Source organism: Caballeronia sp. EK, assembly GCF_014384845.1.
GTDB lineage: Bacteria > Pseudomonadota > Gammaproteobacteria > Burkholderiales > Burkholderiaceae > Caballeronia > Caballeronia jiangsuensis.
Genome location: NZ_JACSUE010000010.1, coordinates 57,672 through 114,250, shown reverse-complemented (window position 1 = coordinate 114,250; position 56,579 = coordinate 57,672). Strand labels below are relative to the sequence as shown.

Annotated in this window: 54 protein-coding genes and 6 pseudogenes (1 of these 60 only partly in view); 32 read left to right on the top strand and 28 right to left on the bottom strand. The window is 63.6% G+C overall.

Annotation, left to right across the window (positions count from 1 at the left end):
• Positions 1-210: 210 nt before the first annotated feature.
• Positions 211-832, top strand: a pseudogene (locus IAG25_RS27925) (ABC transporter ATP-binding protein); the annotation flags it as partial.
• Positions 833-857: 25 nt separating this feature from the next.
• Here IAG25_RS27925 and IAG25_RS27920 read toward each other — a convergent pair.
• Positions 858-1,649: an ABC transporter permease gene (locus IAG25_RS27920; RefSeq protein ID WP_375336548.1), complete on the bottom strand. Its 792-nt coding sequence runs from the start codon at positions 1,647-1,649 to the stop codon at positions 858-860.
• Here IAG25_RS27920 and IAG25_RS27915 point away from each other — a divergent pair.
• Positions 1,576-2,067: a hypothetical protein gene (locus IAG25_RS27915; RefSeq protein ID WP_187607708.1), complete on the top strand. Its 492-nt coding sequence runs from the start codon at positions 1,576-1,578 to the stop codon at positions 2,065-2,067. The genes IAG25_RS27920 and IAG25_RS27915 overlap by 74 nt on opposite strands.
• Before the next feature lie 394 nt (positions 2,068-2,461).
• Here IAG25_RS27915 and IAG25_RS27910 read toward each other — a convergent pair.
• From IAG25_RS27910 to IAG25_RS27865, 11 genes and pseudogenes are all read right to left on the bottom strand, one after another.
• Positions 2,462-2,629 (bottom strand): annotated as a pseudogene (locus tag IAG25_RS27910) (carboxymuconolactone decarboxylase family protein); the annotation flags it as partial.
• 97 nt (positions 2,630-2,726) lie between these two features.
• On the bottom strand, positions 2,727-3,140 hold the full coding sequence (locus tag IAG25_RS41565) for a helix-turn-helix transcriptional regulator (protein WP_309243974.1): 414 nt from the start codon (positions 3,138-3,140) through the stop codon (positions 2,727-2,729).
• A gap of 106 nt (positions 3,141-3,246) precedes the next feature.
• A pseudogene (locus IAG25_RS41560) lies at positions 3,247-3,684 on the bottom strand (cupin domain-containing protein); the annotation flags it as partial.
• A gap of 144 nt (positions 3,685-3,828) precedes the next feature.
• Positions 3,829-4,692, bottom strand: a complete 864-nt coding sequence (locus IAG25_RS27900; RefSeq protein WP_441301380.1) for a YkgJ family cysteine cluster protein — start codon at positions 4,690-4,692, stop codon at positions 3,829-3,831.
• Positions 4,689-5,477, bottom strand: a complete 789-nt coding sequence (locus IAG25_RS27895) for a MetQ/NlpA family ABC transporter substrate-binding protein (protein WP_187607706.1) — start codon at positions 5,475-5,477, stop codon at positions 4,689-4,691. Before IAG25_RS27895 ends, IAG25_RS27900 begins: the two co-directional genes overlap by 4 nt.
• On the bottom strand, positions 5,477-6,517 hold the full coding sequence (locus IAG25_RS27890; RefSeq protein ID WP_187607705.1) for a formylglycine-generating enzyme family protein: 1,041 nt from the start codon (positions 6,515-6,517) through the stop codon (positions 5,477-5,479). Before IAG25_RS27890 ends, IAG25_RS27895 begins: the two co-directional genes overlap by 1 nt.
• Positions 6,518-6,524: 7 nt before the next feature.
• Positions 6,525-8,465: an arylsulfatase gene (locus IAG25_RS27885; RefSeq protein WP_187607704.1), complete on the bottom strand. Its 1,941-nt coding sequence runs from the start codon at positions 8,463-8,465 to the stop codon at positions 6,525-6,527.
• Positions 8,466-8,696: 231 nt separating this feature from the next.
• The gene (locus tag IAG25_RS27880) at positions 8,697-10,037 is read right to left on the bottom strand and encodes an LLM class flavin-dependent oxidoreductase (RefSeq protein ID WP_187607703.1); all 1,341 of its coding nucleotides are present in this window, start codon (positions 10,035-10,037) and stop codon (positions 8,697-8,699) included.
• 273 nt (positions 10,038-10,310) lie between these two features.
• The gene (locus tag IAG25_RS27875; RefSeq protein WP_187607702.1) at positions 10,311-10,583 is read right to left on the bottom strand and encodes a hypothetical protein; all 273 of its coding nucleotides are present in this window, start codon (positions 10,581-10,583) and stop codon (positions 10,311-10,313) included.
• 146 nt (positions 10,584-10,729) lie between these two features.
• Positions 10,730-10,933: a cold-shock protein gene (locus IAG25_RS27870; protein WP_187607701.1), complete on the bottom strand. Its 204-nt coding sequence runs from the start codon at positions 10,931-10,933 to the stop codon at positions 10,730-10,732.
• 221 nt (positions 10,934-11,154) lie between these two features.
• Positions 11,155-12,348 carry a porin gene (locus IAG25_RS27865; protein WP_187607700.1) on the bottom strand — a complete coding sequence of 398 codons (1,194 nt, stop codon included), beginning with the start codon at positions 12,346-12,348 and terminating at the stop codon, positions 11,155-11,157.
• A 373-nt stretch (positions 12,349-12,721) separates the two neighbouring features.
• Here IAG25_RS27865 and IAG25_RS27860 point away from each other — a divergent pair, with 373 nt between their 5' ends.
• The 15 genes from IAG25_RS27860 to IAG25_RS27790 all read left to right on the top strand — a co-directional run bounded on the left by IAG25_RS27860 (position 12,722) and on the right by IAG25_RS27790 (position 27,356).
• Entirely contained in the window at positions 12,722-13,663 is a 942-nt protein-coding gene (locus tag IAG25_RS27860; RefSeq protein WP_187607699.1) for a TauD/TfdA dioxygenase family protein, read from the top strand.
• Positions 13,664-13,677: 14 nt separating this feature from the next.
• Complete coding sequence (locus tag IAG25_RS27855; protein WP_309243973.1) at positions 13,678-14,691, top strand: ABC transporter substrate-binding protein; 1,014 nt, start codon at positions 13,678-13,680, stop codon at positions 14,689-14,691.
• A 19-nt stretch (positions 14,692-14,710) separates the two neighbouring features.
• Positions 14,711-15,511 (top strand): ABC transporter ATP-binding protein, encoded by an 801-nt coding sequence (locus tag IAG25_RS27850; RefSeq protein WP_062259314.1) that lies wholly within the window; start codon positions 14,711-14,713, stop codon positions 15,509-15,511.
• 21 nt (positions 15,512-15,532) lie between these two features.
• Positions 15,533-16,324, top strand: coding sequence for an ABC transporter permease (locus IAG25_RS27845; protein ID WP_187607698.1), 792 nt, complete (start codon positions 15,533-15,535; stop codon positions 16,322-16,324).
• Entirely contained in the window at positions 16,321-17,937 is a 1,617-nt protein-coding gene (locus tag IAG25_RS27840) for an FAD-dependent oxidoreductase (protein ID WP_255503974.1), read from the top strand. Before IAG25_RS27845 ends, IAG25_RS27840 begins: the two co-directional genes overlap by 4 nt.
• The gene (locus tag IAG25_RS27835) at positions 17,934-18,257 is read left to right on the top strand and encodes a 4Fe-4S dicluster domain-containing protein (RefSeq protein WP_062259316.1); all 324 of its coding nucleotides are present in this window, start codon (positions 17,934-17,936) and stop codon (positions 18,255-18,257) included. The genes IAG25_RS27840 and IAG25_RS27835 overlap by 4 nt, the downstream gene beginning before the upstream one ends.
• A gap of 139 nt (positions 18,258-18,396) precedes the next feature.
• A complete protein-coding gene (locus IAG25_RS27830; RefSeq protein ID WP_187607696.1) occupies positions 18,397-18,861 on the top strand; it encodes a RidA family protein in 465 nt (154 codons plus the stop codon).
• Positions 18,862-18,952: 91 nt separating this feature from the next.
• On the top strand, positions 18,953-20,392 hold the full coding sequence (locus IAG25_RS27825; protein ID WP_187607695.1) for an NAD(P)-binding domain-containing protein: 1,440 nt from the start codon (positions 18,953-18,955) through the stop codon (positions 20,390-20,392).
• Positions 20,393-20,655: 263 nt separating this feature from the next.
• On the top strand, positions 20,656-21,876 hold the full coding sequence (gene soxC / locus IAG25_RS27820) for a sulfite dehydrogenase (protein ID WP_187607861.1): 1,221 nt from the start codon (positions 20,656-20,658) through the stop codon (positions 21,874-21,876).
• Positions 21,869-22,477, top strand: a complete 609-nt coding sequence (locus IAG25_RS27815) for a c-type cytochrome (RefSeq protein ID WP_187607694.1) — start codon at positions 21,869-21,871, stop codon at positions 22,475-22,477. Before soxC ends, IAG25_RS27815 begins: the two co-directional genes overlap by 8 nt.
• A 208-nt stretch (positions 22,478-22,685) precedes the next feature.
• Positions 22,686-22,907: a hypothetical protein gene (locus tag IAG25_RS27810; protein WP_187607693.1), complete on the top strand. Its 222-nt coding sequence runs from the start codon at positions 22,686-22,688 to the stop codon at positions 22,905-22,907.
• A gap of 253 nt (positions 22,908-23,160) precedes the next feature.
• Positions 23,161-23,511, top strand: a complete 351-nt coding sequence (locus IAG25_RS27805) for a DUF3088 domain-containing protein (protein WP_187607692.1) — start codon at positions 23,161-23,163, stop codon at positions 23,509-23,511.
• 24 nt (positions 23,512-23,535) lie between these two features.
• Positions 23,536-24,864: an LLM class flavin-dependent oxidoreductase gene (locus IAG25_RS27800; RefSeq protein WP_187607691.1), complete on the top strand. Its 1,329-nt coding sequence runs from the start codon at positions 23,536-23,538 to the stop codon at positions 24,862-24,864.
• Positions 24,864-25,817: an aliphatic sulfonate ABC transporter substrate-binding protein gene (locus tag IAG25_RS27795; RefSeq protein WP_187607690.1), complete on the top strand. Its 954-nt coding sequence runs from the start codon at positions 24,864-24,866 to the stop codon at positions 25,815-25,817. The genes IAG25_RS27800 and IAG25_RS27795 overlap by 1 nt, the downstream gene beginning before the upstream one ends.
• Positions 25,818-26,018: 201 nt before the next feature.
• Positions 26,019-27,356 carry an LLM class flavin-dependent oxidoreductase gene (locus tag IAG25_RS27790; RefSeq protein WP_187607689.1) on the top strand — a complete coding sequence of 446 codons (1,338 nt, stop codon included), beginning with the start codon at positions 26,019-26,021 and terminating at the stop codon, positions 27,354-27,356.
• A gap of 79 nt (positions 27,357-27,435) precedes the next feature.
• On the opposite strand, the gene IAG25_RS27785 is transcribed toward IAG25_RS27790, so the two are convergent.
• The 7 genes from IAG25_RS27785 to IAG25_RS27755 form a co-directional block, all read right to left on the bottom strand.
• On the bottom strand, positions 27,436-28,200 hold the full coding sequence (locus IAG25_RS27785) for a MetQ/NlpA family ABC transporter substrate-binding protein (RefSeq protein ID WP_375336547.1): 765 nt from the start codon (positions 28,198-28,200) through the stop codon (positions 27,436-27,438).
• Positions 28,201-28,372: 172 nt separating this feature from the next.
• Positions 28,373-29,962 (bottom strand): ABC transporter substrate-binding protein, encoded by a 1,590-nt coding sequence (locus IAG25_RS27780; protein WP_187607859.1) that lies wholly within the window; start codon positions 29,960-29,962, stop codon positions 28,373-28,375.
• A gap of 93 nt (positions 29,963-30,055) precedes the next feature.
• Positions 30,056-31,243 (bottom strand): acyl-CoA dehydrogenase family protein, encoded by a 1,188-nt coding sequence (locus IAG25_RS27775; RefSeq protein ID WP_062259324.1) that lies wholly within the window; start codon positions 31,241-31,243, stop codon positions 30,056-30,058.
• Positions 31,240-32,295, bottom strand: coding sequence for an aldo/keto reductase (locus IAG25_RS27770; RefSeq protein WP_187607688.1), 1,056 nt, complete (start codon positions 32,293-32,295; stop codon positions 31,240-31,242). Before IAG25_RS27770 ends, IAG25_RS27775 begins: the two co-directional genes overlap by 4 nt.
• Positions 32,296-32,323: 28 nt before the next feature.
• The gene (locus tag IAG25_RS27765; RefSeq protein WP_255503973.1) at positions 32,324-33,889 is read right to left on the bottom strand and encodes an ABC transporter substrate-binding protein; all 1,566 of its coding nucleotides are present in this window, start codon (positions 33,887-33,889) and stop codon (positions 32,324-32,326) included.
• Positions 33,890-33,932: 43 nt separating this feature from the next.
• Positions 33,933-34,997, bottom strand: coding sequence for an ABC transporter substrate-binding protein (locus IAG25_RS27760; RefSeq protein ID WP_187607686.1), 1,065 nt, complete (start codon positions 34,995-34,997; stop codon positions 33,933-33,935).
• A 19-nt stretch (positions 34,998-35,016) separates the two neighbouring features.
• The gene (locus IAG25_RS27755) at positions 35,017-36,225 is read right to left on the bottom strand and encodes an LLM class flavin-dependent oxidoreductase (RefSeq protein WP_187607685.1); all 1,209 of its coding nucleotides are present in this window, start codon (positions 36,223-36,225) and stop codon (positions 35,017-35,019) included.
• 261 nt (positions 36,226-36,486) lie between these two features.
• On the opposite strand from IAG25_RS27755, the gene IAG25_RS27750 reads away from it, so the two are divergent.
• The 6 genes from IAG25_RS27750 to IAG25_RS27725 all read left to right on the top strand — a co-directional run bounded on the left by IAG25_RS27750 (position 36,487) and on the right by IAG25_RS27725 (position 43,787).
• Positions 36,487-38,085: an ABC transporter substrate-binding protein gene (locus IAG25_RS27750; protein ID WP_187607684.1), complete on the top strand. Its 1,599-nt coding sequence runs from the start codon at positions 36,487-36,489 to the stop codon at positions 38,083-38,085.
• Between the two features lie 12 nt (positions 38,086-38,097).
• Complete coding sequence (locus tag IAG25_RS27745; RefSeq protein ID WP_187607683.1) at positions 38,098-39,078, top strand: ABC transporter permease; 981 nt, start codon at positions 38,098-38,100, stop codon at positions 39,076-39,078.
• Positions 39,079-39,098: 20 nt separating this feature from the next.
• Positions 39,099-40,052, top strand: coding sequence for an ABC transporter permease (locus tag IAG25_RS27740; protein ID WP_187607682.1), 954 nt, complete (start codon positions 39,099-39,101; stop codon positions 40,050-40,052).
• A gap of 14 nt (positions 40,053-40,066) precedes the next feature.
• Entirely contained in the window at positions 40,067-41,755 is a 1,689-nt protein-coding gene (locus IAG25_RS27735; protein ID WP_187607681.1) for an ABC transporter ATP-binding protein, read from the top strand.
• Between the two features lie 34 nt (positions 41,756-41,789).
• Positions 41,790-42,992, top strand: a complete 1,203-nt coding sequence (locus IAG25_RS27730) for an acyl-CoA dehydrogenase family protein (RefSeq protein ID WP_187607680.1) — start codon at positions 41,790-41,792, stop codon at positions 42,990-42,992.
• Positions 42,993-43,133: 141 nt separating this feature from the next.
• Positions 43,134-43,787 carry an RBBP9/YdeN family alpha/beta hydrolase gene (locus IAG25_RS27725; RefSeq protein WP_187607679.1) on the top strand — a complete coding sequence of 218 codons (654 nt, stop codon included), beginning with the start codon at positions 43,134-43,136 and terminating at the stop codon, positions 43,785-43,787.
• Here IAG25_RS27725 and IAG25_RS42525 read toward each other — a convergent pair.
• A complete protein-coding gene (locus tag IAG25_RS42525; protein WP_441301379.1) occupies positions 43,784-43,963 on the bottom strand; it encodes a hypothetical protein in 180 nt (59 codons plus the stop codon). The two genes, IAG25_RS27725 and IAG25_RS42525, sit on opposite strands and share 4 nt — an antisense overlap.
• Before the next feature lie 307 nt (positions 43,964-44,270).
• A complete protein-coding gene (locus tag IAG25_RS42520) occupies positions 44,271-44,525 on the bottom strand; it encodes an ABC transporter substrate-binding protein (protein ID WP_441301378.1) in 255 nt (84 codons plus the stop codon).
• Positions 44,526-45,060: 535 nt separating this feature from the next.
• Here IAG25_RS42520 and IAG25_RS27715 point away from each other — a divergent pair.
• The 6 genes from IAG25_RS27715 (at position 45,061) to IAG25_RS27690 (ending at position 49,130) form a co-directional block, all read left to right on the top strand.
• Positions 45,061-45,882 (top strand): ABC transporter substrate-binding protein, encoded by an 822-nt coding sequence (locus IAG25_RS27715; protein WP_187607678.1) that lies wholly within the window; start codon positions 45,061-45,063, stop codon positions 45,880-45,882.
• Positions 45,883-45,894: 12 nt separating this feature from the next.
• A complete protein-coding gene (locus IAG25_RS27710) occupies positions 45,895-46,626 on the top strand; it encodes an amino acid ABC transporter permease (protein WP_062259333.1) in 732 nt (243 codons plus the stop codon).
• On the top strand, positions 46,623-47,318 hold the full coding sequence (locus IAG25_RS27705; protein ID WP_187607677.1) for an amino acid ABC transporter permease: 696 nt from the start codon (positions 46,623-46,625) through the stop codon (positions 47,316-47,318). Before IAG25_RS27710 ends, IAG25_RS27705 begins: the two co-directional genes overlap by 4 nt.
• 54 nt (positions 47,319-47,372) lie before the next feature.
• On the top strand, positions 47,373-47,633 hold the full coding sequence (locus IAG25_RS27700) for a hypothetical protein (protein WP_187607676.1): 261 nt from the start codon (positions 47,373-47,375) through the stop codon (positions 47,631-47,633).
• A gap of 112 nt (positions 47,634-47,745) precedes the next feature.
• Positions 47,746-48,873 carry an FMNH2-dependent alkanesulfonate monooxygenase gene (ssuD, locus tag IAG25_RS27695; RefSeq protein WP_187607858.1) on the top strand — a complete coding sequence of 376 codons (1,128 nt, stop codon included), beginning with the start codon at positions 47,746-47,748 and terminating at the stop codon, positions 48,871-48,873.
• A gap of 104 nt (positions 48,874-48,977) precedes the next feature.
• Positions 48,978-49,130, top strand: coding sequence for a hypothetical protein (locus IAG25_RS27690; protein ID WP_187607675.1), 153 nt, complete (start codon positions 48,978-48,980; stop codon positions 49,128-49,130).
• A gap of 163 nt (positions 49,131-49,293) precedes the next feature.
• Here IAG25_RS27690 and IAG25_RS27685 read toward each other — a convergent pair.
• Positions 49,294-49,797, bottom strand: a pseudogene (locus tag IAG25_RS27685) (ABC transporter permease subunit); the annotation flags it as partial.
• Between the two features lie 594 nt (positions 49,798-50,391).
• Between IAG25_RS27685 and IAG25_RS41555 the strand changes: the two are divergent.
• From IAG25_RS41555 to IAG25_RS27675, 3 genes are all read left to right on the top strand, one after another.
• Positions 50,392-50,694: a hypothetical protein gene (locus tag IAG25_RS41555; protein ID WP_255503972.1), complete on the top strand. Its 303-nt coding sequence runs from the start codon at positions 50,392-50,394 to the stop codon at positions 50,692-50,694.
• A 165-nt stretch (positions 50,695-50,859) separates the two neighbouring features.
• A complete protein-coding gene (locus tag IAG25_RS42270; protein WP_375336543.1) occupies positions 50,860-50,979 on the top strand; it encodes a hypothetical protein in 120 nt (39 codons plus the stop codon).
• Positions 50,980-51,211: 232 nt separating this feature from the next.
• On the top strand, positions 51,212-51,508 hold the full coding sequence (locus IAG25_RS27675; RefSeq protein WP_187607674.1) for a DUF6723 family protein: 297 nt from the start codon (positions 51,212-51,214) through the stop codon (positions 51,506-51,508).
• Between the two features lie 116 nt (positions 51,509-51,624).
• On the opposite strand, the gene IAG25_RS27670 is transcribed toward IAG25_RS27675, so the two are convergent.
• The 6 genes and pseudogenes from IAG25_RS27670 to IAG25_RS41545 all read right to left on the bottom strand — a co-directional run.
• Positions 51,625-52,038 carry an NUDIX hydrolase gene (locus IAG25_RS27670; RefSeq protein ID WP_187607857.1) on the bottom strand — a complete coding sequence of 138 codons (414 nt, stop codon included), beginning with the start codon at positions 52,036-52,038 and terminating at the stop codon, positions 51,625-51,627.
• A 459-nt stretch (positions 52,039-52,497) separates the two neighbouring features.
• A pseudogene (locus tag IAG25_RS27665) lies at positions 52,498-53,293 on the bottom strand (IS5 family transposase).
• Between the two features lie 144 nt (positions 53,294-53,437).
• The gene (locus IAG25_RS27660) at positions 53,438-53,725 is read right to left on the bottom strand and encodes a hypothetical protein (protein WP_187607673.1); all 288 of its coding nucleotides are present in this window, start codon (positions 53,723-53,725) and stop codon (positions 53,438-53,440) included.
• Positions 53,726-54,472: 747 nt separating this feature from the next.
• Positions 54,473-54,742: a hypothetical protein gene (locus IAG25_RS27655; RefSeq protein ID WP_187607672.1), complete on the bottom strand. Its 270-nt coding sequence runs from the start codon at positions 54,740-54,742 to the stop codon at positions 54,473-54,475.
• A gap of 734 nt (positions 54,743-55,476) precedes the next feature.
• The gene (locus tag IAG25_RS41550) at positions 55,477-55,866 is read right to left on the bottom strand and encodes a lipid II flippase MurJ (RefSeq protein ID WP_255503971.1); all 390 of its coding nucleotides are present in this window, start codon (positions 55,864-55,866) and stop codon (positions 55,477-55,479) included.
• Between the two features lie 85 nt (positions 55,867-55,951).
• Positions 55,952-56,579 (bottom strand): annotated as a pseudogene (locus tag IAG25_RS41545) (lipid II flippase MurJ); its annotated part runs 128 nt beyond the window's last position; the annotation flags it as partial.

Sequence of the window (56,579 nt, the reverse complement as noted above, 5' to 3'; positions counted from 1 at the left end):
ATGTGCGACAGCACGGCACTTGCTTCGAATGGGATCGGACCGGGTCGCACTGTCTTGAAGTCAGATGCGATCAGAATTCGGGCATTCGTGAAGCCGAGTCGATCGGCTCCTATGGGGTCGTCAAGACTCGTCCGCCGTTGCCGGACGCCGACATTCGACCGCACAGCGTAGCGACAGCAACGGCGTACGTTCCAACACGACGTCAACGTTATCGTCTGCCTGCTCGGCGGCAATGCAAGCGGCAAGTCGGCCTCGATGAAAGTGATATTCGGGATGCACAAGCCGCGCGCCGGATGCGGCGTCTTCGACGGGCAATCTCTCGCGGGCCTCTCGATCGGCCAGGTCAAGCGGCGCGGCGTGGCGCTAGTGCCGGAAGCCCGGCTGTTTGGCGACATGACGGTGCGCGAGAACCTGCTGATGGGCGGATTCACCCGCTCGGACCGCGATGGCATCGCGCGGGACTACGAGCGCATGCTGACGCTCTTTCCGCGCGTGAAGAAACGGCTTGGGCGCCCCGGCACGCTCTCCGGCGGCGAGCAGCAAATGCTCGCGATGGCGCGCGCTCATGAGCCGGCCCCCGCTCGTGTGCATGGACGAGCCGACCATGTGTCTGTCGCCGCTCTATGTCGACAAGGTCCTCGAATTGATCCCGGCGGTGAACCAGCAGGGCGTCACATTCTTCATGGTCGAGCAGAACGCGAGCCTTGGGTTGCAGATCGTGCATTGCGGCTACGTGCTGCAGACCGGCCGCGTCGTCTTGTCGTGTACGGCCAGTGCGTTGCTCGGGGATCAACGTATTCGCGATGCGTATCTCGGCGGCCTGCTCGTTGCCGAAACCGCTTCATGGGATGCGCTTTTCAGGAATCGCCCAGATGGGCCCCGCCTCGCAGACGAGCCGCCACGGCGCGCGCCGCCAGATCCAGCACGAACCCGAGCCCGCCGATCACTAGGATCACAGCGGTTAGCTCGGAATACGCCAGTCGGTCACGCGTATCCAGAATCAGATGACCTAGCCCTGCGCTCACGCCGAGCATTTCGGCAGGCACCAGCACGATCCACAAGATGCCGATGGCGAGCCGCGCTCCCGTAAGCACGTGTGCGGCAATGCCCGGCACATAGATATGCCATAGCATCTCGGCCCGCGTCGCCGCGAGGCTCTCGCCCAGCTGGATCCAGCGCCGGTCGAGATGCGCGACACCCGCCGCCGTGCTCATCACGAGCGGCCAGACCGCTGCGAAAGCAAGCAGAAAGTACACGGCGCGGTCGCCGACGCCAATCGACATCACCGCGATCGGCATCCACGAGAGCGGCGAAATCATGCGCAGGAATTGCAGGGTGGGCGAGAGCGCCTGCTCCAGCCAGCGAATCCGCCAGATGGCGAATCCGAGCGGGACCCCGGCGGCGAACGCCCATGAGAGTCCCACTGCGATGCGTCGCAGACTCGTCGCGACATGGGCGGCGAGACGGTCTTCGGTGACGAGCGCGGGCAGCGCCTGTACCGCGCGCAAAGGCGAGAATTGCGCTGCCATCGCATTGTGGCCCGCGAGCAGCGTGACCGCGAGCCACCAGGCCCCGATGACCACAGCCAGCCCCGCGCCACCCAAAGCGACGCCGCGCCAGCGCGCATGCGCGCGCGGCGCGCGCCCGATCGCGCCCGATGCCTTGCTTGGGCGCGACAGTCTGTTCCGCGAGCGCCGATTCGAGCCCGGCGAGCTCCTCGCGGATGGATTCGCGCGACGTCACGCCCGCCTGCGGCGTCGCCTTCAGCGCACGCCGCGCGAGCCCGACGGACATGCCGCATTGCAGGCCGAGGAACGAGGGACGCACACGCACGAGCCAGTTGCGCGCATCGGCCGTGATCCGATGGCGCTCGTCGAGCACCGTGCCGCTCACCGTCGGCGCCGCCGTATTGCTCGCGCGCAGGCCGATCAGGTCGAGATCGTCGCTGCGCTCGACGCCCGGTGCGTCGTGAGGGATCGCGAAGATGGAGGGCGACGATCCGTCGTCGTGATCGAATGCCGCCGCCGCGATGAAACCCTCGCGCCGCAGATTCGTGATCCACGGTAGGGCGCCCGTCAGCGCGAAGCCGTCGGCGTGGCGCGTCGCATGCATCTGCAATGCTTCGATGTTCGACAAATACTTCATGGCGTTCGAGAGACCGGTCGCGTCTGCTGTTTCTCCCGACAGCAGGCGCGCAAGCGTGCCTGTGCGCAAGCTCTCGTTGTCGCTCTGCAGAACGTACTCGATGAACGTTCGATGCCCCCACAGCACGAAGGCCGCAGTCAGCGAGCGCTGCGCGACATCGGCCACGGTGTCGATGGCATCGGCGATCGTGCCGCCCATGCCGCCGAGTGCCTGCGGCACGCCGACACCGACAGCGCGACTCTGCACGAGTTGCGGCAGCACGTCGGTAGCAAGCGACGGGTCGGTGTCGAGCGCTTCAGCGTGGAAGTCGAGCCAGTCGGCGAGCGACTCGGACGAGACGCAAATACGTTTCGAGCGCCACCGGCGCATTCGCGAGCGCGGCCACGAGGTTGGGCAGAATGCCGTTGGCCGACTGCGATTTCTGCAGGAACGGACGGCTCGCCTCGGGCGCGCTGTCGATGGTTTGCAAGGGTAGACGGCTCATGACATCCTTGAACGGGGAAACGAAAACCGCATTGTCGACAGCGGTAAGCGCTCGAACAATGCTTGAGCGTCTCTCGTTTCTGCGCGTTCGTCTCATGTCAATGCACGCGTGTTTCGGCGGTGCGTGCGCGCTCGCGGCGCAGGCCGCCAGGCTGCAGGCCGGTGATGCGCTTGAACCCCTGCGCGAAGGCGGATTCGGACTGATAGCCCACGTGTTCCGCGGCGTGCACTGTCAACGCGCCGTGCCTGAGCATTTCGGCCGCGACCTTCATGCGCAGCAGCGCGAGGAACTGGGCGGGCGGGTGCCCGCAAACCTCGGCGAACTGCTTGCAGAAGCGCGCCCGCGACATGTGGCAAAACGCCGCCATGACATGCGTGGACCAGTCGCCGCCGGGCTTGTCGATGATCGCGCTGACGAGTGGTGCGAACTCCGCGCGCCGCATCACCGTCCACAGGCCCGGCGCGAAATCGTCCGCGCTCGCGACGGCGCGCAATGCGTAGAAGAACAGCACGTCGGTCAGGCGGTTGATGAGCGGTGACGGAGCGCCCTTCGTGCCCGCGGCTTTCGGCGTGGATCAGATCGAAGATCGCACGCGCGCCCGTGAGCCGGGCATCGTCGTGTCGCGCGACGATATGATCGGGCAGCAGTCCGTTGATCGCTTCGCCGAGATCGGAGCGGAACTCGAAGAAACCGCAGGCCAGCGCGACTCCATCGGCCGACTCACTACCGGCGTCGAGCGGCGTCATGGCGCAGATGCGCAAGGCGAAATCGTCGATGCCGGGCGCGTTCGGATCGGGCGTGAGGCAATGCGCCATGTCGCGCATGAAGAACACGGCATCGCCCGCAACGAGGCAAGTACTGCACGCCTCGCGCACCGGCGTCGCGGGCAGATGCAGCCAGCACGCGCCTTCGAGGATCAGATGAAAGCTCGCCCGCTGATGTCCCGCCGTCGATGCGCGATACGCGCTGCAATACCGCCCTACATGAAAGAGCGTGCTGTGCAAGTCGAGCCCGGAGAGCAGCCAGTCGGCGGCCTGTTCGGCGGATGTCGGCATGATGGGATTCGCGGCGAAGCGTGCGAAATGCACGGGCAAGCCTCAAGCCTATCGTCGCGCCGCGCGTCCGCAAAACAAGCGTTCGTGCGATGCATATGCCTCGTGGTGATTTGCACCGCGACCTACACCGTGCATTCACCGATCTCAGGCGAGAAACCAGTCCTCGGCCTTTTTCGCGAGTACCGAGGTTGCGGTGCGCTCGGGCAGCGCGCAAAGATGAGCGCGTGCATGCTGGAGTACATCGGAGAAGCCGCGCAGTGTCTGCGTCATCAACCGGTCGTCGAGGCGGCGGCGTTGCACCGCCTGCGCAACGTTCCGGTGTATCAGCGCCGTCTGCGCATCGATATAGGCAATGCACGAGCGCGCGAGCGCCGTCGATAGCGTGCCGATGCTAATGAGTGCCGGCACGCTCGCAATGGTGCGATAACCGTCGGAAGGAAGCATCGCAAGCGCCCGGAGCGGATCGGCAAAATCGCGTCTCACGACATCGAACAACGACGCGACCCATAGCTCCCGCTCGACGGCAAGCGCCTGCCGTCTGCGTTGCACCGCCGCCTTGGCCTGTTCATCCACGATCTCGCCAGCCTTGAGGAGCAACGCACCCGTATGCTCGCCCGGCTGGATGCATTGCGCGCCGATCCACCCCGCGCCATGCGAACGCTGCGCAAGCACCGCATGTTGCAGGTGATCTGGCACGAGCGGATCGAGTGGCACCGCGATGCACTGATCCGGTTTGCCCTTTGCATGGAGGCTGCACAACCCGTCACGCGCGAGCGCGGGACAGCGTCCGAGCGACGGGTAATCGAGCGCAAGCGTCGTGATCGTGATGGCATTGGCCTCATCAACGGGAAACGCGTGCAGCGGCGTGTGCGCATCTCGCGGTATGCGCCCGAGCGCGATGCAGCCGACGAATACGTCGCGATGTTTGAACAGTTCGCGCAGCGACGTTGCCGGCGGACTATTGCAGCATTTGCCGCATGCGGTGCAGTCGAACGAGTAGCTATTCACCAAGGCCGGCGCACCGAATCCTGATACTGCGTGAGGATGAAATGCGCGACATCGTAGGAATGAAAGGCGCGAATGAGTTGACCGACCCAGGCGGCCTTCGCGTCCCGCGTACGCACGGCGAGGACATGCTGATAAGGCGAGCGCGCATCTTCGATGCCGATGCTGTCGCGGCCCGGCGTCAGCTTGTTGCGCGCAGCATCGTCGGCGTTCATCGCGACGAAGCTCGCCGTGTCGAGTGTTTCGTAGAGCTTCGCGCGTTCCACCCGGCGGATCTTCAGACTGAAGCGATTGCCGGTAATATCCGCGAGCGTCGGATGCAGGCCCGCACCGTCCTTCAGCGTGATGAGCGCATAGTTCTGCAGGAGGATCAACGCGCGCGCGGTGCCGGCGGCATCGGCGGGAACGGCGACGGTCGCGCCGCGCGGCAAGCCAGAGATCGACGCGAGCTTGCGCGAGTAGAACGCCATCGGCAAGGTCACGGTCGCGGCGACGCTTTCGATCGCATAGCCGTTGCGCGCGCTGCGTGCGACGAGGCTCGCTTCGTCCTCGAAGCTGGCCGCATCGATCGTGCCGTTCGCGAGCGCGGCGTCGATGCGCTCGGCATCGTCGAAAGTCAAGACGGCGAGCGGCATGCCCTGCTTCGCGGCGACTTCACGCACATGCGTGACGATCGTCGCTTCCTCGCCCGGACTCACGCCGATGCGAACCGTCTGCTCCGCGGCATGCGCCGTCGTCATGAAAAGGGCCGCCAGTATTGTTTCGGCGGTAAGGAATCGCGCGCGCATCAGCCATCCCTCAGCACGGTGCGAAAGCCGATATGCGACGCGGGCAAGTCCGCTTCCTGCTGCTCGCGCGACGATGCCCGGTAACGCACGCAATAATCCTGCGCGCACAGGAACGAGCCGCCCTTGATGACCATGGCCGCGTCGTGTTTGCGCGCGGGAGCCACCGCCGCCGTGTCTCCGTTCGAATGCGGCTGATGCGGACCGGTGTAGGGATCCTTCGTCCATTCCCATGCGTTGCCGATCATGTCGTACAGCCTGAAATCATTCGCGGCATAGCAGCCCACCGGCGCCAAACCCGCATAGCCGTCTTCGGCAGAGTCGAGCACTGGAAACACGCCTTGCCAGTAATTTGCCGATGGCTTGCCGTGCGCATCGCGCGGAGCGGCGTCGAGCTGCGCGCCTTCGCGTCCGGCCTTGCCCGCGTATTCCCATTCGGCTTCGGTCGGCAGATCGCGGCCGAGCCAGTGCGCGTAGGCAAGGGCATCGGCGAGCGTGACCATGGTCACCGGCTGATTTTCGTGCCCTTTCCATGTGCTCGACAATCCGGTGGGATGCTTCCACGACGCACCGTTCACCCACGACCACCACGCTAGATCGCGTGCGTTCATTTCTTCACGGGTCGGGACATGGAACACGACGGCGCCGCCCTGACGCTCAGCCTCGGTCACATAACCCGTCGCATAGACGAAAGCGGCGAACTGCGCGTTGGTTACATCGGTCTGGTCGATCCAGAAGGCTCGGACCTTCGTCTTGCCATCGCCCAACGGGCGCTCGTCGTCATAACCAAATCTGCTGCCGAAGACGAACTCGCCGCCGCGCAGGTGCACCATGCCCGCGCGAGGATCGTCGCGCCACCTGGCCGGAATGCCCGAATAGCGTTCGCACTGCTGCTCGGAGCCGAGCGGCGCGAGCGTGCGCGCGAGATTACGCGGATCGAAGCCGTGTTCCGCGTTAACGGCGAGCGCCGCGCCGAAGCCCGCCCCGAACAACGCGAGCGTGACGGCGCCGGCGCCGCCAATGGATCTCCATCGTCTGCTCATCGCGCGCTCAGTAGTAGCCGCGCGGCCGCAGCGGTTCGACGCCGCCTACCGTGCTCATGTAGCTGTTCCACTGCTGCACGAGACTGTCGATGACCGACGGATTCTGCGCCGACACGTCGTTGTTCTCGCCGCGATCGGTCTGCAGGTCGAAGAGCTGCCAGTGACCGTCGACGGGACCGGTCGGCGGCTCGGTCCAGAGCGCCTTCCAGCGGCCATCGGAACTGCGTAGATAACCGCGTCCGTAGGCTTCGTCACCGAACGCAGCGGTGTGCACTTCGGCGGTGGCGTCGCCCTTGAGAATCGGGAGCAGCGACTGTCCGGTGATCGGATACACGTAACGGTTGTTGTAGACCACCTTGCCTTTGTTGGAATCGACGCCCGTGAGCGTGTTGATTGAAGCTGGCGCCGGTTGCGTAGGCGGCGTGATCTGCGCGACTGCGAGGAAGGTCGCGGTGTTGTCGGTCACGTGTGTGAAGGCGCGCAAGGTCGGCAACTGTGCCGTCTGTCCGGGCAGATGTGCGATGAGCGGCGTCGATACGCCGCCTTCGCCCGAGAAGCCCTTGGTCAGCCGGAACGGCGTCGCGCTCACTTCGGCCCAGCGCTGGCCGTATTGCAGACGCCGCGCGGTCTGCTGACCGTTGTCGGTGCCGAGTGTCGTATAGATCGCCTCAGATGCGTTCGCAGTGTCGGTCGCTGTGGGATCCGCGCCTGAGTCAATCGGCCAGCCTTCCGCGCCGTTATCGGACTGGAACAGGATGAACGTGTTGTCGTATTCGCCGATGTCTTTCAGATGCTGGATCAACAGGCCGATGTTGTGATCGAGATTTTCGACCATGCCGGCATAGATTTCCATGTACCGCGCTTGCGCCTTCTTCTCGGCGGCGGACAGGCTGTTCCACGACTTGTTGACCGTGCCCGGACCATAGTCGCTGTAGCCTTGCGCGGCGCTGTGCACGGCGCTGACGTACTTCGCGTTCGCGGTGCCATTGTTCGCCGTGGCGGCCGACGTGGTCAGCGTCTCTGGCGCGCCCTGATACGGGTTGAAATCGGCGGGAATGATACCAAGCGCTTTCTGACGCGCTATTCGCGCATTGCGGATGACGTCGTAGCCCGCATCGTACTTACCAGCATAGTTGTGCAGATACGGCTCCGGCACTTGCAGCGGCCAGTGCGGCGACGTGTAGGCCGCGTAGGCAAAGGACGGCTTGCCATCGCCCTTGTTCGAGTCGATGTAGGAGATCAAGCGCTGCGTGTAGAAGTCAGTCGAATAGTACACGGTCGGACTGCCGCCGGCGCTGCCCGGCTGGCCAGGCTGTCCCGGCTGAACGTATTGACCGTCTTCCGTGTAATTCTTCGAGCCTGCGGGTTCGTGCGCGAAGTGATTCGTCGCGGCGCCGCCGAGCAGCGCATAGCTATGCTCGAAACCCCATTGATCCGGCGTCTGCCCGCCGCCCGTGGTACTGCCTACGATTCCCGAGCCGATGTGCCACTTGCCCGCCATGTACGTGTGATAGCCGCCGTCTTTCAGCAACTGCGCGACGGAGAGCGCCCGGTCGTTCAGGTAACCTTCGTAACCCGGCAGGCTTTTGCGTTCGTCGGTCGGCGTGCCCATCGTGCCTTCGCCAACGAGATGATGGTCGGTGCCCGAAATCAGCATGGCGCGCGTGATCGCGCAGACCGTGCCGGTGTGATGGTTCGTTAGGATACGACCCGATGCGACGAGCGCATCCAGATTCGGCGTGTTGATTTCGCCGCCGAACGCGTGAATATCCGAATAGCCGAGGTCGTCGGCCATGATGTACAGGATGTTCGGTCGTTTGGCGGAAGCGACCGGTGTGGTCGTTGGCGAACTATCGCTGGAAGAACCGCACGAGGCCAGTGTGAAGAGGCTGGCGACGGCGAGCGCAACGGCGGCGCGGCGGGTAGCGATCGAGCGGTGCAAGGTCATTGTCGTTATGGCGGTCCGTGAAAGCGAGCGGCGATCTTAGCAATCGGCTCTCGGCCCCCAAAGATCGATTTCTGATTTGCTTGTCGTCCTGGCAGATTTGCGAAAGCGGTGATCGGGCGTCGCAGTCGGGTCGCGACCGGACGCTGCGACCGGGGAATCGCGCGAAGCAAGGCGCTGCAGACGCTCAGAACACGGCTCTCGCGTCCATGTCGATGAGTGAGCAGAGCCGGTTCAGACCGGTGCGGCACTTGCGTGCACCGGACGTTTGAGCCCGAGATGCTCGCGTAGCGTGTGGCCGGTGTAGTCGGTCCGAAAGAGGCCGCGCCGCCGCAGTTCGGGCAGCACCAGTTTGATGAACTCCTCGAGTCCGCCGGGAAACCAAGGGGCCATGATGTTGAAGCCGTCAGCGCCGCCTTCCTCGAACCATTGCTGCAACTGGTCCGCGATACTCGCCGGCGTGCCGATAACCTGCTGATGACCGCGCCCCCCGGCAATGCGTTGGTAGAGCTCGCGTATCGTGAGCCGGTCGCGCCGCGCGAGTTCGACGAGCAGATGCTGGCGGCTCTTCGGCCCGTTCGTTTCCGGCAGCTCCGGAATGGGACCGTCTACATCATGGCCTGACAGATCGACGCCGCCGAGCATCGTCGACAGCAGCGCGACGCCGACTACCGGATCCACGCGCGATTGCAACGCTTCGAATTTCTCTTCGGCTTCCGCCTGCGTGCGGCCCACGACCGGGAAGATGCCTGGCATGATCTTCACGTCGTCGGGATCGCGGCCGTGGGCGGGCAGGCGGCTTTTGATATTGGTGTAGAACGCCTTCGCTTCGTCGAAGGTCTGATGCGCGACGAAGATCACCTCGGCGGTGCGGGCGGCCAGCGCACGGCCGTCCTCGGACGCGCCCGCCTGCACGACGACCGGACGCCCCTGCGGCGAGCGGCCGACGTTGAGCGGGCCGCGCACCTGAAAGTGCTTGCCGCGATGCTTCAGCACGTGCAGCTTTTCCGCATCGAAATAGATGCCGCTCTGCTTGTCGCGCACGAAGCTGTCGTCTTCCCAGGAATCCCACAAGCCCAGCACGACGTCGTGAAACTCGGCGGCGCGCTCGTAGCGTTCGGCATGATCCGGCAGCGCATCGCGGTTGAAGTTCTGCGCTTCTGTCGAACTGCTGGACGTCACCAGATTCCACCCTGCGCGCCCGCCGGAAATCTGGTCTAGCGTGGCGAAACGGCGCGCCACGTTGTAGGGCTCGTGAAACGACGTGGACACCGTGGCAATCAGGCCGATGCGTTCGGTCACAGCGGCAAGCGCCGCCAGCAGGGTGACGGGGTCGAAGAAGTCGCTGCGGGCCGTACTCGCGAGCGACGGCAGATGCGTCGTGCGTATGCCCGAAGAATCCGCAAGAAAAATCGTGTCGAACTTCGCGGCTTCCGCGAGCCGCGCCAGTTCAACGTAGTGACGAAAGTTGCTGCCGGCGTCGGCCTGGGCTTCGGGATGCCGCCAGCCGGCGATGTGATGGCCGGTCTGCATCAGGAATGCGCCGAGCGAGAACTGTCGGGTGGGTCGTGTCATGGGCGGCTCATTGAACGAAACGTTTGAGTGTGGGCAAAAATAATTCGGGGGTTTGGATCGACGAACGGGTTCACTGCCGGAGACGAAGCAACGCGCATAGCGCCGTACCGCATCACGATGAGAGTCCATCGGAATTGATGCGCGGCCGGGCAGTGTTTCGCGCAAGGCGCCTACGCACATTTGGTCCGGGTCATGTGGCACTTTTGCGGCGCGGGGATGACGTCGTAACCTGCGTCAGGACCGACGCGCGACTGCGCTTTCGCCGCCGGATGATCAACCGTTCGATCTCGCCAGACGAAACGCGCTACTGGCTGTCGAGGCCATGATCACTCGGCACGGAGGAAGCGGCATGACGTCGCCATCGATGAACGCCGCGGCACAGCGGACGGCGAACTGGCACGCGCCCTCCCTGTTCGCGAAGACACCGAGATCGCCAAGAGACGTCGACTCTCCGTCTTCCTCGAGAATGGATGCGCGGGCGATGAAAACATTACCCATGCGGACTGCGGATGCCTGAATCGCGGCACCGTTGTGATATGAAATCATCGGCGATTCCCTGTGTACGCTCGCATTCACTGCTCTGAGCAGCGTGGATTCAGTCTCTCGATCACGCGAAGCGGCAGTTGATTCCACCGTTGGCCAAGGCAAAGCCAGTTGCCGGGCGCAGGTCGTCGCGCCAACGTGCCATCGTCTCAAAGGGGATCGATTTGTGAGGCTTGCCGGCCTTTTGGTCCCTGCTTGACTTCGTAATTCACTCTCTGATGTTCGCGCAGCGTCTTGAATCCTTCGCTGCGCACTTCCGAGAAGTGTGCAAACAGATCATCGGTGCCATCGTCCGGGGTGATGAAACCGTATCCTTTCGCGTCGTTGAACCACTTGACCGTGCCCGTTGCCATGACTCTCACCTCGATGATTTGAAGCGGACCTCGACGTAGGCGCTGCGCATCAGGGATGCTCCGTTGCTGTCGGGTCCGCAAGGGCCGCTTTGCACGGCTTCGCGGCACTGGAAAACGATACGTCCACCCGTTCGTCATGCAAACGAATGGATCATTCGATCGTTATCAGCTCAGTCGTGACGAGCTTATGATCGTCGATCGATGCGGTCCGAGGCCGCATATCAGAAGCGCACGCGCACGCCGCCGAACGCCGCCACTTGCCGGTTCGTCGACGATGGCGTGCCCGCGTCGGCGATAGCGGCGATCTTCTGATAGCCGTTACCGACGCGCGTCGAGGCATCGCCTGCGGCGAGCTGATAGACGCCGGAGAGATAGATGTCGGTGCGCTTGGACAAGACGTAGTCGACGCCGAGCGTGAACTGATGCCAGCGCGGCTTGAGTGTCGTGCCGCCGGTGCCGGGCAGACTGTTTGCGCGGCCGTCAGTGAAGCTGTACACGCCGATCAGCGTCGTTGCCGGCGTGATGTTGTAGCGGCCATTCACATCGTAGTTGTTGAATTTGCGCGACGAGCCATCGTTGTAGTCGAGCTGCGTGTGGCTCCATGCGAAGCCGACCGTCGCGACCGATCCGAACGCGTAGTTGCCACCCGCGACCGCCACCTGCTGCCGCGCGACGCCGCCGTTGATGCCATAGAAGAATGCGCCGCTATAGTCGTCGCCGGACGTAGTCGATGCACCGCCGATCGCGCCGCTCGTGTTGGACGCGACATTCGGATGATCAAGCAGGAGATAGCCCGCGCCGAGTTGCAGCGGCCCGGTGGCATAGCTCGCCGACACGCCCCACGCGCGGTTGTTGCCGAAGCCCGCGCCGGCGCCGTTGCTGGCCTGATTGCTGAACGCGTAGAGCGCATCGACAGTCACGCCCGCGATGGTATCGCTCTTGAATTTCACAGCATTGTTGATGCGGAAGGTCTGATTCAGATTGTCGTTATCGCCGACGTGCGTGGCGGGCGACCAGAAGCCCGGCCCCGCGAACAGCGCGACGAGATCCGTGTTCGGATCGTACTGACGCCCGAGCGTCAGCGTGCCGATGCCCGTCTTCGCCACGCCCACATAGGCTTGCCGTCCGAATTCGCGTCCACCCTGAGCGAGCGTGCCGTCGTTGACGCGATAGCCGCTCTCGAGCGTGAACAGCGCCTTGTAGCCGCCGCCGAGATCTTCGACGCCTTTGAGGCCCCAGCGGCTGCCGTTGAGTTTGCCGCTTGTCGCCTGCACGTTGGACGCCCCACGCTGATTGTTCGTATAGGCGAGACCGGCGTCGATGAGCCCGTACAAGGTGACGGAACTCTGTGCCTGAACGATGCCGGGAAGGGCGACCAATAAGCCAGCGGCGCCGGCGAATGCGACTCGTTTCATTCGCTTCCTTAGGTATTAACCATGAGTTCGAGGAAGCCGGATATTACGGTCGTGCTTACCGAAGTCCAACGAAGGATTTCTCGTTTGTAATGGTGGGATCGTCTTATTTGGATTCCGGGTTACATCGGAGAACGATCGAAATGCTCGCCGCCGGCGTCGGGAGACCGCACGTGAGATGGGTGCAAACGACGCGCAACCTCAAAACATAGGACATCCCCAGGCGATGCGTATGTAACGCATTTCTCGAAGCATTCGAGCGCTCACGTGAAAAGGGTCGTCGACGATGCGCTCATACGCTTGCATCGATTCGTTCGTTGCGAAGCAGCGCTTTCCGATGGTCTGATTGAACGACTCAACGACGACGGAGGAATGTATGAGCACGGTGCTGGATCATCGAGAACTGCAGTCGCAAACCGAAGGCCACCAGGATCTGCGCGTGCGGCGCTACAAGCCGCTCGTCGGCGCGGTCGTCGAGAACGTCGATCTCGCCGCGCCGCTCAGCGAGGACAACCATCGCACGCTGCGGCAGGCGTTGGTCGATCACGGCGTGATTTTTTTTCGTGACCAGGCGCTCACGTCGGAGCAGCATGTGGCGCTCGCGCGCATCTTCGGCAACCCGATCCGCAAGAACGTCTACCTCCCGGCGGTCTCCGGGGTTCCCGAGATCGAGGTCATCGCTCACGGTGGCGACAAGGCCCGTTCGGGCGGCACGGATAACTGGCACGTCGACGTTTCGTGGCAGCATCAGCCGCCCAAGGCCACCGTCCTTCATGCGAAGGAGATTCCGGAAGGTGGCGGCGGCGACACGATCTGGGCCTCGTCGGCGGCAGTCTACGACTTGCTGGACGCCGATCTGGCCCGCTACTTCGAGAAGCTGACCGCGGTGAATACCTTCATCGCGTCGCCGAAGAAGGGCGCGCTCGCGGATCTGCTGAGCGGCTATGAAATCCCCGAAGGCACGGAGGAAAACAGCGTCGAAGCCGGACTTGCGCGCTTCCACGATGCCGCTCTGAAATATCCGCCGATTGAAGTGCCCGTCATCAAGACGCATCCCGAGAACGGACGCAAGCTCGTCTTCGTCAACGAGGGGCATACGAGCCATATCCTCGGCGTGTCGAAGACGCAGAGTCAGAGCCTGCTCAACTATCTCTACGATCTCGTCAAGACGCCGGAAGTGCAGGCGCGCTTCGAATGGAAAGAGGGCGATGTCGCCATCTGGGACAACCGGCAAGTGCAGCACTATGCGGCGCGAGATTACGGCACGGCGAAGCGGCGCATTCACCGCATCACGCTCGAACACGACGGCGTGTTCTGACCGGAGGCGAACGCGTGACTGTCATCAAGAAATTCATTCATGCAGCGCTGCCGGCCGTCGCGTTCGCCGCGAGCGCGACGGCGGCGGTTGCGCAAACGCCCGAAAAGCTCGAACTGCGCTATCAGGGCTGGGCGAGCAAGGTCCTGTATCCGGAGCTTGCGGAGGATCTGGGCTATCTCGCGCCGATCAAGCTGAAGTGGATCGGCAACACGATCAGCGGTCCGCAGGACATTCAGGCCGCCGTGACCGGCGACGTCGATTTCGGCGGCGCCTTCAATGGCTCCATCGTCAAGCTCGTCGCGGCGCATGCGCCGGTCAAGGCGGTGATCTCGTACGTCGGCACGGACAAGGAGACCAACGGCGGTCTCTTCGTCCTGCAGGATAGCGCGATCAAGGACCCGCGCGATCTCGTCGGCAAGAAGATCGGCGTCAATACGCCGGGCGCGTATCAGCAATATCTCGTGACCGCGTATCTGCAGAAGTCGGGCTTGTCCCAGGCCGATATCGACCGCGTGACGTTCGTGCCCGCTCCGCCGGTGAATCTCGCGCAACTGCTCAAACAGAAGCAGCTCGACGCGATCTTTCTCGAAGACATCATCAAGGACAAGCTGCTCGCCGATGGTGGCGCGCGCCTGCTCACGACGGACTACGCGCAGTTCGGCTCTTACGGCTATGCGAGCTATCTGTTCACGGACCGCTTCATCGCGCAGAACTCGAACACCGTGCGCAAGTTCGTTGATGGCACCGCCCGCGCGATCGAATGGACTCGCACGACGCCGCGCGACGTGGTCGTCGCACGGTTGAAGAAGATCGTCGATGCGCGGCATCGAAATGAAGACGCGACTATCGTCAATTACTGGAAGTCGCCGGGCGTGGGCGGCAAGGGCGGCGTGATCGCGGCGGAGGATTTCACGACGTACATCGACTGGTATGTGAAGAACGGCGTACTCAAGCCCGGACAGGTCAACCCGGAAGCGGTGTATTCCAACCAGTTCAATCCGTTCAATCAGGCAGTGGCCAGCCACTGACGCACCTGGAGGCGCAGCAATGAGTGCATCGATCGATGTGCGCAGGGTCGCAAAGGGCTATCGCGTGAATCGGCGCGATCGCTTCGCCGTGCTCGACGACGTTTCCTTTCATGTGGCCGCGGGCGAGTTCGTCTCGCTCGTCGGCCCGAGCGGGTGCGGCAAGACCACGCTGCTCGATCTCATCGGCGGGCTGACGCAGCCAGATTCCGGCGAGATTCTGATCGATGGACGCAAGGTCGAAGGGCCCGGACTGGATCGCGGCATCGTGTTTCAGCAGTACGCGCTGTTTCCATGGCGGACGGCGCTCGGCAATGTCGCGTTCGGACTGGAAGCGAAGGGCGTCGCGAAGGCCGAGCAGTTTGCCCGGGCGCGGCGCTTTCTGGAACTCGTGGGCTTGAGCGAGTTCGCGGACCGCTATCCGCATCAGTTGTCGGGCGGTATGAAGCAGCGCGTCGCCATCGCGCGTTCTCTCGCTTATGAACCCGACGTTCTTCTGATGGACGAGCCATTCGCCGCACTCGATGCGCAGACCCGCGAATCCCTGCAGGACGAGTTGCTGCGCATCTGGAAGCGCACCGGGACGACCGTCGTCTTCATCACGCATTCGATCGACGAAGCCATCTATCTCGGTCAGCGCGTGCTGGTGATGGCCGCGGCGCCTGGACGCATCACGCATGTGTTGCCGGTGAACGTGCCAAAGAGCGATATCGGCGAGGACGTGCGCGCGACGCCCGAATTCGTCCGGCTGCGGCACGAGATCTGGCAACTGATCCGCTCGCGCCGCGGAGCCGGGCATTTGCAGGTCGCGCAGGCGGCCTGATCCACCTTCAAGGGAGCTTGGATGAGTACGGTCATCGCTGCGCCCGAGCGCGTCGCCTGGGGCTTGCCGCGCGCGGTCCGGTCGAGCATCGCGATCGTGGCGTTCGCGGCGCTGTGGGAAGCGCTGCCGCGTTTGAACTGGGTCGATGCGACCTTCCTGCCGCCGTTTTCCGTGGTGCTTCGCGCGTTGTACGACATGGCGGTGTCGGGCGAGCTTTGGGTGCATCTCTTCGCCAGCGGGGCGCGCGCGCTCTCCGGCTTCGCGATCGCCGTCGCGCTCGGCGTGCCGCTCGGCTTGTTCATCGGCTGGTATCGAACACTCGCCGACGTGCTCGATCCGCTGCTCGAACTGTTTCGCAATACCGCGCCGCTCGCCCTGCTGCCGGTGTTCGTGCTCGTGCTTGGCATGGGCGAAACATCGAAAGTATCGATGGTCGTCTACTCGTGCATCTGGCCCGTCGTGCTCAACACCGTCAGCGGCGTGCGCAATGTCGATCCGCTGCTGATCCGCTCCGCGCGTTCGATGGGCCTCAAACCGCTGCGACTGTTCGCGAAGGTCGTCTTGCCCGCGTCGGTGCCTGCGGTGTTCACGGGCATTCGCATCGCGGGCGCCTATTCGATTCTCGTGCTCATCGCGGCGGAAATGGTCGGTGCGAAGGCGGGCCTCGGCTATCTAGTCAACTATTCGCAGTTCACCTTCGAGATTCCGAAGATGTACGCGGGCATCATCACGCTGGCTTTGCTCGGACTCGCATTCAATCAGACGGTGCTGCTCGCCGAAAAGCGGCTCGCCGCATGGAAGGAGCAGGCATGACGCAGCGCGCGAGCATGACCGATGCACAACGTCACTACGACGCCGACGTGCTCGTCATCGGCGGCGGCCCGGCGGGCACGTGGGCCGCGGTCAGCGCCGCCGCGAGAGGCGCGCGCGTGGTGCTCGCGGACAAGGGCTTTTGCGGCACGTCGGGCGCGACGGCGCCATCGGGCACGGGCGTCTGGTACGTGCCGCGCGACAGGGACGCCCGCGAACGCGCGAAGGCGAGCCGTTACGCACTCGGCGGCGAACTCGCCGAACGCGCGTGGATGGATCGCGTGCTGGAGCAGACCTGGCTCAACAGCGAACGTCTGGCGGAATGGGGCTATCCGTTTCCGATCGACGATGCCGGCAACGCGCGCCGGACCTCTTTGCAGGGCCCCGAATACATGCGGCTCATGCGCAAGCGTGTGAAGGAGGCCGGCGTGCAGATTCTCGATCACAGTCCGGCGCTGGAACTGCTGGTCGACGAGCACGGCGCGGTGGCGGGCGCGGCGGGCGTGCATCGGCAGGTGGGCGAGACCTGGAGCGCGCGGACCGGCAGCGTCGTCATGGCGACGGGCGGCTGTGCGTTCCTGAGCAACGCGCTCGGCTGCAACGTGCTGACGGGCGACGGTCATCTGATGGCCGCCGAAGCCGGCGCGGAGTTCTCCGGCATGGAGTTCTCGAATGCTTACGGTGTGGGGCTGGCGTTTTGCTCGGTGACGAAATCGCTGTTCTATAACTGGGCCACTTTCTACGATGCAACGGGGACGGCGATTCCCGGCGCGGGATCATCGCACGGACGCGGGGTCATTGCCAAGACGCTGGAATCGCAGCCCGTGTTCGCATGCCTCGACCGCACGGATGCCGACATTCGCGCGTGGATGCGCCGCTCGCAGCCGAACTTCTTCGTGCCGTTCGATCGGCTGGACATCGATCCGTTCACCCGGCATTTCCCTGTCACGTTGCGGCTCGAAGGCACCGTGCGTGGCACCGGCGGCCTGCACGTGACCGACGCGACTTGCGCAAGCTCCGTTCCGGGCCTGTATGCCGCCGGCGACGCCGCCACGCGCGAGCTGATCTGCGGCGGCTTCACGGGCGGCGGCAGCCACAACGCCGCTTGGGCGATGTCTTCCGGCTTCTGGGCCGGCGCGGGCGCGGCCGATCACGCCCGCGCGGCGCGCGCGTTGCGCACGCCGCGAGCGTTGCTTCGGGCAGGCCGTACGATCTTGCGCGATGGCGGCGCGAACGCGCCCATCGATCCCGCTGCGCTCATCCGCGCGGTTCAGGACGAAGTGTTGCCGACGCAGCGCAACTGGACACGTCGCTCGGACCTGCTCGAAGCTTCGCTCGGGCGGCTCGATGCGCTTTGGCATCGCGTGCGAGGCGCGGCTGTGTCGGATCGGAGCCAGATGGTCCGCGCTCGCGAAGCCGTCGCCATGCTCGCCGTGTCGCGCTGGATGTATCGCACCGCGCTCGTCCGTACGGAGACGCGCGGCATGGCGCGCCGGCAGGATTACCCGGCGGCCGATGCAGCGCAGCGGCATCGCCTGCTGAGCGGCGGTCTAGATGAAGTCTGGGTCGCCCGCCACGGGGTGCGCCATGAAGCGAATGAGGATATCGCCGCATGATCGAAATCGTCGATACGGAACGCTGCACCGGCTGCGATATCTGCGTTCGGGTGTGCCCGACCAACGTCTTCGATGCATCGACGTCGACGGATGGCAAGCCGGTCATTGCGCGGCAGGACGATTGTCAGACCTGCTTTATGTGCGAACTGTACTGCCCGGAAGACGCGCTGTATGTCGCGCCTCAGACCACATCCGGCGCGAGCGTCGATGCGGCGGCGACGCTCAAGGGCAGCTACCGGCAGGCCATCGGCTGGCGTCGCGGCCAGCGGTCCGGCGCGGCGGACGATGCCAGCTATGAGCTGCTGAGCCGCGTGCACTGAGAAGGCGCGTAACGAACGCGCCGCGCCGCGCGAGGGCTGCTCATATCGATATGAAGCTTCGTTGGTTAGCGCGTTGGCCGACGCTGCATAACATGAGCGGCACCGCGTGATGTCACGCATTCATACCGACAGGACCACCATGAGCGCCGACGAAAGACTCAACCGTCTGATCGACCCCGACCGCACTTCGAGCAACCCGAAGGCGAACTATCGCAATGCCACGCGCTGGGGCGATCTCGTTTTCGTGTCGGGCAAGTCGGCGGGCGCTGCCATCGACGGTAAGCCATCCAGAGGCAGGCTGGGTGACACGCTCACACTCGAAGACGGCGTTTCGTTCGCACGTGAGGCGGCACTGGAACTGCTGCTCGTGCTGCGCGACGAACTCGGCTCGCTCGAACGCGTGAAGCAGGTACTCGACGTGCAGGGCTTCGTGAACGCCGACGCCGCCTTCGAAGACCACGCGAAGGTGCTCGACGGCGCATCGGACCTGCTGGTCGAGGTTCTGGGCGATGCCGGCGTGCACGCGCGCTCGGTGTTTGGCGCCGTGTCGTTGCGCGGCGGGCAGCCGGTGATCCTGCGCGCCGTGGTCGGCGTGAGCGACTGATCGCCCCGAAGAGCGACGCAGGCGGCGCGCAAGAGAAGCTTCGCGACGCGCGTCTTCTCCGATGTCATCGCGTAATAACGTCAAAAAGCACATGAACGAATCGAAACACTCACACGACCGGCACGCGCTGGAGACGCTGCGTCTCATCGGCCCCGATCCGGAAAATTGGGTCGTCGCGCGGCCGGGCATCGACCATAACGCGTTGATCGTCGGCGGCGGGCAGACCGGCGCGGCGTTCGCCTTCGCGTTGCGGCGCGCGGGCATCGGCGGGGTCAGCGTGATCGACGCCGCGCCCGACGAAGCGCGCGCGGGTTCATGGCGCAACTACGCGCGGATGAATCGTCTGCGCACGCCGAAGATTCTGCCCGGACCGGAAGCGGGCTTGCCGGGACTGGGCTTTCAGGCGTGGCACGAGGCGCGTCACGGCGAGGCATCGTACGCCGATATCGAACGGATAGGGCGCAAGCAGTGGGCCGACTATCTCGCTTGGTATCGCGAGTTTCTCGGCATTCCGGTTCGCTATGGCACGACGCTCACGCTCATCGAGCCACAGGGTGCGCATTTCCGCCTGCATCTGACGGTGCGTACGGCGCGCGGCGTCGAGCTTCGCGTCGAGACGGCGCGCAAGATCATTCTCGCCAATGGCGTATGGGGCAACGGCCGGCCGAACATCGTGCCGCCGCTGGCGTCGCTGCCGGCCACGCATCTGGCGCACACGTCCGATGCGATCGATTTCGCGTCGCTCGCGGGCAAGACCGTGGCGGTGATCGGCGGCGCGGCATCGGCATTCGATGCGGCCGCGACCGCACTCGAAGCGGGCGCGCGCGACGTGCATCTGTTCGTTCGGCGCGCGGCATTGCCTGCGGTCCCGGTGAGCCGCGCACGCGCGTATCCGGGCGCATACGATAACTTTCCCTCGCTGCCCGATGCCGTGCGCTGGCGCCAGGCGCTGCGGTTTCGTCGCGCGGGCTCGACTGCGCCCGCCGACGCCATCGAACGCGTGGCGCGTCAGGCGAACTTCCATCTGCATTTGGCGGCGCCCTGGCATGAAGCCGTCGTCGATGGCGACCGCGTGCGCGCGCGTGCGGAAGATGGCACATTCGAATTCGATTTCGTGATCGCGGGCACGGGCTACACCGTCGATCTGCATGCACGCCCCGAACTCGCGGGCATCGCCGATCATGTGCTGCTCTGGCGCGACCGCTACACGCCCGCGTCCGACGAACGCGACGATGCGCTCGGTGCACATCCCTACCTCGGCGATGCGCTCGAATATGTCGAAAAGCGGCACGGCGAGGCATCGTTCCTGAAGCATATTCACGTCTTCAATCCGGCGGGATTTGTGAGCCGGGGCGTGCCGGTCGGCGACGTGCCGTGCATGAAGCGCGATATTCCGGCAGTCGTTCGGCGCATCAGCCAGGACCTGTTTCTGGAGGATCTGGAGGCGCACGAAGTCCGCATGGGCGGCGATGTTCCGGCTGACTTCGACGAGGCGGCTTACGCGGATCGCGTGTACCGCAAGGCGGGTTAGCGGGCGAGGCGACTGGTATCGCCGTCATCGCATTCGTAGGAGCGCCTTAGACGATGGCGCTTAAGCAATCCTTGTCATTTGCATAGTCGCAATCTCGATTGGGCATCCCGAAACGGCGACCTATAATCCGGCGCCCGACTGCTTGCCTTCTCTGCCGACCATCGAGCATGCCGAAAATCCCGCGTTTCTCATCGCTTTCCGCCAAACCGCCCGGCGATCTGGCGAAGCCGGGGTCACTATCTCCCGCTTCGCCGCAACGCCGGATGCTGGGTGGCCTCGCGCTGTCGGCAGTCGTGGTGCCTCACGCGAATGCGGCGTCCAGGCTGTTGCAGCCGCTCAGCGTCGAGCCGTGGACGCGCATGCCTGGCGCGCCGATTCTCGATCATCCCTATGGCCTGCCATCGCCGCGCGAATCTGAGGTCGTGCGCCGCGCGGCGCGTGCGTGGCCGGTGCCGGGCGCGGCCTCGTCGCTGACGCCGCTCGCCGATCTGCACGGCGCGATCACACCTAACGGGCTCGTCTACGAGCGCCATCACGCCGGTGTGCCGGATATCGACCCGGACCAGCACCGGCTCGTGATTCATGGCCTCGTGCGCGAGCCGAAGCTCTTCACGATGGACGATTTGCTGCGGCTGCCTTCCGAGTCGCGCGTGCACTTTCTCGAATGTTCGGGCAACACCGCGAGCGAATGGAAAGGGTCGAGCGGGTTGCCCGTTCAGCTTACGCATGGGCTCCTGTCGTGCTGCGAGTGGACCGGCGTGCGGCTTTCGACGTTGATCGAGGCCGCCGGCGGGCTCGCTGCGAACGACGGACAAGGACCGCGCTGGATTCTCGCGGAGGGCGCCGATGCGGCTGCGATGACGCGCAGCCTGCCGCTCGATCGCGTGCTCGATCGTGCGCTCGTCGTGTATGCGCAGAACGGCGAGCGGCTGCGGCCGGAGAACGGCTATCCGCTGCGGCTTCTGATCCCCGGCTTCGAAGGCAACACCAACGTGAAGTGGCTGCGCAGGCTCAAGCTCGTCGACGGGCCGCTCGAAACGCGAGAGGAAACGTCGAAATACACGAACTTGCTGGCTGACGGTCGCGCGCGCCAGTTCGTGTTCGAGATGGACGCGAAATCGGTCATCACGCGGCCATCTCCCGGGCACAAGTTGACGACTCATGGCTACTACCCGATCGTGGGGCTGGCCTGGTCGGGACGCGGCGCGATTCGTCAGGTCGAAGTATCCGTCGATGGTGGCCGTTCATGGCAAGCGGCGCGGCTCGATGGCACGCCCGGAGATCGCGCGATCACGCGTTTTCATGCGGGATGGGTATGGAACGGTGAACCGGCCACGATCCTCTCGCGGGCGACGGACTCGACCGGGTACATCCAGCCGACACGCGAGGCGCTGGTCGCCGCGCGCGGGCTGAACTCGAACTACCACTACAACGGCATTCAGCAATGGCGCGTCGACGCCGATGGCAGCGTGAAAAATGCATAGGGATTCAACTCGACAACCTCGTGCCGTGCGCCCGCTGATCGTTGGTCTGACGGCGTTGTGTCTGACCGCCTGCTCGGGGCCGTGGCGGGACGGACGTGCATCGCAGGCTGCGTTGGACGATGCAACGCATCACGCGGCTATCGGCGCAATCGGCACGCCCGTGAGCGCTGCGGACATCGCCGCATGGAACATCGATGTCGCGCCTGACGGTCGCGGCCTTCCCGCGGGCAGCGGCGATGTGGTGACCGGTGCGCGGATCTTCGCGGCACAGTGCGCCTCGTGTCACGGCGCGAAAGGGGAGGGCGTGCTGGGCGACCGGCTGACCGGCGGCCGTGGCACGCTCGCGAGCGAGAAGCCGGTACGCACGGTCGGAAGCTACTGGCCGTGCGCGACGACACTCTTCGATTACATCCGCCGCGCAATGCCCTATAACGCACCGCAATCCCTGAGCGCGGACGAGGTGTATGCCGTGAGCGCGTGGATCCTGAATCAGAACGGCATCGTGCCCGACGACGCTCGCCTCGATGCACATTCACTTGCCGCCATCCGCATGCCGAACCGCGATGGATTCGTTCCGGACCCGCGACCGGGACGCCTTTGAACGGAAAGTCGACGGATCACGCCATGCGAGCAACGCGTCGTTTCCGATAGCAGCAGCATCGAATAGAAATGCGTAGCATGACGTAATGATGAATCGATGCCGCCAGTGATTTACAAACGTCAAAGGATTGGTTGGCGGTGCGTTCGTCGACCCCTAGCATGAAGCGGTTCGGGCAATGTTGCCTGAATTCGCCGCGAGGACTCCCTTCATGCAATACAAAGGTTTTGAGGTTGCAGCCTCCGCTCAGGCCATGCCGAGCGGCTTATATGCGGCCAACCTGACGATCGAACATCGCCGGTACGCGCACGGAGCAAGCTTCACCTTCGATGCGCTCGATTACTTTTTCGAGCGCGATCACGCGATCGCCTATGCGGCACGCTGGGCGCGGCTGTGGATCGATCAGCGCAGCGCGCGCAGGAAGCGCGGATAACGTCGACGAAGTATCGGATAGCCGCCTGAGCTGTCGATCCGGGAACACGTCGTTTCCTTGCGTGCATCGTGACGCGCGGGCTCAACCGTCAAATGTGGTTCCGCGCAGAGCCGCGGAGAACCAGAAAATCCGCTAAAGCGCGATCCGTCTTTCGTCATGCGCGCCGCAGATTTGGTTAGCAGATCCAATTCGTTCCAATCTCAGCGCGGGATAGTTACGCTGTGGCGGCTCTCAACCACTCATGACGCCGACCATGACTCAACGCGATCTACTGATTCTGCTGGAACCGGGCTTCACCGATCCGAAACGCCCGGGCGAAGTGTTCATTTGCCCGGACGGCGCGCCTATCGAAGGTTTGCTCGCAAGCGATCCGGAGCGCAACACGCGCCTCGATATCCGCCGCGTGCCGTTCCAGCGTCCCCGCAAAGCCGCGGTCGAAGCACTGAGCGAGGCGCATCAAAATCTGCCCGTGCTGGTGCTGGGCGACGAATACCCCGCACCGTCCGACGTGAAGAGCCTAGGCGAGAAACGCTTCATCACCGATACGCGCCGCATTCTAGCGTTGCTCGCGGAGCGCCACGGTTTTCCCAAAGTGCATGACTGATTCGGCAAACGAGACTATTCGCTCATGCCCCGCCCCATACATTTAAACCTCTTCGTTCACGGACGCGGCCATCATGAAGCAGGCTGGCGTCATTCCGGCGCGACGCGCCAGGCGCTGACCGATATCGACTATTTTCGCGATCTCGCAGTCAGGGCCGAGCAAAGCCTGTTCGATTCCGTATTTCTCGCCGATGCGCTCGCACTCGGCGATGGCGCGCAATTTGTCGCGTCCGGCGCGCTGGAACCGATCACCACGCTCGCGGCGCTCTCGCAGTCGACTTCGCGCATCGGACTGATTGCGACGGCAACGACTACCTACACGGAGCCGTTCAATCTCGCGCGTCAGTTCGCGTCGCTGGATCACATCTCGCGCGGGCGTATCGGATGGAACATCGTGACCTCGTGGGTGGGCGGCGCGGGACCGAACTTCGGCTACGAGCAGCAGATCGAGCATGCCGAACGCTACGAACGCGCGCACGAGTTTCTCGATGTCGTCAAGCAACTGTGGGATAGCTGGGCCGATGACGCCATCGTCGATGACGCGTCGAGCGGCCGGTTTCTCGATCCGGCGCGCGTGCGCAAGATGGGCTATCGCGGGAAGTTTCATCGCGTGGCGGGGCCGCTGAATCTGCCGCGCCCGCCGCAGGGGCATCCGGTGCTGGTGCAGGCGGGATCGTCGGCAACGGGCAAGGCGTTCGCCGCGCGCCACGCCGAGGCAGTCTTCAGGGCGCATCTGACGAAGCAATCCGCGATCGACTTCTACGCCGAACTCAAGGCGGGCGCGAGGGCCGTGGGCCGCTCGGAACAGGATATCGTGATCCTGCCGGGCATCAGTGCGGCGATCGGTTCGACCGAAGCCGAAGCCAGTGCCCTGCTCGACGAACTCGACTCGATCACCGATGTCAGCGTAGGACTCGGCCGCCTGTCGAGCCGCTTCGGCGGTTACGATTTCTCGACGTTGCCGCTCGATCAGCCGCTTTCCGTGGATGACTTTCCGGACCCAGCCACGGTGCAAGCCGCGCAAAGCCGCGCGGCAGTCATCACGCAACTGGTGGCGCGCGAACGTCCGAGCTTGCGCAGCCTGTTGAGGACGCTCGCGGCAGCGCGCGGGCACTTCACGCTGTCCGGTACGCCCGAGCGGATCGCGGACGTGATCGCCGATTGGACCGAAAGCCGTGCCGCCGATGGCTTCAACGTCATGCCGCCCGTGCTGCCCGCGCAACTCGAGCACTTCACCGAACACGTCGTACCGATCCTGCAAAGGCGAGGCCTGTTCCGGCGCGAGTACGAAGCCGACACGCTGCGTGGTCACTACGGTCTCGCACGTCCCGCCAATCCTTATTTCACGTCCTGATGCCGGTCCGATCCCTGAAGTACCTCATCGCCGCCGGGTGCCTCGCCGCCGCGTTTGCCGCGCACGCGGACGAGGGCTATCCCGCGCAGATCAACATCGGTATCCAGAAAGGCGACGGCCTGGTCGCGCTGCGTGCATCGGGCAAGCTGGAGCAGGCGTTCGCGTCGCATCACGTGAAGGTTTCGTGGCACGAGTTCGTGTATGGTGCGCCGCTCGTCGAAGCCATCAATGCGGGCGACGTGGACGTAGGCACGGTCGGTTCGACGCCGCCGATTATGGCGCAGGCGGGTGCGGCGCCAGCGGTCGTGTACGTGGCCTATGCGCCGAGACTCGTCAAGAGCTATGCGATCGTCGTGCCGAAGGATTCGCCCGTGAAGGACCTGCGTGATCTCAAGGGCAGGAAAATCGCCTTCGCTAAGGGCTCGCAAGGGCACCTGTTCGTGCTGAAGGCGATGCAGGACGCACACATGGACCCGTCCTCCGCGCAGTTCACGTACCTGTCCTACGGCGATGCGCGTTCGGCGTTCGAACGCGGCTTCATCGATGCGTGGGCTGTGCCCGATCCGCGTTACGCGGACACCGAACTGACTACCGGCGCGCGGACGATTCTCACGATCGGGGATCTGTCGGTGCCGCAATACGGCTTCTATATCGCGACGCGCGACTTCGCGCAGAAGTATCCCGCCGCGCTGCGTCTGCTGTTCGATCAGCTTGCACGTCAGACGAACGACAGCCTCGCGCATCCGCGAGAGACAGCGCGTTTTCTGTCCGCCAATACGGGCGTGCCGCTCGACGTTTGGAGCCGGGCGATCTCGCGCCTGGAGTGGGGCGCGAGCTATCCGATCCCCGACGACGTGATCAGCGCGCAGCAGGATTCGGCGAATCTGGCTTTCGACACGAAGGTTATTCCGCGCCGCATCGATGTGCGGCAGGCGATGGTGCAGATCAAGTGAGCATGCGCCTTTGCCGGGGGCGCGTGCCTCGGGCGGAGCTGGCAGTGCGCGCCGGAATCGCGGTCTCGGGTGCCGCTTCCATGCATAACACGCACTCGTCGGTTTAGCGCTGATGTTCATATGCATACTTGAAATTGTTCTTGGCGTCGTTCATGTCTCTCGCGTCAGAATCGAAAGCTGTCTTCTTTTCCGGAGCTTTCCATGAGCGGCGATGCCCCGCGCCAATTGCATCTGAACATCAACGCGCTTCACTCGGGATTCGTGCCGTCGGCATGGCGTCTGCCGGATTCGGATCCGAACGTATTCCTCGACGTGAACCACTATGTGCGATTGGCCAAAGTGGCCGAACGCGCGTGTCTCGATGCGATCTTTCTCGCCGATAGCGCCGCGATTTCCGATCAACTCGACATGCGCCCCATCACGGCGCTCGAACCGACGATGCTCCTCACGAGCGTTGCCGCTGCAACAACGCATCTGGGACTGATCGCGACGGCATCGACGAGTTACAACGAGCCGTACAACATCGCACGCCGCTTCGCAACGCTCGATCTGATCAGCGGCGGACGCGCGGGCTGGAACATCGTCACGACGGCGGACTTGCCGTCCGCACGCAACTTCGGTCACGACACGGTGCCCGACCATGCGACCCGCTATGCACGCGCCGACGAGTTTGCGACGCTCGTCAAGACGCTGTGGAATAGCTGGGACGACGACGCCTTCGTGGCGCATAAACCGAGCGGCCGTTTCGTTGATCTCGACAAGGTGCATCCGGCCGATCATCGCGGGCGATTTTTCAGCGTGCATGGCGCGCTGAATCTGCCGCGCTCGGCACAAGGTCATCCGGTACTGGTGCAGGCGGGAGCATCGGGCAATGGACGCGATCTTGCCGCCCGCCATGCGGAAGCGGTGTTTTCAGCATCGCAATCGTTCGATGAATCGCGTGCTTACCGCCAAGATCTCAACGCGCGAGCGGCGCGTTACGGGCGCGGCCCGAACGCAGTGAAAGTGCTCGCGGGGCTGACTACGATCATCGGTTCGACAGAGAGCGATGCGTTGCGGCGCCGGGACGAACTCGTCGATCTGATTCCGGTGCAGTACAGCCTGAACCGCATCGCCGGCACGCTCGGCGTTCCCGTCGATTCGCTTTCGCTCGACAAGCGTTTGCCGGAAGAATTGCCGCTGCCCAATGGCGGCAACGGCAATCACACGTTCTTCAACGCGACGCTCGCGCAGGCGCGCACGCATGGCTATACGGTACGCGAACTCATCCGTGCGCTGGCGGGCGGCGGCGGACATCGCGTGATCGTCGGCACGCCCGAGCAGATTGCGGATGACATCGAGCACTGGTTTAGGAACGGCGCCGCCGACGGCTTCAACCTGATGCCCGACGTACTGCCCGATGGTCTCGAAGCCTTCACGGAGGGCGTCGTTCCGATACTTCAGCAGCGCGGCATTTTTCGTCGCGCATACGAGGGCTTGACCTTGCGCAACCATCTAGGGTTGCCGGTGCCGAAGGGCGCGGCACTCGACACGCATTAGGCGCGTGGTAAGGGCGACGCTCCGGCAACGGGGACAAGGAACTGCTCGGCCGGACGCATCGAGTGCGCCCGCGAGTCGGTCAAAATGCCGGAATGATCGCGCCTTGATAGCGCGACAGGATGAACTGCCGGACCTCGGGGGACTGATATGCGGCCACGATCTGCTGCACCCAGGGCTTCTTCGCGTCCTGTTCGCGCACGGCGATCAGGCACGCGTACACGCCGGAACCGTCCTCACGCAAGATCGTGTCCTTCGCCGGATTGAGACCGGCCTTGATCGCATAGTCCGCATTGACGGTCGTGGCGTCGAAATCGTCGAGTGTGCGCGGAAGCTGCGCCGCATCGACTTCCTTGAAGCGGAAGTGCTTCGGGTTGTCGGTGATGTCGAGGGGCGTCGCGTTCACGCCTGTGACAGGATCGATTCCCTGACGCAGTCGGATGTTGCCTTCCTTCTGCAGGAGCAGGAGAATCCGGCTCTCGTTGGCGGGATCGTTGGGTATGCCGATGGTCGCGCCGTCCGGGAGCTCGGCGAACTTGCGGTAACGCTTCGAATAGAGTCCGATGGGCCCGATCCACGTGCGGCCGATGCCGACCAGCTTGTAACCGCGCGCGCGAACTTGCGAGGCGAGAAACGGCCGGTGCTGGTAGCTGTTTGCGTCGAGATCGCCGGCGTCGAGGGCCGCGTCGGGCTGGATATAGTCGTTGAACGACACGATCTTGATGCGCAGACCGTAGTCGCGCTCCGCGACCTTTTTCACCGCCTCGAAGATTTCCTCGTGAGGTCCACTCGTAACGCCGATCTTGAGCGCGGGCGCTTCGGCATGCGCGGCCGCGCTCATGACCATCGCGAGGAATGCGCATAGCAGCACGCGCGGGAGGTGGATGGAGCATCGTTGCACGATGGCAGGGTCCTTGTTCTGAAGTTGGCGACCGGGTCGTTTCATGGACCTGGTCCTGTTCCTGTAACCAATCCGTTGGCGTGACCTTATCCCGGCCTGCCCGCGGCTTCGGCGCTGATCACGGCAGGATGTAAAGGTCCGCGAAATTGCCTCTCAGGCCTTCGCCTGTGGATGCATAGTCCTTCACTTTGGTCGATGCGATCGTGATGTTCGGATTGGCTCCGAACTCGATCGACGGAATATCGTCGTGCACGATCTGCTGGAACTGCAGGAACAATTGACGGCGCTTGCTTTCGTCGGTTTCGACCGAGGCCGCTTCGAGCAGCCGGTCCACTTCCGGATTCGAATAGTGCGCGGCGTTGGAAAACGGAAGGCCGATCTTGAAGTTCTTCGACCAGAAGACCCGCTGGACGCCTACGGTCGGATCGAATACGTTGGAAAGCGCTTCGAGCGTGATGTCGAACGCGCGATCGGTGTAGGCCTTGACGACATAAGTACCGAAGTCGTAGCTCTGCACTTGCGCGTCGATGCCGATGCGCGCGAGCGACTGGCGCACGAAATCGGCGGCGCGCGTGTCCTGGAACGGGTTGTAGAGGAGCCGTAGTGTAAAGCGCTTGCCGTCAGGGCCGCGCTTTAAGCCCAGATTGTCGAGCGTTGCGTTGGCCTGCGCGGGATCGTAGGGAAAGTAGTGGATGTCCGGGTCGTGATAGCGCGAATTCGCAACGCCGATTGCGGCGGCGGAGACCGTGCCATAGCCGTACCAGACGACGCGGTTGAGGGCGTTGACGTCGATGGCCTGCGAGATGGCACGGCGCACGGCCTTGTCCTTCAGCACGGGCGTGTCGAGATTGAAGATCAACTGCTGGTGATTGCTGACATAGGGCCAGTTGGTCGTATCGACGTTGAAATTGGGCAGCGTGGAGAAGCGCTTGACGTCGGCGAGCGGGATCGCCTGGTCGCCGAGATTCGCTGCGCCCGTTTCCAGCGCGGCTGCGCGCGCGGCCGCATCGGGAACGAAGCGCACGATGATCCGGTCGACGTAGGGCTTTGGCTTGTCCCAGTAGTCCGAGTTGCGCTCCAGCAGAATGTGGTCGCCCCGCACGAACTCCTTGAAGACGAACGGGCCGGTGCCGATCGGCGCGCTGTTGTGCGGATTCGATACGATGTCCGTGCCCTGATAGACGTGCTTCGGAATGATCGGCGACTCCGAGCCCGACAGGGCAGTCAGCAGGAACGGCGCCGGCTTCGACAATTCGATCACCACGGTGTAGGGATCGGGCGTCCTTACGTCGCTCACGTTCGCGAAGGTGCTTCGGCCGCGCGGATGGGCCTGCTTCAGCGTCAGAATGGAATAGGCGACATCATCGGACGTAAAACTCGTGCCGTCATGCCACTTTACGCCGCGACGAAGGGTGAAGCGGTATTGAAGCCCATCCTTGCTGACCGACCACGCGGTCGCGAGGAGCGGCTTCGGGTTGAGCTTCTGATCATAGGTGAGCAAGCCTTCAACGACTTTCGGGCCGATCTCCGCGTTGCCGCCTGCAGTGGTGGTCAGGGGAACGATCGACGAAGGTTCGGGCGTCACGAGCCACGTCAATGTGCCGCCGCTGACCGGCGCGGAGCCGGCCGCGGTTGCGCCCGCCGAGTGCAGGCCCATGAGACCCGCTATCAAGAGACCGCCGAGGAATCGCTTGCCAACCCCTGTCATCATCTTCAGTACGCCGATTTGTTGTAAGTCTTTCGGATGGTATCGGGCGGCGCGTCGATCGGAAAACGAGAAATACAGCTTAGCTTGTGCGGATCACGAATCGGCGCGGGTTTTGGCGCGCGGCAGAACACCCAGCGCGGCACGCCCGGCGTTGGCGCGAATCAGGCCATTGACCGGCGCATGAACGCGCCCGCACTGCACGTCGCGATAATGCCGTTCGAGCGGATTGCGCCGCGCGAGACCGTGATTGCCTGCCAGGTCGAGCGCGACGTCCACCGCTTCGATCGCGTTAGCGATGACCGCGTGCTTCACAACCGCCGCGAGCGCATCCGGCGCTTCGCTCGTATCGACGGAGCGGGCGTGCGAGTCGAGCAGCCAGTCGCTCGTGGCGAGCAGCGTCTCGATTCTGCCGATGCCCTCCTGCACTGCGGAGACTGTCGCAAGCGGGGCGCCGCCGAGGGCGCTCGGCTTGCGCTCCTTCACGAACGACACGATCCAGTCGCGCGCCGCACGGGCGACCCCGTCGTAGACCGAGCCGATGAGACTCAGATACCACGCAACGCTATGCGGGTTGCGCTGCAGATCGAGGCTAGCGGGCTGCAGCGCAACGGCGTCGTCGAGTGCCAGGGCGACGTCGTCGAACAGCACGTCGTGGCTGGCGCTCGCACGCATGCCGATCGGATCCCACGTCTCGACGATGCGCACACCCGGCGCGTCGCGCGGCACGAGAAAATGCCCGAGGCGTGGCTCGTCCTCGTCGGTGCGCGCGAGCACGTTGATCCATGCGAGCAGCGGCGCGCCGGTCACATAGACCTTATGGCCGGAGATGCGCCAGCCGTCACGCGTGCGGTGCGCGATCGTATCGGGCAATCCGCCGAAAGACGGAGAGCCGAGCGCCGGTTCCACCTGCGCCGCGTTGAGCAGCGCGCGGCCTTCGACGGAGGCCCGCCGCAGCCGTCGCGCGAGCGCGGGCGGCCAGTCGTCCGAAGCCGTGCGTTCGGCGCGCGTGATGATGGCATGCTGGCAATAGTGCATCGACAGAATCAGCGCGACGGACGGATCGCCGCGCGCGATCTCGCTCACGATCGCGCGCGACACGGCCAGTCCGGCGCCGTGTCCGCCTTCGTCGGCCGGAATGTTGGCGCGCAACAGGCCCGCCCGTTCGAGCGCATCGAACTGCGCGACGGGCGTCGCGCCAGTGCGGTCGTGCTCGGCGGCTCGCGCGGCGAAGGCGCGTCCGAGTTCGGCTGCGGCCTCGATCAGCGTCCGAGGTGCGTTCATCGTGTCACCGTATTGTCGTACGCGTCATGCCGCGCGATGCGTCCGAAAAACGGATGGCCCGGATCGTTGAATCCCGGCGTCGACGGATGGCCGGTCGCGACAAGCGCATCGACGAAAGCCTCGTCGCGCGCATCGAGCCGGAAGTCTAGCGCGGGCAGATAGTCCTGCCACTGTGCTTCGGTGCGCGGCCCGGCGATGGTCGATGTCACGTAACGGCTGTTCAGCACCCAAGCGAGCGCGAACTGGCCGGCCGTGACGCCGCGCGACGCGGCATGCTCGTGCACGCGACGCGCGAGTTCAATCGACTCGGGACGCCATTCGGTCTGTTGCAGGCGACGGTCGTTGCGTCCCGCGCGCGTGTCGGCGGCGGGCGTCGCGCCCGGCTGGTACTTGCCCGTCAGCACGCCGCGCGCGAGCGGGCTATAGGAAATCACGCCGAGACCGTAGCGGTGCGCGGCTGTGAGTTGCTCGGCCTCGACCTGACGATTGACGATGTTGTAGAGCGGCTGGCTCGCGACGGGGCGCGGCACGCCGAGCGCGTCTGCGACATGCGCGAACTCTGCGATCCGCCACGCGCGGTGATTGGACAGCCCGTAATAGCGGATCTTGCCCGCCGCGATCAGATCGCCGAGCGCGCGCACGGTCTCCTCGACGGGCGTCGTGTGATCCTCGCGATGCAGATAGACGAGATCGATGTAATCGGTGCGCAGACGCGCGAGGCTCGCGTCGACCGCGCGCAGCACGTGCTTGCGCGAAGCGCCTGCGGCGTTCACATCCACATCCGCGTGGCCTGATGCGTCACGCAGCGGATTGCCGAACTTGGTCGCGAGCACCCAGCGATCGCGCTGTCTCGCGATATGGCGTCCGACGACGCGCTCGGATTCGCCGCCGTTGTAGACGTCTGCGGTGTCGATCGAGTTGACGCCTTGTTCCGTCGCCTGATCGATGATCCGGGTTGACGTCGCATCGTCGGTCGCGCCGCCGAACATCATCGTGCCGAGCGTTAGAGTAGAGAGTTTCAGGCCGCTTTGGCCAAGCTGGCGATATTCCATGTCGTTCGTGTCGTTGAAAATGAATGTGTCAGCGTTGCAGCCATACATCGGCGAAACTCGCGGCCGTACCGTCGGGCGACATCGTGTGATTGCGCACGCCGCGTGAATAGACCGTCACGTACTGAGGCGAGACGAGATTCAGGTCGGGCAAGTCTTTCTCGAGAATTCGCTGGATCTGCGCGAAATACTGCTTGCGTTTCGTTTCGTCAGTTTCCTGCGCAGCGTCGGCGAACAGCCGGTCGATTTCCGGATTGCTGTAATGCGAGCCGTTCGTGAACGGCACACCGGGCCGGAAGTTGTCGGTGGTATAGAGTCGGGCCACGCCGACCACCGGATCGAACAGGTTGCTCATGCCGTTGATGCTGAAATCGAAATCGCGATCCGTATAGATGCGCTTGAGATACGCGGGCAGGTCCTGCGTTCGGATCGTCACGGTAATGCCCACGCGGTTCAGCGCGGACTTCACGTACTCCGCCGTGCGCGACGGCAGATCACCGATGGGTAGCGGATCGACCGTCAGCGCGAAGCGCGTGCCGTCCGCCCGGCGCGGATACCCGGCTTCGTCGAGCAGCGCGTTGGCGCGCGCGAGATCGAACGGATAGGGCGTCGGCGCCGGATCGTAGTAGGGATTGGTCGGCATCAGCGGACTCGCGCTCGCCGTCGCATAGCCGTAATAGACGACCTTGCGGATCACCTCGCGATCGATCGCGGAGGCGATCGCCTGACGCACCTTCAGGTTCTTCAGCACCGGCTGGTCCAGATTAAACTCTATGCGCGCGACGCCCGCCTGGAACTCGTAGCCGCGCGTCTCGATGCCGAGCTTCGGGTCGGCCTTCAAACGCGCGAGATCGGCGAGCGGCACGGGCGTGTCCGCACCGAGATCGACGGAGCCGTTTTCCAGTGCGACGGCGCGCGCCGCCGGGTCGGCAATCACCTTCACGATGAGTTTGTCCAGATAGGGCTTGCCCTTGTCCCAGTAGTCGTCATTGCGCGCATATTCGATATAGCTGCCGCGCACCCATTTGACGAACCGGAACGGCCCGGTGCCGACAGGCGCGTTGTTCGCGGGGTTGCTCAGCACGTCGCGGCCTTCGTAGAGATGTTTCGGCAGGATCGGCGTTTCAGAGGCCGAGAACGCGCGGATAAGGTACGGCGCCGGCTTCGACAACGTGATGACGACGGTGCCTGCATCGGGCGTGTCGATGGTGCTCACGTTCGCGAAAGTCGTCTTCGCACGCGGATGCACGGTGCGCAAGGTCTGGAGCGACCACGCGACATCCGCCGACGTGAACGGCTTGCCGTCCTGCCACTTCACGCCCTGGCGAAGATGGAACACGTAGCGCTGGCCGTTGTCCGCGACTTCCCACGAGGTGGCGAGCAAGGGCCTCGGATGAAACTGATAGTCGTAGTCGAGCAGTCCTTCGACGACTTTCGGGCTGACCTTCAGCACGTTGACCGCGGTCGTCGCGAGATCGACGAGCGCAGTGGGTTCGGGCGTCACGACGAAATTTAGCGTGCCGCCGCGCGTCTGTGCGTGTGCGCCGTGTGTCACGCAGGCGAGGCTCGTCGCGACGACAAGAAGTGCGCGACGCATCGGGAGTCGAATCATGGGCGATCGGTGGAGTGGGGAAATTCCTTCAGGCGGCCGCTTCTGCCTCTTGCGCCCGGCGGCGCGCGATGACGGCTTCGAGCGGCGCGGCATCGACCCAGCCGTCGAAGTCGAAATCGGCGGGCAGAAAGGCGTGATGCAGCAGGAAGTTCTTGAAACGCACGAGGGCGTCGAGCGCGTCTGGGTCGAGCCCAAGATCGAGCTGACGATGCAGTCCGCCAGCGTACGCGCGCGGTATCCAATACTCGGCGCAGCGCACCTCGCGCGCAACATACGCCGCGATCTCAGCGGGATGCCCGCACGCCCAGGCCGCTGCATCGAGCGTTCGCTCCAGCACACGCTCGACGAGATCGGGACGTTCGCGCAGCAGTTGCGCATCGACGGTCGGCGGACGCGGCGTGCCATTGTTCGCATGCGCCCGGCGATCGTGATGCGCGGATATGTCGATCAGTACGCGCGCGCCCAGAACGTTCGCGATTTCGAGACCCGTCGCGCCCTTTACGAACACGACGTCCGCCTCTCCGCGCAGCAGCGCCTCTGCCTCGCGCGCGAACTCGTGCGCCCGCTGCGCGTCAAGCCATGCGCCGACGGGAAGATCGTCGGCGGGTTTTGCGTCGACGAGCCCGTGCGGCGAGTGAGGCAGATCGACGAGCCGAACATCGTCGAGTGCCGCATTGGCCACCTGCAGCAGCGACGAGAAACCGCGCAAAGCCGTCGCGCGATGAAAGTCCACCGCCTGCGAACGCGTATTTAGCGGCAGGCCGAAGCGACGGCCCGCGAGGCTTGCGCGCGTCGGCTGCAATTGCGTACTGAGCGTAATGAGCGCTTGAAACTCATCGACCCACGTGAGGCCGATAAGCCGTGTGTCGCTGCCTTGCGCGCGCGCCCACAGCGCCGGAATGTTTCCGCCCTGACGGAACGACCACGGCTGCCCATGCGTGAAATGCGAGCGGCGCACGAGCGGATCGTCGGCGTCCTGCAGCGCTTTCACGTCGATGCCCTCGGCGGCGAACTCGGCCTCTAGCTCGCCTCGTTGAGCGGCAATGCCGAACGGCGTCGGCGCGGGGCAACGGGTGTACCAGATTCGGCTCATGGGAATGTGAGGCGTGAAGTCAATGCCGCAGGCCGGCATCGCGCAGCAGCGGCAGAACGCGGTTGCCGAAGAAGTCGAGGTCGGGTTTGAAGTCGAAGAAGCTCAACTGCACGCCGTCGATGCCGGCGCGATGCAGGCGCACGATGGTGTCGGCGACTTCCTCCGGCGATCCGGTGATCGAAACGTTGCCGCCTACCGCGCGCGCCGCGGCTTGCGTGCGCTGATCGATGCCGCCGCGCCACGCGTGCGCGTCGCTGTCGAAGCGCTGAAAACTGCCTTCGTCGGCATGTGCAACGATCGCATCGCGATACGCGCGCGCCTCGGCCGCCGTCTCGCGGCACACGACGAGCGGGTTGATTAGCGTGCGGATCGTGCGGCCATGCTTCGCGGCGGCGGCTTTCACACGGGCGGCGTGCGCGGGCAGCGCCTCCAGCGCGCGATCGATGTCCGGCCCCGCCGGGCTCGTGATGAACACGACATCCGAATAGCGCGCGGCGAATTCGATGCCTGCGTCCGAGCCGGTCGCATTGATGAGCAGAGGCCTGCCATAGCGAGGCTTGGGCGTGACGAACGCGCCACCGAGCTTCCAGCTCGACAGCTCCGGTTCGAACGTGAAGTTTTCGCGTTGCGCCCAGAGCTGCTGCACGGCATCGATGAACTCTGCGGCCATCTCATAGCGTCGATCGTGCTCGATGCGGTTCCAGCCGAACATCTCATGCTCTACCGCACGATGTCCCGTCACGATGTTGATTCCCCAGCGCCCGCGCGAGATGTGATCGAGGGTCGCCGTGAACTTCGCGAAGTGCAGCGGGTGCCACGGGCCGTACAGCACGTGGCTGGTGGCCGCGAGAATTATGCGCTCGGTGCGGGCGGTGAGCGCGGCGAGCGTCATGAAAGAATCGAGCGCCTCGCCGTTGAAGACGCCGCCGTAGCCGCCTTTCGGCAGCCATTGAGACAGCGCAAACACGAGGTCGAAGCCGAGCGATTCGGCTTTCAGCACGAGTTCGGCGTTGTAGTCGAAGGACCAGTCGGTCGTGCGCGGTAACGTGGATGCGCTCCAGCCGCCTGCCTGGATCGGCAGGAAAAGTCCCAGCATGAGCGGCTGCGCGAACACTCGCGACACCGGACTGTCGGGGAACTGCGCGGGCGACGCGACATCGACGAATGCGCTCGCACGCGACTGTGAGGCCTGTACTTCAGCGTATGCGGGGTGCGTGGTTTCGCTCATGTTGCGTGTCCATATGGTTGGCCTCTCGCCGTCATGCATCGGGGCATGAAAGTTAAGCACGCGCTCATGCTTGCCGACAACGAATCATTTATGGTTTGTTTTCGACGTGCCGCATTGCCGCCGACGTCATATGCTTTTCGACGCGCCATGCTTTTCATATGCGCAACCGTTCGTTCACGCGTGCGCGATGCCGTTTTATCGTGATCGCTGCGGCGCGTCTCATCCGGCCGTCGAACAACGAACAGAAAGGAACGGCATCACATGGCAGGCTTCAAACGACGCGATTTTCTGATCTCATCAGGTGCGGCGCTCGCGTCCGCCGGCCTGTCTTCGCTCGCCTTTGCGCAAGAAGCGGCTCCTAAGCGTGGCGGCACGCTCAACATGCTGATCAATCCCGAGCCGCCCGTGCTCGTATCGATCTTCCAGACGACGGGCCCCGCGCTCGTCGCGAGCTCGAAGGTGCTCGAAGGCCTGCTCGCCTATGACTTCGATCTGAAGCCGAAGGCGCAGCTCGCGACCTCGTGGAACGTGAGCCCGGACGGTCTCAAGTACACGTTCACGCTGCGCCAAAACGTGAAGTGGCACGACGGCGAGCCGTTCACGTCGGCGGATGTGGCGTTTTCCATCGACTTGTTGAAGTCGATTCATCCGCGCGGGCGCAGCACCTTCGCCAACGTGACCCGCGTGTCGACGCCCGATGCGCGCACCGCAGTCATCGAGCTGTCGAAGCCCGCGCCGTATCTGCTGAAGGCGCTGTCGGCGGGCGAATCGCCGATCGTGCCGAAGCATCTCTATGCGAACGGCGATCCGCTGACGAATCCGCACAACAATGCGCCCATCGGGACCGGGCCGTTCCGCTTCAAGTCGTGGACGCGGGGCGCGAGCATCGTCTATGAGCGCAATCCGGATTACTGGGATGCGGGCAAGCCGTATATCGATTCGCTCGTCTTCAAGGTGATTCCCGATGCCGCCGCACGCTCCGCCGCGTTCGAAACCGGGGCGCTCGATTTAGGCGGCGAGAATCCCGTACCGCTCTCGGATCTGCCGCGTCTCACGCAATTGCCGCAACTCGCCGTGGAAACGCGCGGTTATCGCTTCCTGGAGCCGCTGTCGGAGATCGACTTCAACCTCGACCATCCGATCCTGAAGGACGTGCGCGTGCGTCAGGCGATTGCCCACGCGATCAATCCGCAGATCGTGCAGAAGACGATCGCCTACGGTTACGCCGATATTTCCCCGACGCCGATCACGCCCGCCTCGCCGTATCACGACGCGAAGCTCGCGCCTTACGCATTCGATATCGCCAACGCGGAAAAGCTGCTCGACGTCGCGGGTTATCCGCGCAAGGACGGCGGCCCGCGCTTTCAATTGACGCACGATTTTCTGCCCTATGGCGACATGTACCGACGTCAGGCCGATTACGTGAAGTCGGCGCTCGCGCGCGTGGGTATCGACGTGACGGTGCGCTCGCAGGATCTGCCTTCGTTTCTCAAGCGCGTGTATGCGGACCGGCAATTCGACTTCACGAGCATCGGCGTGAATACGCTGTTCGATCCGAGCGTGGGCGTGCAGCGCCTCTACTGGTCGAAGAATATCCGGCCCGGCGTGCCGTTCTCGAACGCCCCGCACTACAGCAACGCGCAAGTCGATACGCTGCTCGAATCGGCTTCGATCGAAACTGATGAGAAGAAGCGCGTGGCGCTCTATCAGCAGTTTCAACAGATCGTGTACCGCGACCTGCCGATCCTGAATCTCGTCGCGCCGCGCATGGTGACGCTCGCGAACCGGCGCGTGCGCAATCACACGGTATCGGCGCAAGGGCTGGAAGGCAATCTCGCCGATGTCTGGCTGAGCGCCTGAGGACAGACACCGATGAACCGACGCACGCGCTTCGCCGCCATCGCGCGGCGCACCGCATGGCAAGCCCTGCCGACGATGCTCGCCATCGTGGTCCTGAACTTCTTTCTGCTGAAGCTGATGCCCGGCGACGCCGCCGACGTTCTCGCGGGCGAAGCCGGCTCCGCGACGGTCGAAACGCTGCAGGCGTTGCGCGCGAAGTTCGGCCTCGATCAACCGGTGCTGCATCAGCTCGGCGCGTATCTGTCGCATCTCGCGCACGGCAGTCTCGGCTATTCGCCGCGTTACGACGCGCCCGTCATGCAGCTCATTCTGTCGCGTCTGCCGAACACCTTGCTGTTGATGGGCACGGCGCTCTCCCTCGCGATCGTCGCGGGCATCGTGCTCGGTGCGGTCATGGCGCATTGGGCGGGCAAGTGGCCGGATCGCGTGCTGTCTGTGCTCGCGCTTCTGCTGTATTCGACGCCGGGCTTCTGGATCGGCCTGCTCGCTATCGTGCTGTTCTCGGTGCATCTCGGCTGGCTGCCGAGCGGCGGCGATATTACCGTTGGCGCGTCGTTGCACGGCTTCGCGTATGCCGCCGATGTCGCGAAGCATGTGCTGCTGCCAGCCGTGACGCTCGCCACTTTCTTCGTCGCGATCTATGCGCGTCTCACGCGCGCCGCGATGCTCGAAGTGAAGCGCCAGGATTTCGTGCGTACCGCGCATGCGAAGGGCCTGCATCCGCTGCGCGTTACCGTGCGACATGTGCTTCGCAACGCGCTGATGCCGCTCACGACTATGGTCGGCATTCACTTCGGCACGCTGCTCGGCGGCGCGGCGGTGACGGAGACCGTGTTTAGCTGGCCGGGCCTCGGGCGTCTCGCACTCGATGCCGTCATGGCGCGCGATTTCAGCGTGCTGCTCGGCGTGCTGCTGCTTTCGTCGCTGCTTGTAATCGTCGCCAATGTGGCGGTCGATCTGCTGCAGGCGTGGCTCGATCCACGCATTGTCTGACTCATCGAACCTGAAAACCCATGGCTTCCGATTCCCCCGAACTCGCTTCATCCGGCCACGGCTCCGCCTGGCGACGTCAGCTCGCCGGCGCGCTGTTAGGCGCGCGGCGCGCTCAAACTGCTCCCTACGCCCGCGCCTCGCGCGGCGTGTGGCGCGCGCTGCTGCGCAATCCGTCCGCGCTCGCGGGCATCGTCCTGCTGACTGCGTTCATCGCGTTTGCGCTATGTGCGCCGCATTTCTTCCCCGGCGATCCGCTCGATATGGTCGCCGCGCCGTTCGAATGGCCCGGCAGCGATCCGCTATACCGCCTCGGCACCGATTCGCTCGGCCGCGACGTCGCCGCCGGCATCGCGCACGGCACACGCGTGTCGCTCCTGATCGGCGCATCGGCGGCGGGGATCGGGCTCGTCATCGGCACCCTCGTCGGTGCGATCGGTGGCTTCTTCGGCGGCGTGATCGACGATCTTCTCGTGCGGGTCACCGAGCTTTTTCAAACCGTGCCGTCGTTTCTGCTCGTGATCGTGATCGTCGCGATCGGGCGGCCGAGCGTGACGGTGATCGCGCTGGCCATCGGCATCGCTTCGTGGCCGACGGTCGCGCGGATCGTGCGCGCTGAATTCCGCACGCTGCGTTCGTCCGACTTCGTGCTCGCCGCGCGCAGTCAAGGCTTTTCCGATGCGCGCATCATCTTTGGCGAGATTCTGCCGAACGCGCTGCCGCCGGTGATCGTGACCGCATCGGTGATGGTCGCGAGCGCGATTCTGATCGAGTCTTCGCTCTCGTTCCTCGGCATGGGCGACCCGAATGTCGTCACGTGGGGCGGCATGATCGGCGCGGGGCGCGATTCGTTGCGCACGGCGTGGTATCTGACCGCCGTGCCGGGCGCAGCGATCGTGCTTGCGGTGCTCGCGCTCAATCTGCTTGGCGACGGCCTTAACGACGCACTCAACCCGCGCATGCGGGAACGTTCCTGACCCGAGACCTGTCCGTGGCGAATCTTCTTGAAGTGCGCGATCTGCGCGTGAGTTTCGGCGCGCATCGCGCGGTGCGCGGCATCGATCTCGACATCGCCGAGGGCGAGACGCTCGCGCTCGTCGGCGAGTCCGGCTGCGGCAAATCCGCGACCGCTCTCTCGCTCATGCGGCTCGTGCCGGAGTCGGGCCGCGTGACGGGCAGCGTCCGCTTCGACGGACGAGACGTGCTCGCGCTGAGCCCGCGTGAAATGCGCGATGTCCGCGGCAGCGAGATTTCGATGATCTTTCAGGAGCCGATGACATCGCTCAATCCGGTGCTCACGGTCGGCGCGCAAATTGTCGAGACCCTGCGGCGGCACGAAGCGCTGTCGAAGCGCTCGGCGATGAAGCGCGCTGTCGAACTGCTCGATCTCGTGCAAATTCCGGAGCCGCATCGGCGCGTATTCGACTATCCGCACGAGTTGTCCGGCGGACAGCGCCAGCGCGTGATGATCGCGATGGCCGTGGCATGCCGCCCGCGTCTGCTGATCGCGGATGAACCGACCACCGCGCTCGACGTCACCATTCAGGCGCGTATTCTCGAACTGCTCGCGGAGTTACGGCGCAATCTTTCGATGTCACTGCTGCTCATCACGCACGATCTCGGCGTCGTCGCGGAGCACGCGGATCGCGTCGCCGTGATGCTCGCGGGCGAAAAGGTCGAGGAAGCGCCGGTGCGCGAACTCTTCGAGCGGCCGCGGCATGCCTACACGCGCGGGCTGCTGGGCGCATCGTTGAACGTGGCGACGGAGTTGCATTACCGCGACTGGAAGCTGCCAGAGATTCGTCACGCGCAGGGCGCCGATGGCAAGCCCGCGTTCAACGTGACGCCGCTTGCGCCTGTCAGCGCGCCGGAAACGTCATTCGACGACGATGCGCCGCTGCTCTCGGTGCAACATCTGTCAGTCGATTATGCGCGTCGGCATGGCAAGGGCGCACTGCGCGCCGTCGATAACGTGTCGTTCGATATCGCGCGTGGCGAAACTGTGGGCCTCGTCGGCGAATCCGGCTGCGGAAAGTCGACGCTTTCGAAAGCGATCCTGCGTCTCGTGCCTGCGTCGAGTGGTGCAATCCGCCTGCGCGGTGTCGATCTCGCGCCTTTGAGCGAACGCGCGTTGCGCCCGCTGCGGACGCAGGTGCAGATGGTGTTTCAGGACCCGTATGCGTCGCTGAATCCGCGCCGCAGCGTCGGCGACATTCTCGATACGGTGATGATTGTGAACGGCATCGCCGATGCGCGCGAACGCCGCAGACGCGCGAGCGCGATGCTTGATCGCGTCGGCTTGCCAAGCGCCGCACTTAATCGCTATCCGCACGAATTTTCGGGCGGTCAACGGCAGCGCATCGGCATTGCGCGCGCGCTCGTGCTCGAGCCCGCGCTTCTGATCTGCGACGAGCCCGTCTCCTCGCTCGATGTGTCCATTCAGGCGCAGATACTCAATCTGCTCGTCGAGCTGAAGCGCGACCTCCGGCTCGCGTATCTCTTCATCTCGCACGATCTTTCGGTGGTGCGGTATATCGCCGACCGCGTCCATGTGATGCATGGCGGGCGCATCGTCGACAGCGGAGATCATCGCGAGATATGGCGCGCGCCGAAGCATGCGTACACGCGCACGCTGCTCGATGCGATTCCCGGCAAACGATTCGACGCGCAAGCCGCGTAGAGCACGCATTAAGACCATAGGAACGTCACGTCATATGTCGGATAGAAATCAGAAACTCGAAGCCGCGCTCGCCGCATTGCCGGAATTGGCAGAGTCCATCGGCGAAGAAGCGGCTGCACGCGAGGCGCGCCGCGAACTGCCGTTCGAGGCCTTTACGCTGTTTCGCCGGTCGGGACTCGGCACATTGCGCTTTCCCCTCGAATGGGGCGGACTCGGCGGCTCGCTGGAAAACGTCTTCGAAGTGGTCGCAACGCTTGCCGCGCACGAAAGCAACGTCGCACACGCGTTGCGCATTCATTTCGACCAGACAGAAGCGCTGTTGCTATCGCCGCGCACGCCGTTCAATGCATTGCAGATCAAGCGTGTGGCAGAAGGAGCGATCTTTGGCGGCGCATCGACCGAAGCGGGAACATCACGTCCCGGGGAAATCACGACGCAACTCCGGCGCGACGGCGATCACTTCCGTCTCAGCGGTCGCAAGTACTACGCGACGGGCACCGCGTTCTCCGATTACGCGCGCCTGAACGTTCAGGACGAGCACGGCGAAGCAGCGATAGCGGTCGTGCCGGTTAGACGCGAAGGGCTGCATGTGCTCGACGACTGGGACGGCATGGGGCAGCGCATGACCGCGAGCGGCAGTCTCGAGTTCAACGATCTCATCGTGTACGCCGACGAAGTCACGCCGCGCGTGCAGACGACGCTCACGGGTCGCCACGGCGGCGCGCTGCGTCAGTTGCATCTGGTGGCGGTGGCGGCGGGCATTGTGCGCAACGTAGTCGCGGATGCGCAGCGCTATGTGCTGAAGCACGGGCGGCCCGTGCTGCACAGCGCGGCCCCGTCTGCGCGCGAAGATGCGTTCATTCAGCAGGTCGTAGGCGAACTGAGCGCGAACAGTCATGCGATCGATGTGCTCGTGCGCGACAACGCGCGCGTGCTCGAACGATCGTCCCAGGCAATCCGCAACGGCGACGCGAATGCCGACGCGCTCGTGCTCGAAGGCGCACTCGCGACGGCGCGCACGCAGATCGTCGTCAGCAAGCTCGCGCTCGGCGCCGCGGAGCGCATGTTCGAGGCGGGCGGCGCATCGGCGACGGCACGCGCGCATAACTTCGATCGTCACTGGCGCAATCTACGCACGATCTTTAGCCACAACCCGCTGCTGCACAAGGCGCGCGTGATCGGCGATTACGCGCTTAACGGCGTGACGACGCATCTGACGGAAGGGCGTGTGTTTTGAGGATCTGCGCCGAGCGCGTCATCCTCGCCTAGCGCCTTTAAACGGCCGATAAACAAATGATCAAATATTGGTTATGCGCGAAGCGACCTGCGGCGAGAATGAAGTTTCCACTGAATCCTCGAGTGACGGAGAGAGTCGAACATGACCGAACGCACCGCGTGGTGCACGGAAGGGCGGGTCGTCGCAGCGCCGCCACCCGTCACGCTCGTGACGGTTCCGGACCTGCACGGCAGTGAGGGAGCGCATTGGCAGAGCTGGCTCGAGCGTCAGATGCCCGGCGCGCAGCGCGTCGAGCAGCAGGACTGGGATGCGCCGCATCTCGACACCTGGAGCGGTGCAGTGCGCGGCACCCTGGCGGACGTGAGCGGTCCAGTCGTGCTCGCCACGCACGGCTTCGGATGTCTCGCGGCCGCGCATGCGCTGACCCGCTCCGATCGTCCGGCGCATGGCCTATTCAACCCGCTCGATGTTGAAGTGCTCGGCGTGCTGCTGGTCGCACCGGCGAGCCCGGCACGGTTGCGCTTCGCCGGTGCTTTCGACGCGCGCAGACTCGGCGTGCCATCGCTCGTAGTCGGCAGCACCACGGATCCTTGGCAGCCGATCGACGAAGCACGCATGTTGGCGCAGCGCTGGAACAGTGCGTTCGTCAATCTCGGCGATGCGGGGCATGTCGACGTCTCGGCGGGTTTCGGTCCATGGCCGCTGGCGCGGCACTTCATCGAGACGCTCGCGCGGCGCGTGAATGCGCGTGACGAAGAGGAAGGCGGCGCGTTGCCGCGGCGAGCCTGCAGTTAAAGCGTGCGGCCGGCGGCGCCCGCGATGGCCCTGGAAGTCAGGCGAGACCTGGCGGCGCGGCCCTCAGCACGTCGACGTTTTTTCAGCCCGAGCTCGACGAAGGTGTGGGCGATCAGCTGCTGCTCCGCGATGATCGCCCGCGTAATGGCTTCGGTTCCGAACACCTGCCGGCTCACCGCGAGCTCGACGACGGGTTTGGGCAGGCCCCATAGGCGCGCGAGTTCGTCCGGATGCTGCTTGGACCCATTGATCGACCGCCTTGATCTCCTCGATGACGATGCGGATCACGTCGGCATTCTTCGCCACATAGTTTTTCGACAAGAAGTAATAAGCACGGTTGCCCACGACGGCGTTCGAGTCCGCTACGACGGGCGCATTCAGCGACTGCTGCGAGGCGAGGAAATACGGATCCCAGACGACCCAGGCGTCGATCGAGCCGCGCTCGAAGGCGGCGCGCGCATCGACGGGCGCGAGATAGGCGAGTTAAACGTCGCGATACTGAAGGCCATGCTGGCGCAGCAGCTTCACGAGAAAGTATTGGACATTGCTGCCCTTGTTCAGTGCGATGCGCTTGCCCCTCAGATCCGCCACCGTTTTGACCGACGATTGCGCCGGCACGAGCACGGCTTCGGAGTTCGGGCGCGTCGGCGTCGCGGCGACGTAGGCGAGGGGCGCGCCGGCGGCCTGCGCGAAAATCGGCGGCGCTTTGCCCACGTCGCCGAAATCGATCGAGCCCATTGAGCGCGCTTCGAGCTGCACTGGACCGGCGGAGAAGTCCGTCCAGCTTACGGATACGTCGAGCGGAGCCAGGCGCGTCTCCAGTGTTCCGCGCCCCTTGAGTAGGTTCAGATAGCCCTTCTAATTTCCGATGCGCAACACGCGCGGCTGCGTTTGCACGGCTTGCTGCGCGAACGATGCGGGCATGACTGCGAGGGCGGCGGCGCCCGTTGCGGCGCGCGCTGAAAGGACAGAAAAGCGCGACGATCGGTGATTTTCATTCTCGACATGGCTGAAGCTCTGATTTGCGAAAGCTTCAGATGCTAAGACGAGCGCCCCTTCCGACCAACGTAGCGATGCACATAACGCTATCGCAACTTGCTTCATATTCGTGTGCGCGTGACGCCGATCCGGGTGTCGCGCCAAATCGCCATGCCTGCTTTCTTCGTGACAAAAACTTCGTTCCATCGCAGCGGCCACACCGATAGAGTGCCAGCCTCGCCTTCGTGCCGACGCTCAGCGACGCGCACCGGCGCAACGAACAAGGAATTCAACAATGAAAATCAAGACCTGGGGCGCGGTGCTCGCGGCACTGCTGGCAGTGGCTTCGAATGCCGCGCATGCGGATAGGCTCGACGACATCAAGAAAGCCGGCGTGCTGCGCGTCGCGGCGTTCGACAGCAATCCGCCGTTCGGCTTCGTCGATCCGAAGGACAATCAGATCGTCGGTCTCGATGTCGACTATGCGCGCGCCGTGGCGAAGAGCCTGGGCGTCAAGCTGGAAGTGCAGCCGACCAATCCGGCCAATCGCATCGCGTTCCTGAAGTCGGGCAAGGTCGATCTCGTCTTCGCCAACTTCACGATCACCGACGAGCGTAAAAAGGAAGTCGATTTCAGCACGCCGTACTTCGCATCGGGCACGCAGTTCATCGCGAAGAAGGGCGTGCTGAAATCGCCCGATCAGATCAACAGCCTCCGCATCGGCGCGGACAAGGGAACGACCAACGAACAGCAGGTGCGCGCGAAATTCCCGAACGCGACCATCGTCGCCTACGACGACACGCCGTTCGCATTTGCCGCGCTGCGCACGGGCAACGTTCAGGCGATCACGCAGGACGGACCGAAGCTGGTGGCCCTGCTTGCGCGCGTGCCGGACAAGGCCAGCTACGAGATTCCCGCCTTCACGATCTCGAACGATTACGAAGGCGTCGGCGTGCCGAAGGGCGAGACGCGCCTGCTCAACGCCGTGAACGGCACGCTTACGAAGCTCGAAGCGGATGGCGATGCCTCGCGCATTTACGACAGGTGGTTCGGCCCGAAGAGCGCGGCGCCGCTGCCGCGCCTCTTCAAGATCGGCGATCCGCAAAAGAACGGTTGATCGCCGTCGATCATGCATAGCTGGCTCGACCCGAAATATCTTGCGTGGCTGGAGCAGGGTTTCGCCGTCACGCTGATGCTGTCCGCGTGCGCGGCGATCTGCGCGACGCTGCTCGGCTTCGCGCTGGCCGTTGCGCGCACGTCGAGCAATGCGGCGCTCGCACGCGTCGCGGCATCGTATGTTTTCGTCTTTCGCAATTCGCCGCTGCTCGTGCAGTTGCTGTTCTGGTATTTCGGGGCGGCCGTGTTGCTGCCTTCCGAATGGATGACGTGGCTCAACACGCCGCATGCCGCTATGCTCGGACCATTCGCCTTGCGTTGGCCGAGTTTCGAGGTGTTCGCGGGCTGGATCGGATTGACCTGCTACACCACGGCGTTCATCGGCGAGGAGTTTCGTGCCGGCATGCGTGGCGTGAGCGCCGCGCAGGAGCAGGCGGCGGCAGCCCTCGGCATGAGCCGCTACGCTGTCCTGCGCTACGTGATCCTGCCGCAGGCGCTGCGCATTGCGACGCCCCCGCTCGCCGGGCAATACATGAACGTGGTGAAGAACTCGTCGCTGACGATGGCCATAGGCGTTGCGGAGCTGTCGTACATGTCGCGTCAAGTCGATACCGAATCGTTCAGAACGTTTCAGGCATTCGGCACCGCCACTGTGTTCTATGTGCTGACCATTGCGGTTATCGAAGCGGCGCTGGTCGTGTGGCAGCGCACCGGCGTGCGCGCGTTGCGGCGAGTTCACGCATGAACGAGGTCGACTGGCTCGCGTCGCTGCGCTATCTCTTGCTGGGCGCGTTTCCTTCCGGGCCGCTCGGCGGCGTTGCGCTGACGCTCGCGCTCTCCGTCGCCTCCGCGGTTCTCGCAGTGATCATTGGACTCGGGGGCGGCATCGCGCTCGCGATGACACGCGGCGTCGCGCAGATCCTTCTCACTGCGCTCGTCGCGTTCTTTCGCGCGATCCCCGTGCTTATGCTGATCTTCTGGACCTTCTTCCTGATGCCGATTTTGCTGCATGTGAACGTGCCAGGCCTCGTGACCGTCGTGTGCGCGCTCGCGCTGATCGGCGGCGCGTATCTGTCGCATTCGGTCCACGCGGGCATCGTGTCGATCGGCGATGGGCAGTGGCAGGCGGCGATGTCGCTTGGCCTCACGCGTTGGCAGGCGCTGCGCGAAGTCGTTCTGCCGCAGGCCGTGCGAGTCATGATGCCGTCGTTCGTCAATCAATGGGTGTCGCTCATCAAGGACACGTCGCTTGCTTATATCGTCGGCGTGCCGGAATTCACGTTCCTCGCAAATCAGCTCAACAACCGGTTGATGGTCTATCCGGCGCAGATCTTCCTCTTCGTCGGCTTCGTCTACCTAATGCTGTGCGGCGCGCTGCAAGGGCTTGCACATGTGGTGCTTTCGCCTGCGATGCATCGCAGAAAAGCTCGTTTGTGAAATGTGTCGCGCGGGCCTAGATTGAAAGTCATCGTCATTCGAAGGTAGCGAGTCATGGTGCTTCTCCTGACGCATTACTGGCGCATTCTCTCCAACAACTTCGACCAGTCGAGCGAGCGCCGTTTTCTGCGCGAAGCCAGACGCGCGATGAACGCCTGCGCGTGCGAAGCGCCGCGTTCGGGCACGCTCGGCGACGATGATGCGAGCCGCGCCGAGCGTCTCGAACACATCGCGCTCTTCGCGCAAGCCGGATACTTCAACATGGGCAACGCCGTCGATCTTTTCCAGCCACCGGTCGAGCCTCCACCTTTCTGAACGCGCCGGGACGCACCTTAACCACATCAGGCATATCCATAGCTGCATTCGATAGTTAGCCCGTCATGCGCGCGTCGCTAGACTCTGCGCGAATGCTGCCTCGGAGTGCATGATGAGTGTCGATCTATTCTGGTTCCTGCCCACCTCGGGCGACACACGCTACCTCGGCGTGTCCGACTTCGGCCGTGCACCGACCAACGCTTACATGCGGCAGATCGCCGTCGCCGCCGATGAGCTGGGCTACGACGGCCTGCTGATTCCGACGGGCAGCAGTTGCCTCGATCCATGGGTGACCGCGGCGAGTCTCGCGCCGGTCACGCGCCGCATCAAGTTGCTGGTCGCGCTGCGCACCTCGCTCGGCAACGTCACCGCGTCGGCGCGTCAGGCCGCCACGCTCGACGAAGCCCTGGGCGGCCGGCTGCTGCTCAACGTGGTCCCCGGCGGCGATGCGACGGAACTCGCCGCAGACGGCGTCTTTCTCGATCACGAGCAGCGCTACGAATACGCGGACGAATTCCTCCGCGTGTGGCGGCAACTCTTCACCGGCGAGGCGATCGATTTCGACGGCAAGCACGTTCGCGTGAGAGGCGCAAAGAACTTTCATGAACCCGTGCAGAAGCCCTATCCGCCGCTTTATTTCGGCGGTTCCTCCGAGGCTGCCCACGAAATTGCAGCCGAACACGTCGATACGTACCTCACGTGGGGCGAGCCGCCCGCCGCCGTCGCCGCGAAGTTCGACGATGTGCGCGAGCGCGCCGCACGCCGTGGACGCACCGTGCGCTTCGGCGTGCGACTACACGTCATCGTGCGCGAGACGAATGAGGAAGCCTGGGCCGCCGCCGACTCGCTGATCAGCCGCCTCACCGACGAGGACATCGCGCAATCGCAGCAGAATTTCGCGAAGATGGACTCGGTCGGGCAACGCCGCATGGCCGAGCTGCACGGTGGACGGCGCGACCAGCTTGAGATCAGCCCGAACCTGTGGGCGGGCGTCGGGCTCGTGCGCGGCGGCGCCGGTACGGCACTGGTCGGCGACGCACAGACAGTGGCGACCCGCCTGCAGGAATATGCGGAGGCGGGCGCGGACAGTTTCGTGCTGTCGGGCTATCCGCATCTGGAAGAAGCGTATCGCTTCGCGGAACTCGTGTTTCCGCTTCTGCCGGGCAAGAGCCGCGTGACGACCGGCGAGCGGCAGACGGGCGGTGCGTTTGATATGCGCGCGGGTCACAGCCCGCGCTGAGAAAACGGCGAGCGCCGTCGCCAGGGAGGATCGGATGAAGATGGCTCACGGGAGCGCCTCGTCGACGAGCGGCCCCGCCTGGGGGCTGGCATTCGGCTTGGATCATGACGGCGATCGGCGTGGCGCCGTGGTGTCGCGGCGTATTCTCCTTTACCGACACGGCCGACGAGTCGCTCGGCGTCGCGGCCTTGCTCGTGGGCGTCTTCATGTCGGCGTATGCCGGCCGCGAAATCCTTCGCGCGACACGACGCAAGTAGCGCCGGTTCCGTTCCGCGTAATCCACTTCCCGGTCATGCGTGACCGGCGCACCCGCCTGCCTGTTCCGACGATCCATCACCTCGCTCTCGTCGAGCGGCGGCCAGCCGGTCATTCTGCGAGCCGTCGTGGGCGTGAGCGCATAGCGAATGACCCGAGCGCGCCTCAGTGCCCCTTCCACGGCACCAGCCGCCGCTCCAGCGCCCGCATGCCGAAGTCGAAGATCGACGCAATCGCGCCGATCAGCACGATGCCCATCACTACCACGTCGGTGCGCAGAAAGCTCGATGCGTTGAGCACCGTCTGCCCGAGGCCGGTGCTGGCGGCGACCATCTCGGCGGCGGCGAGCGTGGTCCACCCGAAGCCCGCGGCGATCTGCAGGCCCGTCAGTATCTCGGGCAGCACGACGTGCCACACGATCTGCCGGAAGTTCGCGCCGAGCGACCACGCCGCGTTCACCTGCTCGGTGGTCGCGCTCTTCACGCCGGCGCGCGCGGCCATCGCGATCGGCGCGAAACAGGCGAGCCAGATCGCGACGATCTTCACGCTCTCGTCGATACCGAAGTAGATGACGACGAGCGGCAGATACGCGAGCGGCGGCAGCGGCCGATAGAACTCCAGCGGCGGATCGAGCACGCCGCGCGCGATGCGGCTCACGCCCATCAGAATGCGGGAACGTCGGCGGCGGTCGCGCCGGATTCCTGCGCGACCGCCTGCACCTGTTTAAGGAGATTGATAGCCGACCTAGGTTGGTCCGACTCGGCCAGAACGTGTCATCTGGGATGGCTCCACGCGGTGCTAGGTCGCTACGCCACCTTTTCTCGAGTAGGCTTTCCCTCGTCTTGTGGCTTGCGTCGGCGGAAAATGCCGGTTCGAATCCCATGCGCCAGAAGCACCGCTTTCCCAATCGGTCCGTTCTTGAAACATCGTCGATGACCATGTGATAGCCGGCTATCGCGGCATTCGACTCCAATGCCGTCAGTACGGCGCGTCCGATGCGGCGTTATCCATTCGACTATAGCGACAAGCTCAGCGACGCCGAAATCGAGCCGCTTGAAAGCGCCACAACCGACCGCCTCGCCCTTCAAGGTCCGGGCAATCATGAAGCGCCCGCGAGCGGAGCTTATGTCACTCTCGCGAAGAGCGGCGAGAAGGCAAAGCCGACGGACAAGCGAAAGACCGCGTCTTGGCGTGTCGCGAGGTGTCGTCGATGGCCTCATCGAGTTAGGTCTTGTGACGCCTACTCGAGGACCTCGCAACGCGTTGCGCTTCACGTTCCAAGACGGCGTCCTTTTGCGCACGGTATTGCAGTTGCGGACGGCGAAGACCACGCCGCGTAAGCTGTGGGAGGCGCTCGACCGACTCAAGCGCGAGCTTCCTGACGAGCTTCCATTGTCCGGCATCCGCATCGCTGCCGAACGAGACGCGATTGTCGTCAAGACGGGGCCGTCGCGGTGGGACGCGGTAACAGGTCAGATGCTGCTCGACTTCGAAGTAGCCACGGTCGGAGGCGATGTAGTGCTGTTTGACGCGACGCCTGAGCGCAAAAGCTCGGCAACTGCTTAGGCACAGGAACGATACGAATTGGCTGAATAATGCCGTGAGGCGCTGCGCGTGTTCGACCAAGTGCTTGAGCATCTCCCGGACGATGCATTGCTGCATTTCAATTGTGCGGTGGCGCTCGACACGATGGGGGCGACTTGATGACGCAAGGAGTGCTCTGAGCAGTGCTTGGCGCTAGATCCGGACTACGCCGACGCCCATCACAATCTCGCCATCTTGTTAGACAAGGGCGGCGGCCGCCGCGGTCTAATTAGACATTCAAACGCCTATCGACGTTTGAGCAATTGAGCTCATGGCCACGGCATGCCTCCCCACACATTGGGTATCAGCGAAGACGGCTAGGCCAACCTGAACGCCCTTTCGAGGCGGCGTTTCCGTTCCTTCTTGCGCAGCAAAAGCGCGGGCCCGCTGACAGGTTTTCATTGCGCTTTTTCTCGGTGAGATCAATCAATAGTCTTAAGGATTTAAAACCCTACGGGTACGAACCCTGCGGTTGCTCCATAATTTTCGGAGCCTCGCTATGGAAAAAACATCGTCTCGGCGAGCAAAAGTTGTTTTATTTGCCAGCCGTCCAGTAGTTACCCCGGTCGCCGGAAAGAGTGAGGAAGACTACTCCGTCTATGCCTCGTATCGGCCGCACCTTACGGGCTTTGTCGGTGTGCTAAAAGTCGTGCGACTGACCGATGCACGTCTGCTCTATCCTTTTGACGGCGCTGATGAAATCGGTCCCTTCTCCACCCAAGCCGCAGCTCGAGCAGCAGCGGTTCAGCGAGGCGGCGACATTGTGCATGGGGACCTGCGAACTCCAGAACTATAGGTTCCGTTGCAACCAGAGCAAGCGCCTGCTCCTCGTTTTATCCGTCGCGTTTGGGTACGACGCCAGCCTGGCAATCGGCCTTCATCTTCGCCTGTGGTCATGGTTAGAAGATTCAGCTACGCGCTGATCGTTTCGAGGGCTTCCCTGAGCGTAATGCGACGGCTGGTCTGCGCCTGCCTCAGGAAAATCTCCGCAATCCCCTTGGTTGGAATGCTCGCCTCAATGCGACGTAGCTCCTCTAGACGGCACCATTTGCATCGTGCAATTTCGTTCGCAGGCACTGGCTCCGCCTCAGGACCAACGCTCACGAGGAACACAAAGTGACGAGTCTGCAAGCCGCGAAACTGAAACGCATATCGAACATGTACAGCATCGAGCCCAGTCTCTTCCCTCAGCTCGCGGACGGCTGCGTCAGTAAGCTCCTCACTCGGCTTGACTCGGCCGCCGGGAAAGGCCCACCGACCTCGTTCTCGTGCGACGAGAAGAACCCGTCCGTCGCGCTCACAAATGACCGTCGCTCTGCGTTTCATAGACTCAGCGTTCAGTTGGACGTGCAGGCCGTTTTTCACTCGTCATTGCCAACCCAAGCGGGGCCATTAATGACGGGCGGCTAAATTATGAATGATATAGTCTATAGACTTCTGAGGTTCTTTCGCGAGCTCCGTGATGAAGTCGCGTTCGGGCGTCGAAATCTGCTTGTCGGCCATCATACTCGGCACGGCCTGCCTTTTATCCCTGCCTACCCGCGTCTTGGCGTTGCTCTGGCTTTTCGACGGAGCCGTCTACACTCGGCACCGCGACCTCGAGAGCTTTCCTACCGATCGAGTTCCCTGCCGTTGGCGGATCGGTGGCCGCGGTTGGATCCTCTGGGTTTATCACTTCGCTTGGGGCCCTGGTACATGCGGGTGGAGGTATCCCAACTCCTCGGCGCCGTAAGGGCACGGCCTCGCTGCACGTAGTCACACTTAGAAGCTGTTGCAGAATTAAGTTCATGAATTCTTAAGCCGGTTCCAGCAAATCAGCGCGCACGCGAGCGAAAGGAAAGCTTCGTGAATATAGTCATATCGTTCATAACGAATCTTCAGGCGTCGAAAGTTATGCAACCAGGCAATCGAGCGCTCGACGACCCAGCGCGTTTTGCCCAGACCGCTACCGTGCGGTGCGCCGATACGGGCGAGTTCTGGCACGATGCCTTGCTTGCGCAATGCCTGCCGGTGCTTATTGGAACTGTACCCTCGGTCGCCTTGAACGATGCGGGGTTTGCGCAATGGTCGGCCTCGTTTGCCGCGAATCGGCGGAATGGCCGCGACCAGCGCATTCAGTTGCTTGATGTCGTGACAGTTCGCGCCGCTCAGGATGACTGCGAGCGGAATGCCTTGCGCCTCGACAATAAGGTGATGCTTGCTGCCGAGCTTGCGCCTGTCCGTGGGGTTCGGACCAGTTTTTTTCCCGCCGATACGGCGCGAATAGAAGAGCTGTCGACGATGGCGCGCTCCAGATCGAGTTGGCCGCGTCGGCGCAATTCGGCGAGCAACGCTTCGTGGATGCGTTGCCAGACACCAGCCTTCTGCCATGCGTCGAGCACACGCTGCCCGAGCCCCAACCGAGCTCCTGCGGCAGCAGATTCCACGCCGTGCCCGAGCGCAGGACAAAGATGATGCCGTTGAGCACCGCTCGATCTGCAATCGGTTTGCGCCCAGCGTGGCGCCGATTGCGCGAAGGCCGAACAGGCAACAGCGGTTCGATGAATGACCACAGTTCGTCGTCTATAAGTTCTTTAGTCATCGCTTCCTGCATGAGCAAACAATCCAGGAAGCTACCAACTCACAAGAAAAGTTAACAGTGCTCTATTCCTAATTCCACAACGGCTTCTTAGGCATCGGCCTCGGGCTAAGCGGGAATCGACGGGGTGCTCCGGCGGCGGCTGACCTAGCTCGGCTCTTCGTCAAGGTTCTTGCTTGAGGAATTGGAGCCTTCAGTATCAGGTTTCGCGGTCTGGTCCTTGCCCGACTCGGTCTTTGAGACGTTCAATTCATCGAGCTTTTTATCGATTACGTCTTTTGTGCCTTGGCTTAGCTCCTTCTGCGCAGATTTGCCGACTAGGGGTGCGTCGGGTGTAGGCGCCCTATTCGCACGGTCGGGGGTGGATTCGTTGCTGTTCATATCGAGTGCCTTGTCTTGGTCGCGCTTGCAATAGGCGAGCGTTGCATAGTTCACGCATTCCGTGTTCCTGGGCTCGTCGCCTCGCGCGGCCAGATAGCGACCCGCTGGAAACCGTTGGATGCGGCCGAAGAGGAGCCGGCGACCGCGGTTGAGAGAGGGACCGCATGGACTCACGAGCGTTCGAAGACGAGACGCAACGCAAGCCGCCAGCTTTAACGTATTATCCCGTCTCGGATGCTTCGACCCCGGCTGCGCCGGTCAGCCCACGCTATTCCACCGTTTGCGCGCTGCTCCCGAATGGGCAAGGCCTTTCAGAAGCCCAAGCAATGCAAAACAACCCGCCCTGTCCTCAAGCAAATCCACGTGCGTATCTTCGCGAGTATTTCAATGCGGCCGAGAAGGGCGCGCTGACCGGCTCTGTCCGCAACAAGGGTGTTATTCGGCGCGCATCGTGCGTACGCTCGCCGACGGTGGTTTCAGTCACGTCGCTGGCGGCCGCAATTACATGGCGGGGCTCGCAGCGCACAGCAAGACGATGAAATTTCTGTCGTCGTCCGGGGTTTCGAAAGAAAAGCAACTCGCGTCAACGACATATCCAGCGGGCCGATATGTCGCCGAATGCAGAACCCACTGCCGTTGCTGAGAAAGTCGAATTGTGTAAAGGCGATCGTGACAAAGTTGCGCATCTTCGGCTGGTTGCGTGCGACGCCCAATAACGTCTCACGCTGATGAACTGCAGCACTCTTGTGCTCGAAGCACTTAGCGCACGCGACGGCACGACAAAGTCTAGGCTAGGCAGATTTACGCCGCAAGGGCCGTATGATCCGGTGTCGGTTCGAGCTCGGAGCTTAGACATTCAAGATTTCGCATCAGCATGGTTAGACGCTTCTGCTGGGTGACTACAAGCGCATATTCGTCTTCAATCCGCCTGACGCGCTGGACCCAGTAGTTAGCAGGCATGCGCGCGAATGCGTCGATTCGTTGATGGAGTCCGTTGAACATCGCTTCGAGATGCGCGAGTTCGCGGTCGGCGAGCCCTGTCGCTCGCTTCGACTGCTTGGTGTTTTTCAATGCTTTCCCCGTAAGCCGCGCCATCCAATGCCAATTGGTGGTTTTAGTGGCGGGCTACAACGAAGCGCAATATTTGTACCTTTAAACCTAGAGGGAGGACTCAAAGGTCGGAGCAAGCGCGACAATGGAAAACGTTTGCCGGGGCGGGGGCCAAATGAAGCAAAAGTTCGCGTATGTGCGCTAGGTCGCATTTAATAGGGTTTGGAGCAGACCAGGGAGGGATGCTGCAGGCAAAAAATGCTACGTCCGCAAAAGCGGGGCGGATTCAACCGGTCGCGGCAAGAGTCTGCTGGAACCGCTTGCGTCGGCGGGCGCCCATGTGGTGCGTGTCCGAACCCCGCGTGCCTGGCGTGTATGAGGACTTCCTGCCTATGGTTGTGCCCGAACTGCAGCGGCGCGGACTGTTCCGCAAGGACTATACGGACCGGAACGCTGCACGAGAACCTTGGGCTGCCGATCCCGCAATCGGGGGACTGGCGCAAGCCGGCATTTCCGTGGAGGTACAAGGTCAAAGTGGCTTGAGCAGCCGGCGGCTTTACCTGGACAACGGGGTTTGCGCCATGGGAGCATCCGCTGACTGTCGAGTTGATCGAATGCGCAAAGAACGCGTGGAGCGCGATTGTCTGATGCGTGGCTTCGCAGCTCCGCGCATTTTGAACGACAAGTTTTCGCTCGCAATTTCGCGTAATGATGGGTCGGCCTTACGCGATCGGCGGTCGAGCAGGCGAGTTCTCCTATATCCCTGTCCGACCGCTCGCGAGCGAAACCCGAAATCTCGCCAGATAGATATAGCACGCGTGTATGCAAGCAGCGCCGACGCCGGTCGCGAGCAGCACGCCCTGCGCGCCGTACAGGCGCACCAGCAGGACATTGCAGAGCACTTTGACCGAGAACCCCAGCAGCGAAACGATGGAGATCGTGCGATAGCGCATCTCGCTCGCGAACAACTGCACGAGCACGCACATGCCGAAGTAGAACGGCACCTGCAACAGACCGAAGCGGAACAAGGTGGTGACGGCGAGCGTGTCGTCGGCGGTGAACGCGCCTTTCTGAAACAGCAGCTTGATCGCGTACGGCGCGAGAACATAGGCCAGGCAGGCGCCGAGCAAGCCTACGGTCAGCATGACACCCGACCACTTCAGCGCGGTGCTGCGCGCGCATGTGATCGCCCTGAAAAAGGATCTCCGACAGAATCGGCAGCGTGGCGCGGCTGATGGCGAGCGCGCCCATGCTGAGCAGCAGCGAGAGCAGCCGGTTCGCATAACCGAGCGTCGCGATCGCGCCATCGCCTTGTTGCGCCATGAAGTACTGGTCCACCGGAAGCCACAGTCCGGCGACCACCGATCCGACCATCAGCGTGCCCATCGAGCGGATGGTCTTCGGCCACTGGGGCGCGTTCATCGAGACGCGCGGCATGTCGGACGCGCCGTCCGCGCGCCGCGCCAAAATCCTGAGCCATACCGCCTGCACCACGAAGCCGATCGACGTGCCCATCACGAGCGGCATGATCGACTCGCTGTTTTGCGCGGCGAGCACGAAAATCAGCAGGCCGATGGCCGGCACGCATTCGAGCAGAGTATTGATGTGCCGTCCTGAAGCCTGAAGTCGCGACGCCGATATGCAGATGGTGAAGGTCAGCACGCCGACCGGAATCATGCCGAGGATCATCTGCCGGACGCTCTCGCGTGTGGACGGAGACAGACTCGTGGCGACGAGCTCGGCCATGTAAGGCCAGGAAAGATAAAGCAGTAGGCAGAATGCCAGGGAAATAACGAACCCCATGCCTTCGAGTTCGCCGAGAAATCCGTTCTGTTGCGATTTATCCTTGCGAAGCGCG

Bases quoted from the DNA above. Each gene is read 5' to 3' on its own strand.
- IAG25_RS27915 (WP_187607708.1), top strand. From the start codon at position 1,576: ATGACCACAGCCAGCCCCGCGCCACCCAAAGCGACGCCGCGCCAGCGC.
- IAG25_RS27895 (WP_187607706.1), bottom strand. From the start codon at position 5,477: ATGCGCGCGCGATTCCTTACCGCCGAAACAATACTGGCGGCCCTTTTC.
- IAG25_RS27890 (WP_187607705.1), bottom strand. From the start codon at position 6,517: ATGAGCAGACGATGGAGATCCATTGGCGGCGCCGGCGCCGTCACGCTC.
- IAG25_RS27885 (WP_187607704.1), bottom strand. From the start codon at position 8,465: ATGACCTTGCACCGCTCGATCGCTACCCGCCGCGCCGCCGTTGCGCTC.
- IAG25_RS27880 (WP_187607703.1), bottom strand. From the start codon at position 10,037: ATGACACGACCCACCCGACAGTTCTCGCTCGGCGCATTCCTGATGCAG.
- IAG25_RS27875 (WP_187607702.1), bottom strand. From the start codon at position 10,583: ATGATTTCATATCACAACGGTGCCGCGATTCAGGCATCCGCAGTCCGC.
- IAG25_RS27870 (WP_187607701.1), bottom strand. From the start codon at position 10,933: ATGGCAACGGGCACGGTCAAGTGGTTCAACGACGCGAAAGGATACGGT.
- IAG25_RS27865 (WP_187607700.1), bottom strand. From the start codon at position 12,348: ATGAAACGAGTCGCATTCGCCGGCGCCGCTGGCTTATTGGTCGCCCTT.
- IAG25_RS27860 (WP_187607699.1), top strand. From the start codon at position 12,722: ATGAGCACGGTGCTGGATCATCGAGAACTGCAGTCGCAAACCGAAGGC.
- IAG25_RS27850 (WP_062259314.1), top strand. From the start codon at position 14,711: ATGAGTGCATCGATCGATGTGCGCAGGGTCGCAAAGGGCTATCGCGTG.
- IAG25_RS27845 (WP_187607698.1), top strand. From the start codon at position 15,533: ATGAGTACGGTCATCGCTGCGCCCGAGCGCGTCGCCTGGGGCTTGCCG.
- IAG25_RS27840 (WP_255503974.1), top strand. From the start codon at position 16,321: ATGACGCAGCGCGCGAGCATGACCGATGCACAACGTCACTACGACGCC.
- IAG25_RS27835 (WP_062259316.1), top strand. From the start codon at position 17,934: ATGATCGAAATCGTCGATACGGAACGCTGCACCGGCTGCGATATCTGC.
- IAG25_RS27830 (WP_187607696.1), top strand. From the start codon at position 18,397: ATGAGCGCCGACGAAAGACTCAACCGTCTGATCGACCCCGACCGCACT.
- IAG25_RS27825 (WP_187607695.1), top strand. From the start codon at position 18,953: ATGAACGAATCGAAACACTCACACGACCGGCACGCGCTGGAGACGCTG.
- soxC (WP_187607861.1), top strand. From the start codon at position 20,656: ATGCTGGGTGGCCTCGCGCTGTCGGCAGTCGTGGTGCCTCACGCGAAT.
- IAG25_RS27815 (WP_187607694.1), top strand. From the start codon at position 21,869: ATGCATAGGGATTCAACTCGACAACCTCGTGCCGTGCGCCCGCTGATC.
- IAG25_RS27810 (WP_187607693.1), top strand. From the start codon at position 22,686: ATGCAATACAAAGGTTTTGAGGTTGCAGCCTCCGCTCAGGCCATGCCG.
- IAG25_RS27805 (WP_187607692.1), top strand. From the start codon at position 23,161: ATGACTCAACGCGATCTACTGATTCTGCTGGAACCGGGCTTCACCGAT.
- IAG25_RS27800 (WP_187607691.1), top strand. From the start codon at position 23,536: ATGCCCCGCCCCATACATTTAAACCTCTTCGTTCACGGACGCGGCCAT.
- IAG25_RS27795 (WP_187607690.1), top strand. From the start codon at position 24,864: ATGCCGGTCCGATCCCTGAAGTACCTCATCGCCGCCGGGTGCCTCGCC.
- IAG25_RS27790 (WP_187607689.1), top strand. From the start codon at position 26,019: ATGAGCGGCGATGCCCCGCGCCAATTGCATCTGAACATCAACGCGCTT.
- IAG25_RS27785 (WP_375336547.1), bottom strand. From the start codon at position 28,200: ATGGTCATGAGCGCGGCCGCGCATGCCGAAGCGCCCGCGCTCAAGATC.
- IAG25_RS27780 (WP_187607859.1), bottom strand. From the start codon at position 29,962: ATGACAGGGGTTGGCAAGCGATTCCTCGGCGGTCTCTTGATAGCGGGT.
- IAG25_RS27775 (WP_062259324.1), bottom strand. From the start codon at position 31,243: ATGAACGCACCTCGGACGCTGATCGAGGCCGCAGCCGAACTCGGACGC.
- IAG25_RS27770 (WP_187607688.1), bottom strand. From the start codon at position 32,295: ATGGAATATCGCCAGCTTGGCCAAAGCGGCCTGAAACTCTCTACTCTA.
- IAG25_RS27765 (WP_255503973.1), bottom strand. From the start codon at position 33,889: ATGCGTCGCGCACTTCTTGTCGTCGCGACGAGCCTCGCCTGCGTGACA.
- IAG25_RS27760 (WP_187607686.1), bottom strand. From the start codon at position 34,997: ATGAGCCGAATCTGGTACACCCGTTGCCCCGCGCCGACGCCGTTCGGC.
- IAG25_RS27755 (WP_187607685.1), bottom strand. From the start codon at position 36,225: ATGAGCGAAACCACGCACCCCGCATACGCTGAAGTACAGGCCTCACAG.
- IAG25_RS27750 (WP_187607684.1), top strand. From the start codon at position 36,487: ATGGCAGGCTTCAAACGACGCGATTTTCTGATCTCATCAGGTGCGGCG.
- IAG25_RS27745 (WP_187607683.1), top strand. From the start codon at position 38,098: ATGAACCGACGCACGCGCTTCGCCGCCATCGCGCGGCGCACCGCATGG.
- IAG25_RS27740 (WP_187607682.1), top strand. From the start codon at position 39,099: ATGGCTTCCGATTCCCCCGAACTCGCTTCATCCGGCCACGGCTCCGCC.
- IAG25_RS27730 (WP_187607680.1), top strand. From the start codon at position 41,790: ATGTCGGATAGAAATCAGAAACTCGAAGCCGCGCTCGCCGCATTGCCG.
- IAG25_RS27725 (WP_187607679.1), top strand. From the start codon at position 43,134: ATGACCGAACGCACCGCGTGGTGCACGGAAGGGCGGGTCGTCGCAGCG.
- IAG25_RS42520 (WP_441301378.1), bottom strand. From the start codon at position 44,525: ATGGGCTCGATCGATTTCGGCGACGTGGGCAAAGCGCCGCCGATTTTC.
- IAG25_RS27715 (WP_187607678.1), top strand. From the start codon at position 45,061: ATGAAAATCAAGACCTGGGGCGCGGTGCTCGCGGCACTGCTGGCAGTG.
- IAG25_RS27710 (WP_062259333.1), top strand. From the start codon at position 45,895: ATGCATAGCTGGCTCGACCCGAAATATCTTGCGTGGCTGGAGCAGGGT.
- IAG25_RS27705 (WP_187607677.1), top strand. From the start codon at position 46,623: ATGAACGAGGTCGACTGGCTCGCGTCGCTGCGCTATCTCTTGCTGGGC.
- IAG25_RS27700 (WP_187607676.1), top strand. From the start codon at position 47,373: ATGGTGCTTCTCCTGACGCATTACTGGCGCATTCTCTCCAACAACTTC.
- ssuD (WP_187607858.1), top strand. From the start codon at position 47,746: ATGAGTGTCGATCTATTCTGGTTCCTGCCCACCTCGGGCGACACACGC.
- IAG25_RS27690 (WP_187607675.1), top strand. From the start codon at position 48,978: ATGACGGCGATCGGCGTGGCGCCGTGGTGTCGCGGCGTATTCTCCTTT.
- IAG25_RS27675 (WP_187607674.1), top strand. From the start codon at position 51,212: ATGGAAAAAACATCGTCTCGGCGAGCAAAAGTTGTTTTATTTGCCAGC.
- IAG25_RS27670 (WP_187607857.1), bottom strand. From the start codon at position 52,038: ATGAAACGCAGAGCGACGGTCATTTGTGAGCGCGACGGACGGGTTCTT.
- IAG25_RS41550 (WP_255503971.1), bottom strand. From the start codon at position 55,866: ATGCTGACCGTAGGCTTGCTCGGCGCCTGCCTGGCCTATGTTCTCGCG.